Source organism: Flintibacter faecis (assembly GCF_014287875.1).
GTDB classification, from domain to species: domain Bacteria; phylum Bacillota; class Clostridia; order Oscillospirales; family Oscillospiraceae; genus Lawsonibacter; species Lawsonibacter faecis_A.
Genome location: NZ_JACOPN010000004.1, coordinates 1 through 57237 on the forward strand (window position 1 = coordinate 1; position 57237 = coordinate 57237).

Here is a 57237-nt window from a genome sequence, read left to right on the forward strand (position 1 = left end):
AAGACCCGGAGGACAAAAACCATCTGCTCATTGACGAGGAAACCGCCCCGATTGTGCGGCTGATTTTCGGATATGCCCTAAACGGTCATGGTCCGAACTATATCCGCAGACGGCTGGAGAAAGAAAAAATCCCCTGCCCCACATGGTGGAACCGGGAACGGGGGCTTCGCAATACCCGCACCAAATGGGAAAAGAAAGACCCGGAAAACGGACGGTATATGTGGGACTTCTCCGTTATCAAAGACCTCTTGATGAATCCCGTCTACACCGGGGCGATTGCTTCCCAGAAAAAAGACTACCGTTTCAAAATCGGCACGATTGGAGAAAAGAAGCCGGAGGATTGGATTGTGGTGGAGGGACAGCATGAACCGCTGATTGACCGCATGAGCTTTGACATTGTGCAGAACAAGCTGAAATCCCGCCAGCGTCCAGGGCAGACCAATGAAATCAGCCTGTTTGCCGGACTGATAAAATGCGGCGAGTGTGGTAAGTCACTGACGATACGCTACACAAACGCAAAACATCCCCAGCAGATTTACTCCTGCAAAACCTACAATGCCTTTGGAAAGAACCACTGCACCCAGCACCGGATTGATTATGACACCCTTTACAGCCATGTGCTGCGGAAAATCCGTGAATGTGCCAGAGCCGCCCTGATGGACGGGGAAGCGGTTGCCGACCGCCTGACCAATACCTGCGAAGCCGAGCAGAGGGAACAGCGGGAAGCAATGGAACGCTCCCTTACAAGGGATGAGGAACGGATTGAGGTTCTGGACAAAATGGTCATGCGGCTGTATGAGGATATGATTGCAGGGCGTATCAGTGAACAGAATTTCAACACCATGTTGGAAAAGACACAGACCGAGCAGACGGAGCTTAAAGCAAAAGTGTCCGAGGGCAGAAAGCGGCTGTCCGATGAAGTTCAGCTTGCCAATGACGCAAAACAATGGGTGGAAGCCATTCAGGAATATGCCAACATCACAGAGTTGGACGCAGCCACCCTCAACCGCTTAATCAAAGAAATCGTCGTGCATGAACGCATTGACGAAGATAAAACAAGACACATTTCTATCGAAATTCATTTTAATCTCAAACCCATCCCGGAGGTGGAACAGGTCACTGCCTGACCTGTCCCGCCGGGACGGTTCTCTTAAAAACACCATATAGATTTTTTGTACGCCGCCGCCCGCCATCGAGCAGAGTTTTACACCTAATTGGGGATAAAACAGCTCATGGCGGGCGGCGGCATCATCGTGCTGGGTACGACCCTGATCCCTCTGCTGTCCACCCTGTTTTAAGGGCGTAAGGCATGGGATTTCTCACCGACTGGCTGACAGACTGGCTAAAAGAGCTGCTGATTGAGGGGATCATGGGCAACCTCACAGGGCTTTTTGATACGGTCAATTCCCGTGTCGGAGAGATTGCGGTGCAAGTGGGAACCACCCCGGCGGCGTGGAACGCCGGGGTGTTCTCCCTGATCCGGCAGCTTTCTGAAACGGTGATACTGCCGATTGCCGGTCTGATCCTCACCTTTGTTGCCACCTATGAGCTGATCCAGCTCATTATCGAGAAGAACAACCTGCATGATCTGGACTACTGGATCTTCTTCAAGTGGATATTCAAAACGGCCTGCGCCATTTTGATTTTGTCCAACACTTTCAATATCGTCATGGCCGTGTTCGATGTGTCCCAAAGCGTCATCGCCCGGGCAGCCGGGATCGTGCAGGGATCAACGGACATTTCAGAGGCCATGCTTGCCGACTTGGAGGCCACGCTGGAAACGCTGGGGCTTGGCTCTCTGCTGGGGCTGTGGCTGCAATCCCTGCTCATTCATGTGACCATGTGGGCAATCAATATTGTGATCTTCGTGATCGTCTATGGCCGCATGATCGAAATATACCTGCTGACCAGCTTAGCCCCCATCCCCGTTGCCACGCTCTCCAACCGGGAGCTTGGCAATACCGGGCAGAACTATTTGAAGTCCCTGTTTGCCGTGGGCTTTCAAGGATTACTCATTCTCGTCTGCGTTGCCATCTATGCGGTGCTGATACAGGGCATTTCTACAAGCGGCGACCCCATCGGCGCGATATGGGGCTGCATGGGCTATTCCGTGCTGCTTTGCTTCTGCCTGTTCAAGACTGGCTCCATCGCCCGCAGCGTGTTCAGCGCACATTAAGGAGGGATGAATATGACCTTGGGACAAAATGTCCCAAAGCTGGATGCGCTGCACCTCATGGACGGGATCGAGGGCTTGCGCTCTTTGCCGAAGCATAGCGTGGATATGCTCTTGACCGATCCGCCCTACGGCACGACCCGGAACTTTTGGGATGTGCCGCTGCCGCTCCCGGAGCTGTGGGAGGCGGTGCGCTGGGCGGTGAAGCCCAACGGAGCCATCCTGTTTTTTGCTCAATGCCCCTTTGACAAGGTGCTGGGTGCGTCCAACCTCGCCATGCTCCGCTATGAGTGGGTATGGTACAAGTCCCGGGCAACAGGATTTCTCAATGCCAACCGTGCGCCGCTGAAAAAGTCCGAGAACGTTCTGGTGTTCTATCAGAAGTCCCCGGTGTACCATCCGCAATTCACCTATGGGGAGCCGTACCGCAAGACCAATCCCCGCAGCGGGTGCAGTACCAACTACGGCAAGTTTGAACGGACAGGCTCAGAGTCCAGCGATGGGCGGCGTTATCCGGGAAATGTGCTGTTCGTGCCGACGGTGATGGGCGGCATCCATCCCACGCAAAAGCCCGTGGAGCTGTGCGAGTATTTCATCAAGACCTACACCAACGAAGGAGCGGTGGTGGCGGACATCTGCGCGGGCAGCGGCACGACTGCCGTTGCCGCCATGAACACAGGCCGCCGCTTCATCTGCTTTGAAAATGCCCCCTCCATCTACACCATCGCCGCCCAGCGCATTGAGCAGGCGCGGCTGGTCGTGGCCGGGGGCAAGAAAGGAGAATAGCTATCGAAAAGTACCCTATCATTTACGCCGACCCGCCGTGGCGCTACTCGGCAAAGAAAGTGCAGGGCGCGGCGGAAAATCACTACCCCACCATGAGCATTGATGAATTGTGTGCGCTGCCTGTGGCCGAGCTTGCGGCCAAGGACAGCGCCCTTTTCATGTGGGCCCAGCTCCCGGAGGCTCTGCGGCTGATCCGTGCGTGGGGCTTCACCTATAAAAGTGTCGCTTTTGTCTGGCTCAAAAAGAACAAAAAGGCGGATAGCTGGTTTTATGGGCTGGGCTTCTGGACGAGGGCGAACGCCGAGATCTGCCTGCTGGCAACCAAGGGACACCCCAAGCGGCAGGCCGCCGACATTCACCAGTTTATCATTTCGCCCATCGAAGCCCACAGCAAAAAGCCGGACGAAACCCGTGACAAGATCGTTGCCCTCATGGGCAACCTGCCCCGTGTGGAGCTGTTCGCACGGCAGACCTCTCCCGGCTGGGATGTGTGGGGCAACGAGGTAGAGCCGACGATCCCGGACTTTGGGACAAGTTGTCCCAAACTGGAGGTGACAGACCGATGCCCTATGTGAATGTCCCGAACGACCTTTCCAAAATCAAGATAAAAATCGCGTTCAACCTCACCAAGCGGCAGCTCATTTGTTTTGGTATCGGGGCGGCGGTGGGAATTCCCACCTACCTTTTGACCCGGCAGGCCATCGGCAACACCGGGGCGCTGTTCGCTATGCTGGCGATCATGCTCCCGGCGTTCCTGCTGGCGATGTACGAAAAGGACGGTCTACCCTTTGAAAAGGTGATCCGCAACATCGTCCGGGTCAAGTTTACCCGCCCCGGCATCCGCCCGTACCGAACGGAAAATATCTACGCCCCATTTGTGCGAAAGGAGGAGCCTATTGAGCAAAGCAAAAAAGCAGAAAAACGAAAATAAGCACCGGGCGCTGTCCGCCCAGCAGACCATTCCCTATATCGCCATGCACCCGGACGGCATCTGCCAACTCCCCGGCGGGCTTTACACAAAGACGCTGGAATATGAGGACATCAATTATGCCGTGGCGTCCACGGAGGATCAGACTGCCATTATCAGCGGGTGGAGCGCGTGCCTGAATTATTTTGACAGCTCTCTGCCGTTCCAGCTTTCCTTTGTCAACCGCCGCAGCCGGAACGCCAACCGCTACAAGGTGAATATCCCGGCGCAGGAGGATGACTTCAACAGCATCCGGGGTGAGTATGTGGAAATGCTCAAAGGCCAGATTGCCAAGAGCAACAACGGCATTGAGCGGTACAAGTACATCACCTTTGGCCTGCCTGCCGAGGGTGCGACGGAGGCGCGTCCACGGCTGGGGCGCGTGGAGGCGGATGTCATGGGCAATCTGAAACGGCTGGGCGTCCAGTCCCGCCCGCTGGACGGCCGGGATCGGCTGGCGGTGCTGCATGGGCAGATGCACCCCGGCGGGCGTGAGCCGTTCCACTTTGCGTGGAAAGACATTCCCAAGACGGGCATGGGGACAAAGGACTACATCGCCCCGGACAGTTTCGACTTTCGGCAGAGCCGTACTTTCCGTGTCGGCCAGATGTGGGGCGCGGTGTCCTACTTGCAGATCATGGCGTCGGAGCTTTCGGATAAGCTGCTGGCGGAGATTTTGGAGCTGGACGCCGAGCTGACTGTCACCATGCACATTCAGACGGTGGATCAGGTCAAGGCCATTAAAACGGTCAAGGGTAAAATCTCCGACATTGACAAGATGAAAGTGGAGGAGCAGCGCAAGGCTACCCGCGCCGGATATGACCCTGACATTCTCCCGCCCGATCTCGTCACCTTTTCCAAGGACGCCGCCGAGCTGCTGGCCGACCTGCAAAGCCGCAACGAGCGAATGTTCCTGCTGACCTTTACGGTGGTAAACCTCGCTCCCACCCGGCAGCGGCTTGAAAACGATGTGTTCACGGTGAGCGGCATCGCACAGAAATACAACTGCGCTCTGCGCCGTCTGGACTGGCAGCAGGAGCAGGGCTTTGTGTCCTCGCTGGTGCTGGGGTACAACGGCATTGAGATCCAGCGCGGCATGACCACCAGCTCCACGGCCATTTTCATTCCCTTTATGACCCGGGAGCTTCGCATGGACGGGCAGGCGCTCTACTACGGCATGAACGCCCTTTCCAACAATGTCATTATGGCTGACCGCAAAAAGCTGAAATCCGCCAACGGGATGTACCTCGGCTCTACGGGCAGCGGCAAGAGCTTTGCCGCTAAGCGCGAACTGATCAATGTATTCCTCACCACCAAGGACAGGATCATCGTGGTTGACCCGATGGGCGAATACGCCCCGCTGGTGCGGCGGCTGGGCGGACAGGTCATTGAGATTGCCCCGGACAGCCCACATCACATTTCGCCTATGGACTTGCAAATGAATATCAACGACGAGGAGAGTCCGCTTTCCATGAAGGCGGATTTTCTGCTGTCCCTTTGTGAGTTGATCGTGGGCGGCAAGGAGGGCTTGCAGCCCATCGAGAAAACCGTCATTGACCGCTGTGTGCGGCTGGTCTACCGGGAAATGGCGCTGGGACTGGAACCAGCGAAAACGCCGCTGCTGCAAGATCTGTATGAGGAGCTGCTGCGCCAGCCCGAGCCGGAGGCGCGGCGGGTGGCGACGGCGCTTGAGCTTTACTGCACCGGCTCACTCAACCTGTTCAATCATCCCACCAATGTTGACCTCAATTCCCGTGTGGTCTGCATTGTCCTAAAGGGCTTGGGTGAAAACCTCCGCAAGATCGCCATGCACACCACCAACGAATTTGTCACGGCGGCGGTGAACGCCAACCATGCCGAGGGCGTGGCGACATGGTGCTACTTTGACGAGTTCCATATCCTGCTCCGTGATCCGCTGACGGCCAGTTACTTTGTGGCGGTCTGGAAAATGCTCCGCAAAAAGGGCTGCGTCCCCTCGGCTCTGACGCAGAATGTGAAAGACCTGCTGGCCAGCCGGGAGATCGAGAACATTCTGGACAACACCGATTTTATGGTGCTGCTGTCACAGGCGCAGAGCGACCGTGCGATCTTGGCAAAGCAGCTCGGCATTTCCGAGCATCAGCTTTCCTACATCACCCACTCCAATTCTGGCGAGGGCCTGCTGTTCTATGGCTCTGTGACCATCCCCTTTGTGGATCGTTTCCCCCGTGGAGAGATCTACGACCTGTTGACCACCCGCCCGGAGGATATGGCCCATGAGCGAACAGACAAGTAACCCCACTTCGGGACAAAGTGTCCCGAAGTCCCGGAAGTCCAAATTCCGGCAGAAAAGCCAACAGCAGAAAACGGCGGAGTCCAAGCTGCGGATGGAGCGCCGTGGTGAAAAGCTGGATGCCGCCCGGAAGAAACTGGCGAAGCAAAAACCGCTCAAGCCCAAAGGCCCAGTGCGCCGTGTAGCGGGTGTGGCCGGACGCGGCGTTCACGGCTTTGTCCATGGAAAAATCTACGAGGTCGAGCATGAGAATGTGGGCACCGAGGGAGCGCACCGCACGGAGCTGGCCGGTGAGACGGTACTGCGGCATGGCACGCGCTTTGTCAAAAAGCAGGTCCGAGAGCACCCGGCCAGGGCGGTCCGGCGGGCGGAAAGCAGGCATACCAAGGCCACGGCGGATTATTACTACCGCAAGACCGTGGAGGAACACCCGGAAATGCAGAAGGGCGGCGCTTTGTCCCGGTATCTGCAAAAGCAGAAGATCAAGCGCCAATACGCAAAACAGGTGCGGGAGGCGGCGAAGCAGGGCGGCAAGACAGCGGAAAAAGCCGTCAGCTCCGCCGGCAAGCTGACGGAGAAGGTGGTAGCGTATGCGAAAGAACATCCTGTGGGGCTGCTGGCCGCTGCCCTCTGCCTGATCCTGCTGCTGTCGCTCCAGTCCTGCCTTTCCTCTATGACCACCGTGGGCAACGGCCTTGTGGGTGCCGTCGCCGCCAGCACCTACCCCTCCGAGGATGCGGATATGCTGGGGGCCGAGGCCGCCTACTGCGCCATGGAGGACGAGCTGCAAGATTATCTGGACAGCTACCAGCGCACCCATGACTACGACGAGTACCACTTCGATCTGGATGACATCGAGCACGACCCCTATGTGCTGATCTCCATTCTCACGGCGCTCCGGGAGGGGGCATGGACGCTGGAGGAGGTACAGGGTACGCTGCAAATGCTCTTTGACCGCCAGTACATTCTGACCGAGGATGTGGTGGTGGAGCAGCGGTATTATCTGGAGACGGACACTTGGACAGACGAGGACGGCAACACCCACAGCGACACCTACCGGGTGTATTACGATTATTACATCTGCTATGTGACCCTCGAAAACTTCAATTTGTCCCATCTGCCCATCTACATCATGGGTGAGGATCAGCTATCCCGGTATGCCCTCTACATGGCGACGCTGGGCAACCGGCCCGACCTGTTCCCCTCGTCCCCCTATGTGGAGAAATACACGTCGCCGCCTGTGGAGCACGACATTCCCGAGGCGTACCTTGCCGATGAGACCTTTGCCGCCATTCTCAAGGAGGCTGAAAAATATATCGGCTTCCCCTATGTGTGGGGCGGCAGCAGCCCGTCCACATCCTTTGACTGTTCCGGCTTCGTCAGCTATGTCTACAATCAATGCGGCTGGAGCTTTGGGCGGCTGGGGGCGCAGGGGCTATACAACATCTCCACCCGGACGAGCAGCCCCAAACCCGGCGATCTGGTGTTCTTTACGGGAACATACGATACCCCCGGCATCTCCCATGTAGGCATTTATGTGGGCGACGGCTGGATGCTCCACTGTGGCGATCCCATCGGGTACGCCAATCTGAACAGCAGTTACTGGCAATCCCATTTCTACGCCTACGGAAAACTATTTTGACAGGAGGTTTTTATGGCCATCTCCAAAAGCGCGAAAATTCAGGCTGAGATTGAAAAGGTCACGGCCAAGATCAACGAGCAGCAGGCGCGGCTCAAGGAGCTGGAGCAGAAAAAGCTGGAGGCCGAGAACAGCGAGATCGTGGAGATCGTGCGCGGCATGAGCGTTTCGCTCACCGACCTGCCCGTGCTGCTTCAGACCATCAAGAACGGCGGTACTTTGGGACAGAATGTCCCGAAGTCCAATACGGATAAGGAGGACGGCGAATGAACAAGTGGATGAAGAAGCTGACGGCGGCGCTTTGCGCCGCTGTTTTGATGTGCGGCATGGCGGTCACGGCCTACGCCGGGGGCGGTGAGGAATGGAGTGGGCTTGACCCGGCAGAGCCGCTGCCCACGGAAACCGTTGACCCCGGCGAGGGCTTCACCGAGGACGGCAACCTTGTGACCCGTGATTTGCTCTACGATAAGGCCACCAACAAGCAGTTCATCACGGTGCAGACCAGCGGCGGCAGCACCTTTTACATCGTCATTGACTATGACAAGCCCACCGATGAGGACGGCGAACAGTATCAGACCTACTTTCTGAACATGGTGGACGAGGCCGACCTGCTGGCGGCGATGCAGGCGGCGGGCGACGAAGTGCCGGAGTGTTCCTGCACCGATAAATGCGCCGTGGGTGCCATCAACACGGATTGTACCGTCTGCGCCGTGAACATGGGTGAGTGTCAGGGCAAGGCTCCCGAACCTGTGCCTGTGGTAGAGCCGGAGCCTGACCCCGAGCCGGAGCAGCCAAAGAACAGCGGCGGAACGCTCCTGCTGGTGCTGGCCGTAGCAGTCATCGGCGGCGGGGCTGGCTGGTATTTCAAGATCTACCGTCCTAAAAAGCAGCAGGCCGCCGATGCTGCGGAGGACTACGGCGACGATTATGACGATACCCCGCCTTGGGAGGACGAGGACGAAACGGAAAGTGAGGATGAAGCATGAGATTTACCAACAGTCCTTATGAGGACTTTATGAAAGAAAAGAGCTACTTCAAGGGTGTTCCGCCCAGCCTGCCGCCCAAAGGCTCCCGCTGTGACGGCTGCTCCTACTGGCGCGGGATCGGCTGTATGTTCTGCTACCGGGAACAGCTCAAGTCCAAGACAGGGGGCAAAAATGAGCCGTGAGTTGACCCGGCAGGAAAAGGCAGCGATCCGTAAGCTGGTGACAAAATGGTGCGCCAACTACGATAAAGACTATGGCTGCCTGCCGCTGGACTGTCCCTGCTATATGCTGGGCAAGTGCTGGACGGGCGCTTATTGCCGCTATTTTCGTTCGGCGGTGCTGCCCCTTGATCCTGTGCTGGAAAGGTCGCTGACCGTGGAGCGTATCACAGAAACCCGGCCTTGCCCGGTATGCGGCAGGGCATTTCTCCCGGACGGGCGGCAGCGGTACTGCTCCCCGGCCTGTGCCGGGGCTGCCCTGCGGGAGCAGAAGCGGGCATATATGCGCCGCAAGCGGAGGTAGTGCGTGGAAAAACAGCCTCGGAAAATGCCTGTATTTACAAGGCTTTTCCGGGGCGCTTTTGGGGTGGTCGGTATGTTTTCCCGTCCGCTCCCGTTTTCACAAAAATGCTTTCCACATCCAAGCGCCGGGGCTTTGGGACATTTTGTCCCGAAGTCCCGGCTGAAAGGAGGAATTATGCCTAAATATTATGAGATCAGCGAGGCGGCGGCAAAGCGGGCAAAGGACATGAACAGCTATTCCGACTATGCTCCCGGCTCGGCCACGGCGGGCTACCGGACGATGGTGGATGAAGCCTATGCGCTGGCAGAGAAGCAGAAAGCGCAGGTCGATCCCATGTACCATGATAAGATCGACGCCCTTGTTGACCGCTACGCCCGCAGGCTGGCGGAAAACCTCAATGAGCGCAATGCCATTGACGCCCGTGTGCCGTCCATTCTGATCACCGGGGGCGGCAATTTCCCCGTGGCGAAAAAGGCCAAGCAGAACGCCGCCCGGGATCGCAACTACGGCGAGTACGCCGAAATTGAAAAGCTGCTGGACAAGATCCGTTCCACAGGCCGAGGCGGTATCAGCGCTGACGATGACCTCGCCGTGGAAAAGCTCACAAAAAAGCTGGAGGGAATGGAGTCTCAGCAGGCCATGATGAAGGCGGTCAATGCCTACTACCGCAAGCACAGGACGCTGGAGGGCTGCCCCGAGCTGACGGCGGAGCAGGTGGAAAAGGTCAAGGCGTCTATGTCCCAAGACTGGCGCAAAGACCCCGTTCCGTTTCCGTCCTATCTGCTCACCAACAATAACGCCAATATCCGCCGTGTGCGCCAGCGCATCGAGGAGCTGAGCCATAAGACGGAGTTTGTGGGCTGGACATTCCCCGGTGGGGAGGCCAAGGTCAATGAGGCGGAGAACCGCTTGCAGCTCATTTTTGCGGATAAGCCGGATGCCGACACCCGGCAGGCGCTTAAAAGTGAGGGCTTTAAGTGGGCGCCCAGCCAAGGGGCATGGCAGCGGCAGCTCAACCAGAACGCCATCCGTGCCGCCGCAAGGCTGGACTTCCTGCGCCCGGAGGAAGGCAAAAGCCCCTATCAGCTCCAGCCCTTTGCGAAACGGGCGGAGAAAGATGTATCACGGTGAGGAGGTTATATGGACAAAAACCAAGGCTATGAGATCATCAAGGCCGTCATGCTGGAAAACGGCAGGGGTTTTGCGCTTGGGCATAACCCCGCAGCGCCCTCGCCCTATGTCACATGGGCTTGCTATGATGACAAGGACGGCCAGCGGCAGTATGAATGGGGGCATTACGGCAGCGACCGTGCCGCTCTGGAGCAGGACTTTGCAGCGCGGGTGCAGGAGTACCAGCGCCTTTACAATGTCGGTGTCAAGCAGAGCGAGGCTCCCGGCCTTTACAAGTATTATTCCACCCAGCGTCCCGTGGACATTGGGACATTCCCCAAGCCGCCCCGCAACGCCCCGGATGAGATTGTCAACTACGATCAGCGCGTCCCGGTTGAAAATGGGTCGTTTCTGGCGTGGGGGCATTTGACCTACACACGGCCATTGACCAAGCGGCAGGCGTCTGACTATGAGCTGCGGCCTGCGCCCGACAATCCCGACAGACCCCGTTCGATCCGGGAGCAGATGAAAACCGCCATAAAACAGGCCGAGGCTGACCGTGGGCAATCTGCCCCAAAGAAAAATGCCCCTGACCGGGGCGACAGATAGGAGGATATTTATGGAGCAGGAACGCAATTCCAACAAGAACGCCGAGCTTTCTATGGAGCAGAACGGGAACATGATCGACGGCATCATCAACAATCTGCCTGTGCCGCTCCCGGAGGAGAAGCCGCTGGATAAGGTGCGGGAACACCCGCCCAAGCGCCGCAGCCGGGAGCGTGAGGAGCGTTGACAAAAAAGCGGCGGCGCTCTGTCCATCTTCATGTGATGGTGACGCCGGAGGAGCAGGCGCTGATCGCTGACCGCATGGCCGAGGCCGGGATCTCCAACATGGGAGCCTATATGCGGAAAATGGCGCTCAACGGCTATGTCCTCCATGTTGACCTCTCGGACATCCGGGAGCTGGTGGCCTTGCAGCGGCGGTGTGCCAACAATCTAAACCAAGTGGCGATCCACGCCAACACCTATGGTATCTATCCCTCGGAGATCGCGTCGCTCCAAAAGGACTATGCCGACCTTTGGGAGCCGCTGTCCGAGCTGCTGAAAAAGCTGTCGGCTGTGGTGAGCCTATGACCTGTCGGGGAGCGGCCTTGCGCCGTTCCCCGGCTTTCACGACTTCGGGACATTTTGTCCCAAAGCGGTGAAAGCTCGACATCCTTGTGTGCCTATTTCCCCAGCGGTATAATATGGGTAGAAGGACAAACCAACCCGATTTTTTAATGGAGGTAGCTGCTATGATCGTTCTCAAAATCCTTGCCGCCCCCGTGATGGTGGCGCTGTCCCTGCTGGCCGCTATGGTCACATTCCTGTTCTGCGTGGCATCCGCCGTATGTGAGCTGGGCTGCATCGTGCTGACGCTGCTCTCTCTGATCCTGTTTATCGGCGGGCAGACGGTGGGTGGGATTGTGTTCCTCGTCCTTGCGTTCCTCGTTTCTCCCTTTGGCGTTCCCGCCATCGCTGAGTGGCTGGTGGACAAGCTACACTCGGCCAGGTTTGCCCTGCGGGACTTCATCATCGGCTGATACTTTGGGACAAAATGTCCCAAAGCTGAAACGACGGCGGCTGACCACAGCCGCCGTTTGTCATATCGGAAGGAGGGCTGCCTATGGCCACGACCTACTACAAGAAGCACAAAATCAGCAAGGGCGAAACCATCACGCAGTCCTTGAAAGAGCGGTTTGACTATGGGCAAAACCCGGACAAGACCGAGGGCGGCGAATTGATCTCATCCTACGGCTGCGACCACATGACTGCCGATGCCGAGTTCCTTTTAAGCAAAGCAAAGTACAAAGCCGCCACAGGCCGGGAGCAGCGGCGGGATGCCGATGTGCTGTGCTATCAGATCCGCCAGTCATTCAAGCCCGGGGAGATCACGCCGGAGGAGGCCAACCGCATCGGCTATGAAACGGCGATGCGCTGGACAAAGGGGAAGTATGCCTTTTTTGTTGCCACCCACATAGACAAGGCACACATCCACAATCACATTTATTACAATTCGACCTCGCTGGACTGCACCCGGAAGTTCCGGGACTTTATCGGCTCTGGCCGTGCGGTGCGGCGGCTCTCTGACCGTATTTGCCTTGAAAATGATCTGTCCGTCATTACCAATCCCAAGCTGCACAGCAAGGGGCGCTTTCTCCATTACGGGGCATGGCTGGGAGCAGAACGGCAGCCCTCGTACAAGGAGCAGCTACGGCTTGCCATCAATGAAGCTCTTGCCAAACGCCCCGCCGACTTTGACGCTTTTCTCCGGCTCATGGAGGCGTCCGGCTTCATGGTCAAGCGTGGGCGCGGCGGTACGATCTCTTTTCTTGTTCCGGGGCAGGAGCGGGCTACCCGGTTGCGGGCATCCACCCTCGGGGACGGCTACGATCCCGAGGACATCAAGGCCGTCATCGCCGGGGAGCGCCCACTCCCGGAGCAGCCTGTTCCTGCGCCTGCCGCCCCTCGCCGTGTCAATCTGATCGTGGATATACAGGAGCACCTGCGCTCCGGCAAAGGTGCGGCCTATGCACGGTGGGCAAAGCTCTATAACCTAAAACAGATGGCAGCGGCACTTCAATTCATGCAGGAGCAGAACATCACCGAATATGACCAGCTCTCCGCAAAGGCCGAGGACGCCGTTTCCCGCTTTCACGCGCTGACCGAGCAACTCCGGCGGACGGAGGCTGACCTGTCCGTAACCTCCGAGCTGATGGGAGCCGTGGTGCGGTACGCCAAGACCCGCCCCGTCTTTGACGGGTACAAGGCTGCCAAGTACAGCCGGAAATACCTTGCCGAGCATGAAGCGGAGTTGGCGGACTACCGGGCAGCCAAGGCCACGATGGGAGAACTGCTGGGCGGTGAAAAGCTGACTAAGATGGCAGAGCTAAAAGAAAAACGCCGCCAACTGGCGGCGCGGAAAAAGGCGCTCTATACCGAGTACCGCTCGGCGCAGGAGGAAATGCGGCAGGCCGTGGCGGTCAAGGCAAACATCGACCATCTGCTTGGTGTCACGGACGGCCAGCGCAAAAAGGAACAGGAGCGATAGCGCACGGTGACGCAGACAAATTACTTTGGGACAAAATGTCCCAAAGCCGGGTTTGGGGAGGTTCCCCAACAAGCGTTTTTGCAGCCCGCCGGGATGCAAAAATAGCAAGTGTGGCTACACTTGCCCTGCTTGCCGTTAGTGCGTTCCCCGGAACCCCCACGAAAAACGGAGGCAGCGCCGTTTCTTACGCTCCCTCCGTTTCTCTGGCTTTTTGTATTCCCTCTGCGGTGGCTTCCATGATCGTCAATTCATTCTCGTCCATTGTGTTTAGCATCCTGTCAATGTGCTGGCGGCAATCACTTTCTTCGTTCTGCTTGTCAGGATAGAAGAATTGATCGACGGAAATATCCAGCAGAGTGACTATTTTATAAAAGGTATTCAAACTCGGATGCTGACCACGATTTTCAAAATACATAATGGAACGAGGTGTACGATCAACGAGCTGCGCGAGGTATTCCTGTGTCCAGCCTTTGGCTTCTCTTTTGCGCTTGATCTCCCGGCCTAATGCGTGGAAGTCGAGCCGTCTTTCATCTTGGTACATTCTCATATCACCCATATATTATTCTACATTTCGGGTTTGATTATGAGAACGAAACACAATTTTATGTTTTAGTAGTATTTTATTGTCCATTCACATACTTGCGGGGGTGCGAAGGAGAATATATAATTTTTCTTGGGGACTTCATATTGGCACAACATAGTGCTGGTATTCTATTCAAATATGGGAGGTGTTCTTAATGGCGAAAATTTTGATTGTTGAAGATAATCAAGGGACAAACAAGGCGATATGCGAATATATGAAAGAGGCAGGGCATACACTCTTTTCCGCTTTTACTGGTAGTGAGGCACTAAAAATATTCCGTGAAAAAGAACTGGATATAATTGTTCTGGATATTATGCTTCCCGAAATGTCGGGTATCGTTGTTCTGCATGAAATCAGGAAAATCAGCAATATTCCTGTAATAATGCTTACTGCACTTGACGATGAATATACACAATCCAACAGTTTTGATGAAATGGCAGACGATTATATAACAAAGCCCTTTTCTATGCTCATTTTAGGGAAACGGATTACTGCGTTACTTCGCAGAAGCCAGAACAAGCCTGCTGTTAATACGGTTAAACTTGGAGATATTACCGTTGATTTTTCTGGATATACAGCAAGTGATGAAAATGGCAAGATAGACATTACTCCAAAGGAGCTGGAAATCTTGAAAGTCTTAATCGACAATAAGGGGTTAGTTTTGTCTCGCAATCAAATCTTGGATGAGGTGTGGGGGTATGATTGTGATGTAATTGACCGTACAATAGATGCCTATATTCGCAATATCCGCAAAAAGCTCCGTTTGGATTGCATAACAACGGTTAAAGGAATAGGCTATAAGTTTGAGATGGGGCAAGCAATATGAAGAAGATAAAATTATTTCCAAAGATATTCTTATTTACATTTGCAATGATGCTTTTAATTTCCTTTATAGCGCACTTGTTGATTTTCCTAATTGCGCCTGCCCAAAATGTTCTTGTCACGAATATATTAGTGACAAATGCAGGGGCGAGCACTTTGTCAGAAGTAGATATGCCCCGGCTCATTACTCAAACCATGTTGAAAACATTTCCGATTTCTATACTTTGTTGCGCCACTATATCGGCATTGTTTTCATACTTTTTTTCAAGAGGCATAACCACTCCGATATTATCGCTCTCAAAATCCGCAAATCAAATGTCGAAATTGGAGCCAGACGCAAAAGCGGCTGTATTGTCAACGGATGAAATTGGCGCTTTAGCTACTGATATTAACAATTTATATCAATCCTTGCTTTTGACTATCCGTAATCTGGAGTTGGAAAAGGAAAAAGTTAGTCTTGCGGAAAAAGAGAAAATTGATTTTCTCCGAACAGCGTCCCATGAGTTAAAAACGCCTGTCACAGAGCTAAATGCGACATTGGAAAATATGATTTTAGGCATTGGGGAATACCGTGATTATGAAACCTATTTGCCAAAGTGCAAAGAAATTACTGAACAGCTTGGGGATATGATTAGAGATATACTTAATGCTTCACGCTTGCAAACACAAGGTAATAATGAGCCATGCAGCAACTTTTCATTGAGAACCCTCCTTACAGAGCTGTGTGAACCGTATCGCTTAATTGCAGAAGCCAAGGGAGTTAAGTTCAAAATAGAGCTTTCAAGTGACGCTTTTGTATATCTTCCAGAGGGCCAGTTGAAAAAAGCAATATCGAATATCCTTTCAAATGCGGTCAACTATACGGAGGCTGGACAATCAATATCAGTTGTATTTGATAAAAATAAGCTATCAGTTTCTAACGAATGTAGAGTATTACCACCCGAACAGCTACAACACATATTTGAGCCATTTTATCGTCCAGATTTAGCCCATAGCCAAGCAACCGGGGGAAATGGGCTCGGTCTATACATTGTCCAGACGATCTTGGATAAATTGCGCTTGAAATATCAGTTTGTTCCCATGCCAAACGATAGAGGCATGAGTTTTACAATACAGTTTTGAAAGAAGTCTCTGCTTTCCGATTTCCACAGGAAAAGCAGAGACTTCTTTCGTTCAACATTGGCACAACATTGATTTTATAATCATCCAACATAGAAGATGTACTATGTCTGCGAAAGGAGGTAAAACGCCAACTACTAAAATGAAGGAGGTAAAATCTATGGCGAAAAAAATTGGAATTATTGTTCTGCTATGCTTTTCTTTATGCGTCGGTGGTGTCTCTGCTTTCGCTAATGAAGGCTATGACGAAACAGATACCCAAACACTTATCGAAACGCAGCCCCCGGTATCCTCCGTCCTTTTCAGGCAAGACGGAGCAGATATTCAGCAGAGTACAGACGAGGGCAAAACATGGCAAAGCTATTCTCCCATCGAGGAAACAGACTACTTCACTTATGATGAATTTTCCGCATGGATTGAAAATGAAACGGAAAATATTCAAAAGTTGGTCGATGCTGGAGAATGGACAGAAGCAGAAGCGACAGAAGCACTTGAGTATTACGATGAAATCCTTAAATCTATTTTAGAGGGCAAAATGGTAGGAAAAAGAGCTTCTTCAAGTGACGATCAGTTGTTCTTTTCTATGCCCGATAACGCACAGCCTGAGCAGTATCAAACATTCGTCTTTGATGGGAATACCTACAAGAGTATAGGCCCATTTGATACGGAGGAAGAACTGTTCAATGCCCTTAAAGAATATACCGATACAGAAGTTGAAGCAGGAACAATGTCACAAGCAGAAGCAACGGCACTTTTAGAAAAGTATCAATAGAAATCTGCCGCACGACGGCAAAAGAAAAAAAGCCGTCGTACAGCAGATACATTTTCATGCGCCCAAGAAGCGGCGGCTCATTTTTCAGAGCCGCCGCTTCTCTTTGGATAAACGATAGAGGACACGGCGGCCCATAGGAGGGTGCCACCGTGTCCATCTTACTTTCTCACAATTCCCATGACCTTCACCAGCTAAAAAAAGCGTAGCTCCCCCTCCGGGACAGTCTGGCTATGAAGGTACAATATATCAGTACAATTATGATAATGTAATTTCATGCGTCCGCATAGCGTCATGCTGTGCGGGCGTTTTTATATGCCCGCACCTTGGGACAATTTGTCCCAAAGCAGCCAGCCCCGGCTGTCGATCCCCGCCGTTCCTCCGTTCTGTTCACCCACTCACACATGAACCGAATGGAGGAAATACAAATGACGACCATCAATCTGAAGGACTTTTACGCTTGGTACACCCATGATGAATACATCGAAGTTTCCGACGAAGTGGCCGCCGAGCTGAAGGCGGACAAGCTGTATGGGGCAGCCTATCAGCGGCGCACGACCCGCAATAAGGCGCAGTATTCCCTCGACTGTGACGATGGGATCGAATACTCGGCCTGCCTGCATGAGCCGACCCCGCAGGAGCTTCTGGATCGTATGGAGCTGTTCGTCCACCTGTGGAACGCCCTCAATTCTCTGCCGGAGGTGCAGGGCATCCGGGTAGAGGCGCATCTGATCCTCGGCAAGAGCTACCGACAGATTGCCCGGGAGCAGGGCGTTGACAAGAGTGCCGTCCGCCATTCCGTCAAAAGCGGAAAGGCAACCATGAGAAAATATTTGAAAAAATTTCTGTAAAGGTATCTCCATTTGCGCGATTTTTGTCCTTGGTATATGAGAGGTAGTTTTCACCTCTCCGCAGCAAAGTAGTTGATGCTCCGTCACGGATCGTCGCTGTCCGCTGTGAGGGAGCGCCGCATTGAATTATGAGCTGTCTTATGACAGGCCAACAAGAGCGGGTGCGGCGCTCCCACCTTTCAAAAACACCTTGGGACATTTCGTCCCAAGGTCATAAGCCGCAGGCCAGCACCCGGCAAGAGTGCTGGCCTGTTTGCTTTCCCAATGGACAACAGGGAGAACTATAATTTTGTTTTGCATCTGTGAAAGGAGGACGCCATGACTGAAAAGCCCGCTGCGGAAGAATATGTGTACCATATCGGAAAAATCCGCTTCATCGTCACGCCTGTTTACAAGGAAACGGGAGAGCTGATGCGTGACATCCTTTTGAAGCTGATGCTGGCTGACTTGGAGCCGGTATAGCCCCATCGACATCCTTAACATGGGCGGTCAGGCGAGGTATAATATAGTCAGGATGAATGACCTCTTGCTTGACTGCCAGAGAGGAGGTTATATGAAACAGTCAAGTAAGAAACACGAACTCGGCACAGCCGCTCTTTACTGCCGACTGAGCCGTGACGATAATATGGACAGCGAGTCCAACAGCATCCAAAATCAGAGGAAGATACTCCAAAAGGCCGCCAAGGACAAGGGCTATACCGACACAATCTTTTTCGTGGATGACGGTATCACGGGTACGACGATGAAGCGTCCCGGCTTTCAGAAAATGTTGACCGCTATCGAGGCCGGGTATATCTCGGCGGTGTTCGTCAAAGACCTTTCCCGGCTGGGGCGCAACTACATTGAGGTCGGTAAGCTGACCGAAGAATTTTTCCCGCTCCACGATATACGGCTGGTGGCCGTTTCCGACGGCGTGGACAGTGACGAGGGTGAGGACGATTTTACTCCGTTCAAAAACATTATGAACGAGTATTACGCCAAGGACATTTCCAAAAAGCGCCGGATCGTGAACAAGATGAAAGGAAATGCGGGTGTTCCGCTTTCTCCGCCGCCTTACGGTTATATCAAAAACCCAGACGATCCCCGCTTTTGGGTAGTAGAGCCGGAGGCCGCCGAGGTGGTGCGCCGGATCTACTGCATGGCGCTGGAGGGGTACGGGCTGGCGGAAATTGCCGCCCGCCTTGCCGCCGATGGCGTGGTCAATCCCACCTACTACTGGCGCAGCCGTGGGACGAGCCGGGGCGGGTCGAAAAGCACCGTGGAGCCTACCAAGTGGGGGCATACCACTGTCAAGAAGATCCTCACCTTGCAGGAATATTGCGGCGATGTCATTAACTTCAAAAGCTACTCCAAGTCCTACAAGATGAAAAAGCGGATCGAAAACCCGGAGGAAAACCGGGCGATCTTCCTTAATGTCCATGAGGCTATCATTGACCGCCAGACTTGGGAAAAGGTGCAGGCGCTTCAAAAAGGGACGCGCCGCAAAAAGCCTACAGTCACACAGGAGCCCAGCGTATTCTCCGGCCTGCTGAAATGCCCGGAGTGCGGCGGCAATCTCAATTTCCACTTCAACCAGAACAACCACGATATCAAGTTTTTCAGTTGTCAAAATCATAACTCCGGCTACCGCAAGTGCAGCAAGACGCACTATATCCGGCTGGACTTCTTAGAGCAAGTCGTTTTATATGAGGTCAAGCGGCTGGCCTGCTTCGCCAGCGAATACGAAAATGACTTTATCAAGGCCATGATCGGACGCTCGGCAAAGGTGGCGGAAAATACCGCGCTCCGCAAGCAGCGTGAGCTGGACACTCTGACCGCCCGTGACCGGGAACTGGATATGCTCTTTGAACGGCTCTATGAGGGCAATGTGGCGGGCAAAATCGACGATGCCCGGTTTGCCAAAATGTCCAAACGCTATGAACAGGAGCAGGGCGAGAACGCCAAGAAGATCAAGGCGCTGCGGCTGGAGCTGAAAAAGGACGAGAGCAAGCGCATGGATATTGACGATTTTCTTGAAACGGTACGGCGGTACACGGACGCGACCACCATTACAAAGCGTATGGTCGCGGAGCTGATCGACCATATTGAGGTGTACCACGCTGAAAAGCAGGACGGCGTTACCAACCAGCGCGTCGTTATTCACTATAACTGCATCGGTGCCTTTGATGTGCCGGATCGCCGGAAGATCCCGGAGGCCGACATTATCATGGAAACAAGAAAAGGCGTAGCACTCAGCTACGCCCCGGAACAGGTTGCAGTATAAGGAGGTACGACACGATGAAAGCCTATTTTTATTGCCGGGTCGCTCACGACGATAGCTTTTCCTTGGAACGGCAGGCCGAGGAGCTTCGCCGCTATGCGGAACAAGCCGGGTACACCATCGTTGGTGCTGCCGCCGAGCATGGCTCTGGAATGACCCTTGACCGTCTGGCTCTGCAAGAGGTGATGGAGGCCGTTCTTGCCGGAAAGGTGGATGTGGTGCTGATAAGCAGCCTTGACCGTATAGGGCGGGATTGGGGCATGACAAAGCAGTACATCGACCTGCTGACCGAGCATAAGGTCAAGCTGCTGTGCCTGCGGGAACGGGTGAGCAGCGACATCTCCGGCGTTTCACCATTCTCTACATAAAAAAGCAGAGTGTCCATTACAGGATACTCAGATCCTATAAGGACACTCTGCATGGTCCGAGTGGCGGGATTTGAACCCACGGCCTCTTGGACCCGAACCAAGCGCGCTACCAACTGCGCTACACCCGGATTCGGACCGATGGAGGGTGGCGAAACAGAGCCGCCCAACTCATCTGTTCCATTATATTTTTTCCCGGGCGTTCTGTCAAGTGGAATATTGAAATTTATTCTGGAATACACTGCCCTATCAAGAATTTAGAAAGGGGAGGGGCAGAGATGTACGACGGGACGAGGGGAAACGGCCGGCGGGGACAGGCTCACCGAGGCGGAAAACGGGCGGATGGAAGGGAGCGGGTGCGGCTGGGCCAGCTGCTGGTGTGTCTGGCGCTGTTTCTCGCGGTGTTTTTGGGCCGGGGTATTTTCCCGGACCGGCTGGCGGAGCTGGGCGGGCGGGTGCGCCGGGCCATTTCGGCGGATACGGATTTTGCCGCCGTGTTCTCCCAACTGGGGGAGACCCTGGCAGACCACGACTCGGTCGTGGGAGAGCTGGGGGACTTTTGCGTCCAGGTCTTTGGCCCCCAGGACAACAAGGCCCAGCAGACCGGAACGGGAGATTGCCCACCGATAGCCGATCTGCTGGACCGGGAGAGCCGTTTTCTCACCCAGCGGCCAGACGGGCAGAAGCTGGCCCGGCACTATCTTTCGGCAGAGAACGGCCAGATGGTGGTGACGCTGGGTACCCGGCAGGTCGAGCGGGCTCAGCCGGCTGAGGCACCGGAGCCGGAACATCAGGCGATCCCGGCGGCGGGGACGGTGGTGCTGAAATCGGACTACAGCGGCCGGGCCCTGCCCCAGGGCTATACCATGGACCGGCTGTCCTTGGGAGAGCTGGACACGGTGACACCGGTGCTGGGCCGGATCAATTCCGCCTATGGCTATCGGGACCACCCCATAAACGGCGTGTATCAATTTCACGGAGGGGTGGACATCGGCGGGCAGATGGGTGACCCTATCGCCGCCTTTGCCGCCGGGACGGTGGAGTATGTGGGCCAGGACGACTCCTACGGCCTGTATCTCCAGCTGGACCACGGCAACGGAGTGAAGTCCTTCTACGCCCACTGCAGCAGCCTGTGTGTAAAGAAGGGCCAAACCGTGGCCAAGGGGGAGAAGATCGGCCAGGTGGGCTCCTCCGGGGCGGCCACCGGCCCCCATCTCCACTTAGAACTGAAATATGGAAAAACCCATGTTGACCCCATTTACTACATCCAATATCGGAGCGCCGCGTGAGACTGGGCCGGGTGGAGGTGTCTGCCGGGTGTCTGCTGCTGCTGGCCTGGCTGAACTATTGGGACACCCAGGGGGTGGTGCCGCTGGCCCTTGCGGCCTGCCTGCTCCATGAGCTGGCCCATTACGGGGCGCTGCGCCTGGCCGGGGCGGGGGTGCGCCGGGTACGGCTGACGGCGGTGGGTGCGGAGATGGAGGTGGAGGGGACGCTGGGCTACGGCGGGGACTGTCTGGCTGCCTTGGCGGGGCCGGGGTGCAATCTGCTGCTGGCCCTGGGGTTCTGCCGGTGGGAGCGGGGACGGCTGTTCGCCGGGCTGAACCTGGCCCTGGGCTGCTTCAACCTGCTGCCTGTGGGCCGGCTGGACGGAGGACGGGCCCTGTACGCCGGGCTGGCCGCTGCCGTTGGCCCCGGGGCGGCGGGGGCGGTCTGCCGCTGGATAGAGAGCATCGCCGGGGCGGCGCTGCTGGCCGCCGGTGTCTGCTTTTTCTGCCTGGGTGGGAACGTGACCCTGCTTCTGGTGGCGCTGTGGATCGGGGCCGGGACAATTCCACTGAAAAAGAGTGGAAATAGGGCTTGTCATATGGGCTGGAAACGAGTACAATAATCTGTATGCGCCAGAGAGAGAAGACCGGAGGAAGAACATGAATCGTACCTTGGAACATATCCTGCCCAACGTACAAAAGCCCGCCCGCTACACAGGCGGGGAGTACAATGCGGTGGTCAAAGATAAAAAGCAGATCAAGACCCGTTTTGCCCTGTGCTTTCCCGACACCTATGAGATCGGCATGTCCAATTTGGGCTGCCGCATTCTGTATGGGGTGATGAACCAGCGCAGCGACGTGTGGTGCGAGCGCTGCTATGCCCCCTGGGGGGACATGGAGGAGGAGATGCGCCGGGAGGGCCTTTTGCTCTATGGCCTGGAGAGCGGCGACGCCATCGCGGACTTTGACATCATCGGCTTTTCCCTGGGCTATGAGATGGCATACACCAATGTGCTGAACATGCTGGACCTGGCCGGGGTGCCCCTGCGCGCAGCGGACCGGCCCGATCTGGCCCCCATGATCGTGGCGGGGGGGACCTGCTGCTATAACCCGGAGCCCCTGGCCCCTTTTATCGACCTGTTTATCCTGGGCGAGGGGGAGGAGGTCACCCTGGAATATATCGACCTATACCAGCAGGCCAATGAGGACGGCTGGTCCAAGGAGGAGTTCCTTCAGGAGGCCGCTAAAATTCCAGGCATCTACGTCCCCTCCCTGTATGAGGTGACCTATCGCCCCGACGGCGTGGTGGAGGCAGTGACCCCCAAGGGGGAGACCCCCGCCACCGTGACCAAGCGCATCGTTCAGGACATGAACAAGGCCTATTTCCCCGTGAAGACCATCATCCCCTCCACTGAGATCGTCCACGACCGGGTGATGCTGGAGCTGTTCCGGGGCTGTATCCGGGGCTGCCGCTTCTGCCAGGCGGGCTATGCCTATCGCCCGGTGCGCAACCGGGACCCCAAGCTGCTGGCGGAGTATGGCAAGGCGGCCTGCGAGGACTCGGGCTATCAGGAGATGACCCTGTCCAGTCTGTCCTCCACCGACTACCCCTGCCTGATGGAACTGTGCGACGACCTGCTGGACTATTGCAGTCCCCGGGACATCGGCCTGTCCCTGCCCTCTCTGCGGGCAGACACCTTCTCCATGAGCCTGATGGAGCGCCTGCAGCGGGTGCGCAAGGGCGGCCTGACCTTCGCCCCCGAGGCGGGCACCCAGCGTCTGCGGGACGCCATCAACAAGAACCTGCGGGAGGAGGACCTGCTCCAGTCCTGCCGCACCTGCTTCTCCGGCGGCTGGAACGGCGTGAAGCTCTATTTTATGCTGGGCCTGCCCACCGAGACGGACGAGGACGTGCTGGGCATCGCCGACCTGGCCCGGAAGGTCTATCAGACCTGGCGGGAGTACACCCCCAACCGGGCCCGGGGCGTGCGCATCACGGTGTCCACCTCCTGGTTCGTACCCAAGCCCCACACGGCGTTCCAGTGGGATGCCCAGATCCCGGTGGAGGAGTATCAGCGCCGGGTGGACCTGCTGCGGGAGGCCCTGCGCCGGGACAAGTCCATCACCTATAACTGGCACGACCCGGAGACCAGCTATCTGGAGGCCATCTTCTCCCGGGGGGACCGCCGTCTGGCCGATGTGCTGGAGTACGCCTGGAACCACGGGGCCAAGCTGGACTCCTGGAGCGAATATTTCGATTTTCAGCGCTGGATGGACGCCCTGTCCGCCTGCGGCCTGGATGGGGACTTCTATGCCCACCGGGTGCGGGAGAAGGACGAGGTGTTCCCCTGGGCCGTCCCCTCGGTAGGGGTGAGCCGGGCGTTTTTGTGGCATGAGCGGGAACTGTGCTATCAGTCCGTCACCACGCCGGACTGCCGTACCCGGTGCTCGGGCTGCGGCGCCAATCATCTGCTGACGGGAGGTGGCCGCTGTGGCTGATCGACTGCTGTTTTCCAAGACGGGCCGGGCCAAGTATATCTCTCACCTGGACCTGATGCGCACCTTCCAGCGGGCCTTTGCCCGGGCCCAGATCCGAATCAAGCACACCGAGGGCTTCAATCCCCACCCCTTTGTGTCCATCGCCCTGCCCCTGTCCGTGGGCTATTCCAGCCAGTGCGAGATATTGGAGTTCGGTCTGATGGGGGACACGCCCTATGACCAGGTGCCCCAGCGGCTGACCGCCGCCATGCCCGAGGGCATCGTCATCCACCAGTGCTATCCGGCCCAGCGCAAGCTGAAAGAGCTGACCTCCATCAATTATATCATGAACTTTGAATACTCCGAGGGCCGCCCCCAGGAGGCGGAGCCCGCCATGCAGGCGCTGCTGAATCAGGAGAGCCTGGTGGTGCAGAAAAAGTCCAACAAGTCCAAGAAGGGCTACACCGAGGTGGACCTCATCCCCCTCATCCGGGGCTGGAATCTGGAGTGTCAAAGCGACACCATGACCCTGGACGCGGTGCTGTCCGCCCAGAACCCCGGCCTGAACCCGGAGCTGCTCCGGGCCGCCTTCTGCCGGGCCTACCCCGAATATGCCCCCGACTTCGTCACCTTCCACAGAAGAGAAGTGCTGGACGAAGAGGGAAAAGTATTTCGATAACACGATCAAGCGCCCTGTCCTTCTGCCTGTGCGGGAGGACAGGGCGCTTTTTCATAGCCGGGCCAAAAAGAGCCGTCCGGCTCCCCAACCCAGCAGGGCGCAGCAGGGGAAGGTGAGCAGCCAGGCCAGGGCCACCTGACCGGCCACAGACCAGTCTGTCTGTCCGCCCCCGGCGCTGCCTGCCCCCAGCAGAGCGGCGGTGCGGGTGTGGGTGGTGGAGACGGGCAGACCCAGCAGGGTGGCCGCCCACAGGCTCAGCGCCCCGGCCAGATCGGTGGCCAGGGCCCGGCAGGGGTCCAGAGCCACCATGTCCCGGCCCATGCGGTGGATGATCCGCCGCCCGCCCAGAGCGGTGCCCCCGGACATGGCGGCGGCGCACAGAAGGGACAGCCACAGGGGGACCGGTCCCGGCGGCGCATCCCCCTGTCCCCGGGCCAGGGCCAGCCCCAGGAGAAAGACCCCAAGCAGCTTCTGCCCGTCCTGAGCCCCGTGGAGAAAGGCGGCGGCCGCCGCCCCGGGAAGCTGGGCCAGTCGGAGGGCGTGCGGATCGGCGTTCAGCCGGGACAGCCGCCGCTGTACCGCCCGTCCAGCCCAAAAGGCCAGAAAAATGGACAAGATCAGTCCGCCCAGCACCCGTCCCCAGGCCCACCAGCGGATGCAGGACAGATCACCCGCCTGGGCCACGGCGGCCCCGGAGAGACCGGCGGCCAGGGCGTGGCTCTCGCTGGTGGGGATGCCCAGCGCCCAGGCGGCCACCGCCCACAGGACAACGGCGGTCATGGCGGCGCACAGGGCGCACAGGGCCTGGCGGGACGTTCCGCCGAAGCGGGCCATGGAGTAGACGGTCCGGGCCACCGGAGCCGCCGCCGTGACGGACAGCACCCCGGCGCAGTTGCACAGAGCGGCCAGCGCCGCAGCGGCCGGGAAGGGGAGCGCCCCGGAGACCACCACCCCGGCGATGGCGTTGGGGGCATCCGTCCAGCCGTTCACCACCAGCACCGCCAGGGTGAGGAGCACGGTGAAGGCCAGGGCGGGGCTGCGGGCCATGTGGCAGAGCAGGTCGGAAAAAGCCATGGGCGAGGGATCACCTCCATGGCAAAGGCTATGCGGAGGCGGCGTGGACTATGTCCCCTCCCGGTCCGGGAAGGGGTCGTGGCCGGTGGAGGCCGTGTTCCGGGGGGCGGAGGCTGGCTGGATGGCCCTCCCGCCGTATTTGGCCCGGATGGCGTCCATGGCCTGCTCCAGCCGCTCCCGGCGCTCCCGCTGGTGCTGCCGGGGGGCATCCCAAAGCTCCAGCTGGGCGGCGGCCTCCTCCGCCGGGATGAGATAGATGGCCGTGACGGTGAGGGCCCGCACCGGGCGGTCCATGGACCAGCACTGGTCGGCCAGGGCCATGGCAGACCGGGCCAGCTCCCGGCCCAGATAGGTGGGGGTATCCAGGCGGGTCTGGCGGCTGATGTCGTGAAAATCCGGGTCCCGGATGGCAAGGGAGACCCCTTGACACTTCATGCCGCACAGCCTGAGCCGGGCGGCCACATGGTCAGACAGCTGGGTGATGCCGCCCCGGATCTCCTCCCGCCCCTGCAGATTCCGGGGAAAGGTGAAGCCGTTGCCCACCGACTTGGGCGGAGTGTACTGTCCGGCAGGAGCGACGGGGGAGCGGTCCAGACCGCAGGCGTAATCGTGGAGCTGAACGCCGTGCTTGCCCAGCAGGGTAAACAGGGCCTGGCGGTCAAAGGCGGCCAGGTCCCCGATGGTCTTCACGCCGAAGCGCTGAAAGGTCTGCCCGGCGGCCCGGCCCACATACAGCAGGTCGGACACGGGCAGGGGCCAGACGATGCGCCGGAAATTCTCCCGGGTGATGACGGTGGTGGCATCCGGCTTTTTATAGTCGCTGCCCAGCTTGGCAAAGACCTTGTTGAAGGAAACGCCCACGGAGATGGTCAGCCCCAGCTCCCGGCGCAGCCGGTCCCGCAGCCGGTCGGCCAGGGACGCGGCATCCCCGCCGAAGAGGTGGAGGGAGCCGGTGAGGTCCAGCCAGCTCTCGTCGATGCCGAAGGGCTCCACCAGGTCGGTGTACTCCCGGTAGATCTCTCCCACCTGGCGGGACAGGCGGCGGTATTTGTCGTGGTGGGCGGGGAGGAGGACCAGCTCCGGGCACTTTTTTCGGGCCTGCCAGATGGTCTCCGCCGTCTTGACCCCAAAGCCCTTGGCGGGCTCGTTTTTGGCCAGGATGATGCCGTGGCGGCTCTCCGGGTCGCCGCACACCGCCACAGGCAGGTGGCGCAGCTCCGGGTGGTCCAGCAGCTCGGCGGAGGCGTAAAAACAGTTCAGATCGCAGTGAAAAATGATCCGGTCCACAGTCCAGCGCCCCTTTCCCATCGGTTTGGTAAGGCCATTATACCGGTTCCTGCACAAGAAGTCAAACGGATGTTCTAAATCAACAAAAGAAACAAAAATGACCGGGAAACTATTTCAAAATTTCAACGGATATGCTATACTGGGCGAAGAAAGGAAGTGCATTGTCCCATGATCACGGAGAGAGATTTTTGGAACCACCGCTCCCATAACTATGACGAGCAGATCGGCCCCCTGTACGAGCGGGCCTATCAGCTGACGGCGGAGCGGACGCTGGCCTATTTAAAGCCGGAGGACCGGGTGCTGGACTTTGCCTGCGGCACGGGCATCGTCACCCTGGAGGAGGCCCCCCATGTGAAGTACGTCCGGGCCATCGATATTTCGGATGAGATGGTGGTCAAGGCCAAACAGAAGATGGCCGATCATGGCGTGACCAATGTAGAGGTGACCCAGACCGACCTGTTTGACCCCTGTCTGGAGCCGGCCAGCTTCGATGTGGTCACTGCGTTCAACGTGCTGTGCTATGTGGAGGACAGCGCCGCCGTGCTGGCCCGGATCAGAAGCCTGTTAAAGCCCGGCGGACGGTTTCTCTCTGCCACCGACTGCCTGGGGGAGAAGCTGACCAAGGTGGGCGTGAAGAAGTGGTTTAAAAGCCGCACCGGTTCCATGCCCTATGTGGCCTTCTATAAGATGAAGGGGCTGGAACGGCGCATTGCCGACGCGGGCTTTACCGTGGTAGAGAGCAAGAACCTGTTCCCCGCACCGCCCAACCTGTTTGTGGCGGCAAAAAAAGTGTGACAATGACTGGGGTATTATGAAAAACAAGGACAAAAGTCCTGAATCACTGTGAAAAACCGCCGCAGGAAGCCCTGCGGCGGTTTTGCAGCGTGTCGATAAACCCGTTTCTGTCATTCCGAGGAGCGAAGCACCCGCAAGGGGTACGCCGCATCCGTAAGGCAGCAGAGCTGCCAACGGCTGCGCAGCGACGTGGGAATCCGTAACTCAAAAACCAGAAATGTGCTGATAATCATGGGTTTTGGGAACGGATTGCCACGTCGGCCCGTTGGGCCTCCTCGCAATGACAGGCTTTTGTGACTGGTTGCAGATCAGACCTTCTGTGCGGCGGGCTTCTGCCAGCCCTCGCCGTGGACGATGTAGCGGGACACGGTCTTGTAAAGCAGGAAGGTGACCCCGGAGTTCAGTCCGGCCTTGATGAGGTTGAAGGGGAGAATACCGGGCAGCAGCAGGGCGTCCACCGCCTCCACGGGCCAGCCGGTGAAGTAGGGGGTGATGATGTGGTTGGCGGGCATCATGATAAGACCCATGGCCAGGGTGCCCAGCAGCAGGCCCAGGACCCCGCCGGAGCGGGTGCGGCGGAAACGGTAGATGGAACCGGCCACCAGTACCAGGGTGGAGGTGGCGATGATGTGCATCACAATGCCATAGAGGCCGCTGCCCGCGCTGACAGTGACCCCCTGGATCAGGCTGGCCACCACGGTGAGGGCCACGCCGGCCAGAGGGCCATAGGCCAGAGCGCCGATGAGAATGGGGATGTCCGCCGGGTCATACTCCAAGAAGGCGGCGGCGGGGATCAGGGGGAAGTGGACCGCATAGATCAAAACTACAGATACGGCCACCAGAAGGGCCATTACGGCCAGCTTGCGGATATTCGTGGTGCGGGACATAAAAAAACAACTCCTTCGATTTGTCTTGAAACACCTGAAAAGCCATGCCTTCCAGGTGTCAAAACGATCAAAGGAGGAGGGGGATCGGCCGCAAAGCGGCATGGATCGTTTCCACACATCTTCTTCCATCCGGACTATACCGTTGGTCCCGGAGTTTCACCGGGTCAGCGGACCTGCGAACAGATCCGGTCGCGGACTATACCGCCAGTGGGGAATCACACCCCGCCCTGAAGACATTGAATTCAGTTGTTCGTTGTTTTTATTATAAGCGATGACGGGAGGAAATGCAAGCGTTTCTTTCCTGCAGGCGACTGTGGAGAAATGGGGAAAAAGTATTGACAGAGGCGGTATTTGGGTGCTATGATACACAGGTATCTGACAGAAAAGAGGAGGCTGACCCATATGGAGAGCGTCCACCGCACCCGCTGCATGGTGATGGAGGGGATGCGCATGGTTTCCATGCGTATGATGCGCTGCGCTCAAAACATGGGCTCGTTCGGTCTCCGCTTCGTCTGCTGATAGGCAATGAGCGCAACCAAGACCTGAGAAACGGGCGTGTTTCTCAGGTCTTTTTTCACGGGATCGGACCTGAGCGTCTGGACCCTGCTGATCAGTGTGTATATGTGTATAAAGGAAAGGGGCGTCCCCATGATCGAATTAAAGCATTTGGGCAAGACCTATGAGACCTCCTCCGGCAGCGTCACCGCCCTGCGGGATATCGACCTGACCATTCAGGACGGGGAGATCTTCGGCGTGATCGGTCTGTCCGGCGCGGGTAAGAGCACGTTGGTGCGGTGCATCAATCTGCTGGAGCGGCCCACCCAGGGCGAGGTGTGGATCGACGGCCAGGAGCTGACCCGGCTGCCCCAGAAGCAGCTGCTGGCCATGCGGCGGAACATCGGCATGATCTTTCAGGGCTTTAACCTGCTGGAGCAGCGCACGGTGCTCAGCAACGTGGCCTTCCCCCTGATGCTGGCGGGGGAGAAGAAGGACAAGGCCCAGGCCCGGGCGGCGGAGCTGCTGGGGCTGGTGGGCCTGTCTGACAAGGCCAGGTCCTATCCCAGCCAGCTCTCCGGCGGCCAGAAGCAGCGGGTGGCCATTGCCCGGGCCCTGTCCACCAGCCCCAAGTATCTGCTGTGCGACGAGGCCACCAGCGCCCTGGACCCCAACACCACCCGTGCCATTCTGGAGCTGCTGCGGCAGATCAACCGGGACCTGGGCGTGACGATTATCATCATCACCCACGAGATGAAGGTCATCGACCAGATCTGCGACCGGGTGGCGGTGATCGACCACAGCTCCATCGCTGAGGAGGGCAAGGTGAGCGACGTGTTCACCAACCCCCAGTCCCAGATCGCCCGGGAGCTCATCCTGCCCCAGGATATCAGTGCCGCCCAGACCAGCGGCGGAGCCCAGCTGCGCATCATCTTCAGCGGCGAGAGCGCCAAGCAGCCCGTGCTGTCTCAGCTGACCCTGGAGTGCCAGGTGCCGGTGAATATTCTGTTTGCCGACACCAAAGAGGTGGAGGGCAAGGCCTATGGCCAGATGCTGCTGGAGCTGCCCTGTGACGAGAACCAGGCGGAGAAGGTCCGCACCTGGCTGCGCAGCAGCGGCATCCAGTGGAAGGAGGAGAGCAAGTGATGTCTGAAATGCTTGTAAAACTGTGGGACAACGGCCTGCTCCAGCTGGGCGTGTGGGAGACCATCTACATGACCCTGCTGTCCACCGGCTTTGCCTATCTCTTCGGTCTGCCCATGGGCGTGATCCTGTGGGTAACGGATAAAAACGGTCTGCCCCAGGTGGGGAAGGGGAAGCAGATGGCCTGCCGCATCATCAACTGCGTACTGGGCTTTGTGGTCAACTTCTTCCGCAGCATCCCCTGCATTATCCTGATGGTGGCTATGATGCCGGTGGCCCGGCTGATCCTGGGCAAGAGCTTGGGCAACGGCTCGGTGATCGTCACCTTAATTATTGCCGCCGCCCCCTACATCGCCCGGATGGTGGAGTCCTCGGTGAAGGAGGTCCCCAGCGGGGTCATCGAGGCCGCCCAATCCATGGGCTGCACCAACTGGCAGATCGTGTGGCATGTGCTGCTGCCCGAGGCCAAGCCCTCTCTGATCCACGGCTCGGTCATCGCCACCGTCACCGTTCTGGGCTACACCGCCATGGCCGCCACCCTGGGCGGCACCGGCCTGGGCCAGGTGGCCATCATCTATGGACACCAGCGCAGCAACGCCGACGTGATCTGGGTGTGCGTGGTGCTTATCTGGATCGTAGTCCAGGTCATCCAGTTCATTGGCGAACTGGTGGCCCGGAAAACGGACAAGCGCATCCGATAACGGGAGGACCGGCGCGGCTTTTTCCGCACCGTTCACCATATTTTATTTGAAGCAAATTCAAGCAAAAAGGAGATCATTTTAAATGAAGAAGAAATTTGCTCTTGCCCTGGCCCTCGTGCTGGCCCTGGGCGCGTTCACTGGCTGCTCCAGCAAGGGCGGCAGCTCCGCCTCCGTGTCCGGCTCCGGCTCTGATGCCGCCAGCAGCTCCTCCGCCCAGACCGGCGACCTGGAGACCATCACCGTGGGTGCCAGCTCCACCCCTCACGCCGAGATCCTGGAGCAGGTGAAGGACAGCCTGGCCCAGGAGGGCTACGACCTGAAGATCGTGGTCTATGACGACTATGTGCTGCCCAACCGCGCCCTGGCCGACGGCTCTCTGGATGCCAACTACTTCCAGCACACCCCCTATCTGAACAGCTACAACGCCTCTAACGGTACCGACCTGGTCTCCGCCGCCAAGATCCACTACGAGCCCTTCGGCCTGTATGGCAACGGCGTGGCCAGCGTGGCCGACATCCAGTCCGGTGCCACCATTCTGATCCCCGCCGACGACAGCAACGAGACCCGCGCCCTGTTCCTGCTGGCCCAGGAGGGCCTCATCGACCTGCCCGAGGAGGCCAGCGCCGAGACCGGCGTGACCACCCTGGACATCAAGGATGACCACGGTTTTGATATCCAGGCTGTCCAGGCCGACACCGTGCCCACCCAGCTGGCCAACAGCGCCCAGGGCACCGTGGCCGTCATCAACGGCAACTATGCCCTCCAGGCCGGTCTGCACACCGAGGATGCCCTGGCTGTGGAGGATGCCTCCGGCGATGCCGCTCAGACCTATGCCAACGTGATCGCTGTGCGCAACGGCGACGAGAACACCCCCAAGATCAAGGCTCTGATCTCCGCGCTGGAGACCGACTCTGTGAAGCAGTACATCGCCGACAAGTATCACGGCGCTGTGGTCGCCATGTTCTGATCGCCTTTCCAACGGAAAAGCAGCCAAAAGAGGGACGCGAGCTCGCGTCCCTCTTTTCTTTTAAGAAAACAGCCCGCGGAGAGAGCGCCCGGTGAAATGACGGAAAAGTATAGAAGTGAAAAATATTTTTGTTACATTAGTCAATTTTCGTTGAGAGGGGGTTGAAACGATTGAAATTTTGAGAATTTGGTATTAAAATCTATTTGTTAGTCGTTAAAACGCCAAAATGTAAAAATATGTAACGTTTTAAGGCGAATCCGCTTCTGAAAAGAAGCTTGACGTTCGGGTTACGCACAGCGAGGTGAGCGGAGTGAAGGAGAAGCGGCGCAGCCGGGGTTTTACCCTGACGGAGATGCTGGTGAGTATCGCCATGCTGGCCATCCTGGCGGGGCTGCTCATCCCCGTCAGCGCCTCGATGTACCGCCGGTTCCGGCTGACGGAGATGGACGACTTTGCCCGGCAGATCTGTGTGGCGGCCCAGAACGAGCTGACCGCCATGAAGGCCACCGGGCGGTTAGAGGCCTTTGCCAAGCAGACGGACCAGCGTCTGACCCAGCAGCCCCAGGACTACCCTAAGACGGACAACGACGGCTGGAAGGATCTGTACACGGTATACAGCGCCGATCAGGCGGCGGAGGATTTCCTCCTGCGCGCTGGCGACTCCCTCAGCCAGGCCACCGAACACGGGGGCTATTTCCTCCTGGAGCTCAACCCCCTCACCGGGGACGTGTACAGCGCCTTTTATTCCGAGCAGCCCTTCACCTATGAGCAGATCAGCGCCTGGGCGGACCGGAGCCGGGAGACCCGGCTGGGGGAGAAGGACCTCATCGGCTATTACAGCGCCGCCTCGGCAGACTATGGCGCCGTTGGCGTGCCGGAGAAGTTCTGCCCCACCATCGAGCTGATCGACGGGGAAGAGCTGTATGTGAAGATCGACTGCGGCGGTTTGATGGCCCTGCGCCGCACCCAGCGGAACCTGACCGTGACCCTGACTGTGAAGGGCGCAAGCGGGGGCGAGGTGCCGTTCACCTATCGGGGCGGGACGGACTTCTTTGTGGAGCGCGACAGCATCACGCTCTATAAGGTGCTGGACAGCCTGGACGAGGATAACGCCTTTGCAGCGGTGTTCAAAAACAGCGGGATCAAGGCCGGGGACGACATCACCGTCCAGGCCGCGATCACCTATGATGACCCCAACCAGGGCCTGAATATCACCGGAGAGACCGGCCTGGCGCAGGGCAACAGCCTGTTCGGCGCAGTGGTCACCGGTGATGACGGCAGCGGACAGATCCAGGTCTCCCGGGTGCGCCACCTGAACAACCTGCAGGACAGCATTCTGACCGGCGATGCCGCCGACGCGGCAAAAGCCTGCCGCAAGGTGGTCCAGACCGCGCCCATCTCCTTTCTGTTCCAGGACTGGAAGGACGGCGACTGGTGTCCCGCGTCCAAGTGGACGGGGAACCCCATGGGCGAATTCCGGCCCATTCAGAACCAGGCGCTGTTCGGAGCGGAGGAGAGCGAGGCCCCGGCAGTGCGGGCCTGCTATGACGGACAGAACAATGTGCTGAAGGGCTTTGTATTCGGCGTGAACGACCATGGAAGATCCGCCCTGTTTGGCACTGCCAGCCATACGGACTTTCAAAATATCCGCCTGGCGGACTGTCAGGCAAACGGAATGTATGCCGCCATGCTGGGGGGATATCTGTCCCAGTGCAGCATAGAAAACTGCGGCGCATATCTGACGACTCAGGACGAGAACGGCTCCTATTATAATGACATGGATGACCGGCGGGCCAGATATATGGTGCAGAGCAACGATCTGATCGGGCAGGCGGGCGGCCTGGCCGCTTATGCAGACCGCACGACGATCACGGCCTCCTTTGGCGCGGTTGATGTGACATGCAGCAGCAAAAACGGCTATGCCGGGGGCCTGGCCGGCTATCTGAATAATTGCCACTTAGAGGCGTGCTATGCGTCCGGGAACATCAGCGCTCCGAACCGATCAAACGGGGCGGGCGGCCTGGTCGGTACGATCTCCAACGATTATCAGGATGCCATGAAAAGCAGCGTGAAGAGCTGCTATGCCACAGGCCATGTGACGGCCGACCAGAATGCCGGCGGTCTGCTGGGCAGAGCGGCGGGAACGGTGAGCGACTGTGTGTCCTACGGCAAGGTGACGACCGGTGCAGAGACGGAAGATACCAGCACCAGCGGAGGCTTTATCGGAAACAGCAATGGTGCCCTGCGGATCTCAGACTGCTGCTATCTCAGCCAGGCAAAATACAACGCGACCTATCATGCCCCCAACGGGGTGACGGCCTCGGGGTACAGCGCCCTGAAGGAGACGGCCCATGTGGGGGAGAGCCACCCCTATTCCGTGGGGCTGCGGGGTCTGGGCATCCCCTTCCCCCTGTGTCAGTATCAGGGCAATCGCATCGATCATTACGGCGACTGGCCGGAGGCCTATCAGCTGCAGACCTCTCTGGTCTACTATGAGAAGTACGCCGACGGCAGCTATGGCTATTATGCCCGCACCAGCCTGACCAGCGGCGGCCAGAGCGCGGGAAGCAACTGGATCGCGGACACCCTGAAAGACCGGCCATGTGTGGAGGACGGCTATGCCCTGATGACCGTGTACGAGCTCAGCCGCTTTTCCTACACCCTGGACGTGGGCGACCGGAGCGAGGCCCTGAAGAAGGGGGATATTGCCATCACCACCGACCCGGCTGCCTGTACCCAGAAACAGGCCGCCCTGCTGCGTCAGGGCGAGGCGGTGGACTTTGTGTCCGACGGCCAGACGGTGGAGATCCAGAACGCCAAGCTGTATCGCCTGCCCTTCGATCTGCAGATCAACAAGCGGGAGGCGGCCTATACCTTCTGGGAGACCCTGACCGTCACCGGCTACGGCCCGGACAGCAGCGATCCCGTGGTGAAGAACGAGACCTTCTATTACTGCCCGGACTTTGCCCGGAACGCGGTGAACCCGGAGCCGGGCGTGAAGAGCAATCTGCCCCAGGAGCCGGGCGGCCCGGAGCGGCCCGTCTATGTCCGCTCCGCCCGCCAGCTCAACGGCATGTCCCGTTCCACCTACTACTGGAACCTGCGGGGCGGCGGCACGCAGATCCAGTTCGTGCAGGAGACGGACCTGGACTATCAGCTGTACACCAAGCGCTACTGCGGCGTGACCTATGACCTGATGGATACCAGCGAGGGCAACCCCTATAAGAACCAGCCCATCGGAACGCCCAATGTAAGAACGGCTGGAGGAGATATGGAGGCCCATAACTTCCGCAACTCCTATGACGGCCGGGGCCACAAGATCATCGACTACTGCTGTGAGACCTATAACAAAGCGGGAAGCGCCGTCTACCGCTTTACCGGGCTGTTCGGCGAGGCGGAGCAGTGTACCCTGAAAAACATCGTCATGGTGGCCTCTGACCCGGCCAACCGCTCCGGCTATGTGAGAGCGACCAACTATTACGGAAATTATAACGAGGAGCCCGCAGTGGGCGCGCTGATCGGATTGGCCTATAAGGACAGGGATGCGCCCGCGAGCCAAAAGACGACGGAGATCATCAACTGCACTGTCTCCGGCTATGAGGTCAGCTTCCAGATGGGCGGCAGCAGCAAAGACCCGGCTGTGGGAGGCCTGGTGGGCATCAACTTCGGCTCCATCGTCAATTCCTCCGCCACCTGCAGCGTCTCTATCAACAGCAGCAACGGCCATCTGGGCGGCCTGGCGGGCAGCCTGAACGGCACCGGCTCCATTGACCGCTGCTACGCCGGTGGAACGCTGCGCTATCAGAAATCTGGCCAGACCGGCGGCCTGGTGGGCGGATTCGTCAACGTATATGGCTATGGACAGATAAATGTCAGCCAGCGGGATATGCGAGTGTCAAACAGCTATGCCGCCAACGCCCGCCTGAGGAGCAATATGCCGGCTACGGGCACCCGGAACTATTCCGTAGTAGCGCCCAGCGAAGACGGAGATGTTGGGAACAGTAGGTTCAAGGTCAGCAACTGCTATTATCTGAGCGATCCCGGCACGGTGGATATCGACCTGATGGATGACGGTACCAGCTGGGGGCTCACCGACCGGGAGCTGGGTTATCTGACGATGGACGGCTTCACCTGGGCCGACGCGGGCCACACCTTCTCCTGGAGCGCCAGCCTGAGCGGGAAGGCGTACCCCTATCCCACGGCGACCACCGGGGCGGACGGCCAGCCCGTCCACTACGGCGACTGGTACGGCTCCGGCACCGCAGCCGAGGAGGAACAGGAGGCCGACCGGCCTCAGCCCGCGGAGAAGACAGCATAAACACAAAGCAGAGAGGGGAGACGCGCCATGAGACAAAAGCTGAGCAGCCGGCGGGGCGCGTCTCTGCTCATCGCCCTGCTGTATTTTCTGGTGTGCGGCTTGGTCGCGGCGGTGATCATCGGCGCGGCCATGACCAACGTGCAGAAGCTGAAGGGGGCCCGCCAGCGGCAGCAGGCCTATGACTCCGTCAGCTCCGCCGCCCAGCTCATCCGGGACGAGATGACCCGGGTGGAGTATCAGGGCATAGAGCGCTGGGACGAGTATGAGTGCAACCGCTCTGCTGCCGATATTCAGGGCGACCGCCATGGGGATACCTACAGCTGGGAGGGCTTTTCCGCCAGCAAAGAGGCGGGCAAGTCTTTGACCGCCTTGCTCCAGCCCGGTGTGGAGAAAGCCTATCACAGCCACGCCAAATTTTCACTGAACCAGCAGAATTTTACCGGCTGGGAGGATAGCTTCACTGTGGACGACGGGGTGTGTCCCGTGGCGGTGAACGTGAAGATCGACCGGGACTATACCCTGACCTTCACTCTGGCTCCCCAGCAGGCCGACCTGACGGAGGACTATCGCATGACCTTGGTCAGCAAAGGCCAGGCCGGCGAGCCGGTGGAGAGCCAGACGGAGAGCAGCTGCTCTCACAGGGTAACGTATCGGGACGAGACAGATGGACTGTTCCATGTGGTGGACACCGATTTTAAAATCACCGAGCACCACTATGCCACTGCCATCCGGTGGACCCGGGGGACCATTTCCAAGGGGGTGAGCCGCAGTGAATAGCCTGCATCATACCCGCGCCCGCCGGGGGGAGACCCTGGTGGAGACCCTGGCCGCCATTCTGGTGGTGTCCCTCACCAGCGTGTTCCTGCTCACCTCCGTCATGGCCGCCCAGCGGGTGAACCGTCAGGCGGGGGAGGGGGACGAGCAGCTCCGCCTGGAGCAGGACGTGGTGGAGCGCCGGTCAGACGGCAAACAGAGCACCGTTCAGATCGGCGGCGGCTCCTATCCCGTGATCCGCTACGGCGAGGGGAAGGCCCTCCAGGGCTATGTCCTCCAGAGCGAGGAGGGAGCCGGATGAAGCGCCAACGAAACAGACGGGGCTTTACCCTGGCGGAGACGCTGGCGGCGCTGGTGGTGGTGGTCCTGCTGGCTATGTCGGTGCAGATCGGGACCATGACCGCCCTGCGCGCCAGAACGGTCTCCCGCTTTCAGTCGGAGAGCGAGATCCTGGCCGCCACTCTGAACAGCGCCCTGGGGGACATGCTCCACTATGCCACCTGCGCCCGATACGATGGTGCCGGGGGGACGGTCTATCTCAACAACCCGGGCTATGGCATCGTCAATGGGCAGATCCTGGACAGGGGCGGACGGCTGTATGTCAATGCTGCCGCCAATATTTCCGCCGACAGCGAGGATGCCGCCCTGCTGACCCTGACGGGGGCGGGGGCATACACCGATCTGACGGTGAGTGGCTTTCAGATGCTTTACGACAAAGATAACTGCCTGTTCTACGGAAGCTATGAGATCAATGGACCGGAGCAGGCGAAAAAAACCATTGATTTTGCCTTTCGTTCCCTGAACGAGGAACCGAGAGAATAATAGGAGCTGATTCATCATGGCACATCCACAGCTGGGCGACCTGCTGGTCTCCTCCGGGGTCATTTCTCAGGAACAGCTGGGCCAGGCCCTGGCCCGGCAGAAGGAGACAAAAAAGCGGCTGGGCGAGGAGCTCATCGACGACGGGATCATCACCGAGCAGCAGCTCATCGACACCCTGCGCCTGCAGCTGGGCATTGAATTTGTAGACCTGTCCGCGGTGGAGCCAGACCCCCAGCTGGTGGACGTGCTGCCCCGGAACATCGCCAAGAAATACGGTGTGACCCCGGTGCGGCTCCATGGCAACACCCTGTATCTGGCCATGAGCGACCCCCTGAACTTTATGGCCCAGGAGGAGGTGCGGGCGGCCACCCACCGGCGGGTGGTGCCCATGATCACCACCGCCGACGGCATCGAGCGGGCCAACGCCAGCCTGTATGGCGGCGAGGGTGCCCAGCGGGCCATCCGGGACATGCGCCGGGAGGCCCCCGTCACCCAGCAGGGGAGCACCGCAGACGCGGTGGTGGAGCTGAACGAGACGGCGGCCCCCACCGTCCGTTTGGTAAACTCCATCATCGAGCGGGCGGCGGCGGAGAACGCCAGCGACATTCATCTGGACCCCTGCGCCGACTGCATCCGGGTTCGGATGCGCGTGGACGGCGTGATGTGCCCGGTGATGACGGTGCCCAGCGACCTGTATGCCTCGGTGCTGGCCCGCCTGAAGATCATGGGCGGCATGGACGTGACCGAGCGCCGGGTGCCCCAGGATGGCCGCGCCGGGGTGCGGCTGCGCAATCGCAGCTTCGATCTGCGTATGTCCACCCTGCCCACCATCTACGGCGAGAAGTGCGTCATCCGCGTGCTGGACAAAAACTCCGACTTTTTGAGCCGGGACGGCATCGGGGTGGAGGGCAGGCAGCTGGAGCAGTATGAGTATCTTATGGGCCGCCCCAGCGGGACCGTCCTCATCGTGGGCCCCACAGGCAGCGGCAAGACCTCTACCATGTACACCATGATCCACCAGCTCAACAGCGAGCAGGTGAACCTGCTGACCCTGGAGGACCCGGTGGAGTATAACATTGACGGCATCAACCAGGTGCAGATCAACGAGAAGACGGGCATGACCTTTGCCGGCGGCCTGCGGTCTATCCTGCGCCAGGACCCGGACATCATCGCCGTGGGCGAGATCCGGGACGGGGAGACGGCGGAGATCGCCATGCGCGCGGCCATCACCGGCCATCTGGTCCTGTCCACCGTCCACACCAATGATGCCCTGTCCACGGTGGAGCGGCTGAAGGACATCGGCGTGCCCAACTATCTCATCGCCGGGGCCCTGAACGGGATCATCTCCCAGCGCCTGGTGCGGGTGATCTGCCCCGACTGCAAGCAGAGCTATGACCCAACGGCGCAGGAGCTGGCCGAGCTGGGCCTGAGTGCCGACAGCAAACAGAAGCTGTTCCGGGGCAGGGGCTGCCCCACCTGCTTTGGCCGGGGCTATCGGGGCCGCACCGCCGTGTTCGAGATGCTGGTGCTCAGCCGCCGCCTGCGTTCGGCCATTGCCAAGGGCAAAGACCGGGAGGAGCTGCGGTCTATCTTACGCCAGGAGGGGAACTATACCACCCTGCAGGAGAACTGCCGCCGCCTGGTCCAGGAGGGCGTGACTACCATAGAGGAGGCGCGGAGACTGGGCAGCTCCGTGGAATATGATGAGTGATATTCAGATGAATGTGGAGGAGATCGTCCGCCAGGCCCACCAGCTGGGGGCCTCGGACGTACATCTTATCAAGGGCCTGCCCCCTTATTTCCGGGTGGTGGGCCGGCTGGTCCCCCAGCGGGAGAGCCGGCCCCTGACCAAGGACGACTGTGATCAGGCCGCCGCCCAGCTGGCGGGCTGTCAGCTGGAGCAGCTGAAAGCGGTGGGGGAGGTGGACCTGGCCCGGACCATGGTGGGCCGCCGGGTCCGGGTGAACCTGTTCCGTCAGCAGGGCAGCTTTTCCGCCGCCATCCGTCTGTTGGCCGACGAAATTCCGGCTTTGGAAAAGCTGGACCTGCCCCCCAAAGTGCTGGAGCTCACCGACCTGCACCAGGGCCTGGTCCTGGTCACCGGTGAGACGGGCAGCGGCAAGTCCACGACGCTGGCTGCTATGATCGACAAGATCAACCACACCCGGGCCGCCCATGTGCTGACATTGGAGGACCCGGTGGAATATCAATACGCCCCGGACCGGTGTATCTTCAATCAGCGGGAGATCGGGCGGGACACCGCCAGCTTTGCCAGCGCCCTGCGCGCGGCCCTGCGGGAGGACCCGGACATCATTCTGGTGGGGGAGATGCGGGACCGGGAGACCATCGAGACCGCCATGACGGCGGCGGAGACGGGCCATCTGGTCCTGGGCACTCTGCACACCAACTCCGCCGTGGACACCATCGACCGCATTGTGGATGCCTTCCCGGCGGACCGGCAGCAGCAGATCCGGGTGCAGCTGTCCATGACCCTGCAGGCGGTGCTCAGCCAGCAGCTGCTGCCCACCACCCTGGGCACCGGCCGCACGGCGGCCTGCGAGCTGCTGGTGGTCACCGCCGCGGTGCGCAACCAGATCCGGGAGGGCAAGACCCCCCAGATCGCCGGGACCATGGCCGTGTCTGCGCAGGAGGGCAGCGTGACTATGGATGCCAGCGTCCTGCGCCTTTATCAGCGGGGCCGCATCAGCGCCCAGGTCGCCGCTCAGGCCGCCCGGGACAAAGATTTTGTGAAAAAGCATCTGCCCCAGAGCATGGGGCTTTAAGGGGGTGTTCCCTTGCAGACCTATCAATACAGCGCCATATCCAAGGACGGGGCCAAGGTCAGCGGCGTGATCGAGGCCTTCGACGAGTTTGCCGCCGTGGCCTCCATCAAAGAGACCTGCTCCGTGGTCACAAAAATTCAGGCGGTGGAGCAGAAGGGCCTGCTGACCCGGGACGTGTTCACGCCGAAAATAAAAGAGCGGGACCTGGCTGTGATGTGTTCTCAGTTCGCCATTATTCTGGGGGCGGGCCTGCCCATGGTGCGGGCGGTGGAGCTCATTGCCAGCCAGACGGAGGACCGCCGCCTGAAAGAACTTTTGGATCAGGTGGCCGGAGATGTGGCCGGAGGCGTGAGCCTGGCCCACAGCTTTGAGACCCGCAGCAGCGTTCTTCCCGTCACCTTTGTGGAGACGGTGCGGGCGGGGGAGGTCTCCGGCACGCTGGACAGCTCCTTCCGGCGGCTCCACGCCTATTATGACCGGGCTTCTAAATTAAAGGGCAAGGTCCAGGCCGCCATGGCCTACCCCATCTTCACCATGATCGTGGCCGTCATCGTGGTGGCCATCATTATGGTCAAGGCCGTCCCTACGTTCGTCACCAGCTTCTCTGAGATGGGTACGGCTCTGCCCTGGCCCACCCGGATCTTGATCGCCGCCAGCAGCTTCTGTTCCGCCTGGTGGCCGGTGATGGCCGCCGTGCTCATCGGGGCGATCCTGGCCTGGAGGCTGTGGGGACACTCCGCGGACGGGTGCATCAAGCAGCACCGCTGGCTGCTGCGGGTACCCGTGATGGGCAGGCTGAGTCTGATGCGCACCGCATCTCAGTTTGCCGGGACCACAGCGGCCCTGCTGGCTGCAGGACTGCCCGTGCTGAACGCCATGGACATCGTCTCTCGGGTGCTGGACAACCGGGCCATGGGCCACGACCTGAGCCTGCAGCTGCCCCGCCTGGAGGAGGGCAAGCCCCTGGCCGCCTGCCTGCGGGACTGCCCGGATTTCCCCGACCTGCTGGTGGAGATGACCGGCGTGGGGGAGGAGACCGGCACCTTAGAGCACACCCTGGACGTGGTCAGCGACTACTACGACAACGAGACTCAGCTCAAGGCCCAAAAGGCCGTCAGTCTGCTGGAGCCCGCCATCATCTGCGTCCTGGCCGTCATCGTGGTCATCATCCTGCTGGCCGTGTATCTGCCCATGTTCTCTATGTATGGTTCGATCATGTGACGGCCCTCTCAGTCACGGCTTCGCCGTGCCAGCTCCCCCACAGGGGGAGCCAAGGACGCTTTTTCGGAAGCGGTCCTAACTTGCCTCCCCCTGTGGGGGAGGTGCCCAGTGCGCACACTGGGCGGAGAGGGTCTACCTATTTTGGTCGTCCGCCGGGTTTGACCCGCCCGGTTTGATGATAGATACGCTCCCAAGGGAGCAAAGCGAAAACAAGACATAAGGAGAGTGAACATCGTGTTCAAAAAGCTTTCTAAGAAAAAGGGCTTTACCCTGATGGAAATGATGATCGTGGTGGCCATCATCGCCATTATGATCGCCATTATTATTCCTACTTTTAAGGGTGCTCTGGACAGCGCCTATGCTGCTGCTGATGAGGCCAATCTGCGCGCTTACTACTCTGAAGCCATGGCTAATTCTGTTTTGAATGGCGGTGATCCTGAAAAGCCTGACGATGGCAGCAAGATCACTGTTAATGGTGTGGAGTACACCCTGCATGGCAGCGCTGCGTATAAGGTCGAGAAGGGCCAGCTGATTATCACTTATACCCCGAATGGCGGCGGTTCTGCTGTTACCATTCCTGGCGGCGACAATAGTGGTAAGTAACGGTACTGGTGCTCAGAGCTAATTACAAGATATTGCTCCCCACCGTTGGGTCACGGTGAGGAGCTACCCCGGCAATGGACCCCTGCGCCGTGTCCCGGGCTGTTTTTGCGGCCCGGGACCCGGAGAGGTAAAATTTGAGGGATTCCACACGACACCGAAAGGGGAGCGAGACAACATGAACGACCTGTTTTCCGTGGCCCCTTTGGTGGTGGTCGAGTGTCTGGCCCTGGCCGCCCTGTTGGGGGCGGTGCTGGCCAGCTTTGTGGGCTGCGCCGTGGCGAGAAGCCTGGCGGGGCAGTCCTTTCTCACGGGCCGCAGCCGCTGCGATTCCTGCGGCCATGTCCTGGGACCCTTCGAGCTGGTCCCCGTCTTCTCCTGGCTGCGGCAGAAGGGCCGCTGCCGCTGGTGCGGGGCGAACATCCCCGCCCGCTGCCCCGTCACCGAGGGGCTCACCGCCGCCGCCTTTGGGGCCTTTGTGTGGCGGTACGGCGTTTCGCTGCAGACGATGGAATACCTGATCTTCACGCTGATCTTACTGGCCGTGGCCTTAGTTGACTGGGACACAGGCTTCATCTCCGACGGGCTACTGCTGGCGGGGATACTGGATTTTGTGCTGCTGACCCTGCTGCGCGGGGAGGGAGCAGCCGCCCTGGGCCGGGGACTGTTGGCCGGGGCCGCTCTGGCGGTCCCTCTGCTGCTGATCGTGCTTGTGATGGACCGTGTGCTGGGCCGGGAGAGCATGGGCGGCGGCGACATTAAGCTGTTTTTTACGGTGGGACTGTTCGGTTCGCTGCGGACGGACCTTTTGGTGCTGCTGCTGGCCTGCCTGATCGGCATCGGCCTGGCTTTTGTGCCCCAAAAGACCGCCCACGAGGGGGAACCCTCCGGCGCGATCCCCTTCGGCCCCGCCATCTCCGCCGCGGCGGTGCTGTCCCTGCTGTGGGGAGAGCCCTTCGTGGCGGCATATTTGAACCTGTTTGTTTAAATTTGTTTTCGTCTGTCCCGCCCCGCCGGGGGCAGGGGACGAGAGAAAATTGGAGAAAGTCTGACATAGGGGAAGGGAAGCTATGAGTACATTATTGGGACTGGACCTGGGCGCCAGCGCCATGAAGCTGGCCGTGGGCGACCGGAGCGGCGTGAGCCAGATCGCCTCTGTCCTGCTGCCCAGCGACCTTGTCCGGGACCATAAGATGGTCTCGGAGGAGGCGGTGGCCCAGGAGGTCAAACACGCGCTGCGGGAGCAGCACATGAAAAAACGCCCCTGCGCCGTGGTCATCCCGGCGGAGAGCGCCATCGTCCGGCGGCTGACCGTGCCCTATATGAGCCCGGAGCAGCTGCGGGTGAATCTGCCCTATGAGTTCCACGACTTTGTCCAGGGGGACAAAGACCAGTATTTCTATGACTATGCGGTAGTGGCCGTGGGGGAGGGACGCAAGGGCGAGGACGGGAAAGAGGAGCCGCCCACCCTGGACCTGCTGGCGGCAGCTACCCGGAAGGAGACCATCGCCGCCTATCGCCGGATGCTGCGCCTGGCGGGGATGAAGCTGGTGCGGGCGGTGCCCGAGTGCCTGGCCTATGGTAACCTGCTGCGCGCCAAGCTGGAGCAGCACCCGGAGGAGTACCGCGGGGAGTGCGCCGTGGCGGATCTGGGTCATCAGTCCGTCCGTCTGCACATCTATCAAAACGGCGTGTATAACACCACCCGGACCATCGAGCTGGGCGGCCGCTCCCTGGATGCCATCATCGCCGACACCGCCGGGGTGGACCCCCATCTGGCCACGGGCTATAAGATGTCCAACTATCAGGGGGCCCAGGAAATTTCCGCCTGCCGGGAGCTGTATTCCCGGGTGGCGGTGGAGATCATGCGGGCGGTGAATTTCTATGGCTTCAATACACCGGATGCCGATTTGAGAGACCTGTATTTAAGCGGCGGCCTGGCCAACGTCACCGCCCTGAGGGAGGAGCTGGAGCGGACCCTGCAGCTGACGCTCCACCCCATCGACGAGCTGTGCCCCGGCGGCCTGTCCGGCCCGGAGACCAGCTATTGCGCGGCAGCCATGGGCGTGCTGCTGCAAGGGAACGGGAGGTGACGGAAGGTGAGCGCCAAGAAGAAACAGACGGCGGTCCTGAAGCGGGACATCAACCTGGCCCAGACGGACCGGAAGGGGACACCGCCTAAGACCGCCGCCGCCGTGGCCGTGTGTCTGGCTCTGTTTGTGGGCCTGTTCTGCAAATTCGCTGTCATCGAACAGCTGGACCGGGTGTGGTCCAGCCAGCGGGCCGCCGACCAGGCCGCCCAGCAGCTGGCCCAGCTGCGCCAGGCCAATGAGAACTATGACCAGGTGCTGGAGGAGTATCAGAGCTATACCATCGCCCGGGACGCTCTGTCCAGCGATGCCGACCCCATGGCCTGCCTGGACCTGGTGGAGCGCTATCTCATCCGGCAGTCCACCGTCAAGTCCTTTACAGTAGCCGACGGGCTGATCTCCGCCCAGATATCCGGCGTGACCCTGCACCAGGTGTCTGATATCTATCAGGACCTGAAAAGCGACGATCTGGTCAAGTCCGTCCAGGTGTACACCGCCGAGACGGAGGAGGACAGGACCGACGGCCGGGTGAACGCCGCCCTGACCATCGACCTCACCGGAGAGAAAGTCAGCGATGCCAGCGAGGAGGTGACTGTGCCGTGATGGATCGGGAATTTACCCCCCGGGAAAAGGGAATGCTGCTGGTGCTGGCGGTGCTGCTGCTGACCCTGGGCTATATGAAGCTGTTCTACGCCCCGGTGCAGCAGGCGGTGACGGAAAACCAGCAGCGCCAGACGGAGCTGCAGGACCAGGCCCTGATCGAGCAGGACCGGGCCCTGAAAATGCAGACCATGGAGAAGGAGCTGGAGGAGCTGAAAACCGGCGGTGCCGTGCCCGATGCCCAGGTCCCGGACTATAACAACGCCAAGCGGGTGATGGTGGAGCTCAACGCCATCCTGGCCCGGGCCCGGGAATACAGTCTGTCCTTTGACGATGTGTCGCTGGACGAGGACAGCGGTCTGGTCCGCCGCCCGGTGGAACTGACCTTTCAGACGGCGGACTACGCCGCCGCCCGGGAGATCATCAACGACCTGTACCACTGCCGCTACCGCTGCTCCATCCAGGATGTGACCATCTCCGCCGACGAGGACGGTACCGACATCACAGCCGCCCCCGGGGCCGTGACCCAGCTCACCGCCGTCTTTCTGGAGCGCAACGACGGCACCGTGACGGCCAACCAGACGGACGGGAATTCGTAAACAGGATCAAGAGTATGAACATGGCCCGCCGGAGGTTTGATGAGAACCTTCGGCGGGCCGTTTTGCGCCGTTGTATCAGGACGACCCGTTCCGGCATAGAGTACATCAGCCGGAGACGGCGGAACTTTTGGGAAGGGAGGGGTAGCATGGGCATCGTGGTGGTGCGCTCGCCCAAGTGTCTGCGGGGGCTGCTGCGCAGGCTGTTTGGGGTGAAGTGACATAGCGGGCGCGGCCCGGGCATATAGTGTCCCAAAGACCGGGCCGCGCTTCCAGCCGGGCCGGAACACCGGGATAAGGAGTGGACAACGACCATGGAACTGGAATTTGAACGGGACACCTTGCAGGGCTACGACACGGTGGCGGAGCTGACCCTGTGCCAGGAGGAGACGCTGGAGAGCATCGTACCAGATGCCTGCCCGGACATTTTGCGCATCGTGGACGTGTGCGGTCAGGCCATGCTCCACAGCAAGCAGGTGAAAAACGGGGCGGCGGAGCTGGGGGGCCTGGTCCGGGCGGTCATTTTGTACGAGCCGGACGGGGGCGCGGGGCTGCGGCGGATGGAGGTGGGCCTGCCCTTCCGCTGCCAGGCGGAGGCCCCCGGACTCACCGAGCAGGGCCGGGTGCTGGCCCGTCCCCGGCTGCGCTGCGCCGAGGCCCGGGCGCTGAACTCCAGAAAGGTATTGCTGCGGGTGGACCTGGCCGTGGACGTGACGGCCTGTCAGCCTGTGGAGCAGCCCCTGTGCCGCGGGGTGCTGGACCCGGAGCGGGGCTGCGTCTGCCAGCGGTGCCGGGAGCAGGTGTGCGGCCTGCTGTCGGCGGTGGAGGAGAAGCCCTTCACCTTCTCCCAGCGGGTGCGTCTGCCCGCCGGACAGGGGGAGCCGCCCCAGGTCATGGCCCTGTGGGCCGAGGCGGAGTGCGCCGAATGCAAGCGGGTGGGGGCAAAGCTCATCTTCAAGGGGGAGGCGGAGCTGCACCTGCTTCTCCAGGAACCGGGGGGCGGCCTCACCGCCGACGTGGAGCGGCTCCCCTTCTCCCAGGTACTGGAGGTCCCAGAGGGGGATGAGACGGGGGACAGCCGGGTGTGGGTGGAGGTCACCGACGTGAGCCATCAGGCCGACCCCGCCGACCCCCGGGAACTGCAGGTGGAGCTGGAGCTGCTGGCCCAGGCCCAGCTGCGGTGCCGCCGGACGGTGACGCTGCTCCAGGACCTGTACAGCACCGCCTGGCAGACCCAGCTGGACCACCGGCCTCTGGTCCTCCAGCGCTTTGGCCCAGGCTCTATCCGCCCCCAGGCGGTGCGGGAGCTGCTGGAGACGGGGGAGAGCGTGCGCAGTGTGGCGGACAGCCGCCTGGCCATCGGCCAGGTGAGCCAGAGCCGGGAGGGGGATCAGCTGGTGCTCACGGCGGAGGCGTGGCTCACTGTGCTCTATCAGGACGGGGAGGACCGTCTCCAGTGTATCCACCGCACCGTGCCCGTCTCCTGCCGCCTGGACTGCCCGGAGGACTGCCGCTGTCTGTGTACCGTCCGCCGCCAGGGGGAGGTATACGCCGCCCCCGCCGCCGGAGGGGTGGAGGTCCGGTTCACTCTGGAGTTTGACTGTTTGCCGGCACAGACCCTGTCCGTCCCCGCCGTGTGCGGCGGCTCCCTGGGGGAGGCCCGGGATGCGGATGGGGAGAAGCGGCCCTCGGTGGTGCTGCGCTTTGCCGTCCGGGGGGAGGAGATATGGGACATCGCCAAGGCCTATGGCGCGACCACGGCCCAGATCCTCCAGGCCAACGAGCTGGAGGAGGAGACCCTGCCCGCCGGGCGGATGCTGCTCATCCCCAACGCCCGGTGAAGCACATATTTCAGGGCTTATCCTCATAGAGTAAAAGTAAATACCGGCTTGACCCGAAAAGGCCGAAGGAGGAATCGCAGTGCAAGAGGGAAAAATCTATGAGGATATCGCCCTGCGGACGGAGGGCGACATCTACATCGGCGTTGTGGGGCCGGTCCGAACGGGAAAATCCACCTTCATCAAGCGCTTTATGGAGACGCTGGTCATCCCCAACATCGAAAACGTCTACCGCCGGGAGCGGGCCCGGGATGAGCTGCCCCAGAGCGGCTCCGGCCGGACCATTATGACGGCGGAGCCCAAGTTCGTCCCCGAGGAGGCCGCCAGCGTGACGGTGGAGGGGGGCGTGTCCTTCCGGGTGCGGCTGATCGACTGCGTGGGCTATATGGTCACCGGGGCGGTGGGGCAGATGGAGGGGGAGCTGGAGCGGATGGTGACCACCCCCTGGTTCGACCACGAGATCCCCATGGCCGAGGCGGCGGAGGTGGGGACCCGGAAGGTCATCTCCGAGCACTCCACCATCGGCGTGGTGGTGACCACCGACGGCACCGTCACCGACATCCCCCGGGAGGACTATCAGCAGGCGGAGGAGCGGGCCATTCAGGAGTTGAAGGAGCTGGGCAAGCCCTTTGTGGTGGTGCTCAACTCCGCCCAGCCCGCCTCTGACCGGGCCCAGGCCATCCGGGCGGACATCGCCCAGCGGTATGACGTGACTTGCATCGCCGTGAATTGCCTGGAGCTGGGCGGGGAGGAAATCTGCCAGCTGCTGAAAAGCGTGCTGTATGAGTTCCCGCTGAAGGAGCTGGACCTGTTCCTGCCCCCCTGGGTGGATGCTCTGCCCCAGGAACACCCCATCAAGGCGGCGGTGTTCGCCGCCATCCGGGAGGGGGCGGAGCAGCTGCGGCGCATCCGGGACGCGGAGCGGGCGGTGGCCGGGTTCGAGCGCTGCGAGGCAGTGAGCCGGGCCAGTCTCACCGGGGTGGACCTGGGCTCTGGCGTGGCCCAGGGGGAGCTGGAGCTGCCCCGGACCCTGTTTTACGACACCCTGTCTCAGCAGTCCGGCTTCCCCGTGGGGGACGACGGGGACCTGATGGCCCTGCTCACCCGGCTGGCTGGGGTGCAGGCGGCCTATGACAAGGTGGCCGAAGCCCTGCGGGAGGTGGAGGAGACGGGCTATGGCATCGTGGTACCCACCATCGACTCCCTCACCCTGGAGGAGCCGGAGATCGTCCGCCAGGGGGGACGCTATGGGGTGCGTCTGCGGGCCAGCGGCAGCTCCATCCATATGATCCGGGCGGACATCCAGACGGAGGTGTCCCCCATCGTGGGCGGGGAGAAGCAGAGCGAGGACATGATCCGCTATCTGCTTCAGGAGTATGAGGGGGACTCCAGCAAAATTTGGGAGGCCAATATCTTCGGCAAGTCCCTCCACGAGCTGGTGAACGAGGATCTGAACGCCAAGCTCAAGCGGATGCCCCAGGATGCCAGGGAGAAGCTGCGGGAGACCCTCCAGCGCATCATCAACGAGGGCTCCGGCGGGCTCATCTGCATTATTCTGTAAAAACAGGGGCAAAACAGGGGGCCAAAGGGGGCGTTTTTCCCAAAAGCGAAGTTTTTGGAATTTTCCATTGAAAAATACCGGAGGATAGGATATACTAAAGCTAACCATTATGAATGGAGGAATCCCCACATGACCATTACCAAAGACACCATCATCGGTGATATCCTGACCATCGCCCCCCAGACTGCCCCCCTGTTCATGAACATCGGGATGCACTGCCTGGGCTGCCCCGCCTCCCGGGGCGAGACGGTGGAGCAGGCCTGCATGGTCCACGGCGTGGACCCCGACGACCTGCTGGCGAAGGTCAACGAGATGATCGCCGCCGCAGAAGGCTAAAAAAGGCTGCACGAAAAGACGGGGGCGGACGTTCCGCCCCTGTTTTTTTCTGCCCCGGTTGCGATGATCCGGGGAGGCCGAGCTTATGACAGGGAGGAGCCCATGAACAAAAAAATCGAACTGTCCCCCCGGCTGCGCATGGTGGCCGGACTGGTGCCCCCTGGCAGCCGCCTGGCCGATATCGGCACCGACCACGCCTATCTCCCCGCCGCCCTCATTCAGGAGGGGACCATCCCCGCCGCCATCGCCGCCGACCTGCGCCAGGGGCCGCTGAACCGGGCCAAGGCCACCGCGCGGGAGTGCGGGCTTACCGGCCGGGTGACCTTTCGCCTGTGCAGCGGGCTGGAGGGGGTCCGCCCCGACGAGGTGGATGCCGTGGCCATTGCGGGTATGGGCGGGGAGACCATCGCCGACATCCTCGCCGCCGCCCCCTGGACCCGTGAGCGGGACGTGCCCCTGGTGCTCCAGCCCATGTCCTCTATGGACGATCTGCGCCTGTGGATGGAGCGGCACGGCTATACCATCGTGAAAGAGGAACTGGCCCGGGAGGGGGAGACTCTCTACACCGCCCTGCTGGTGCGCTCCGGGGCCATGGTTCCCCTGACGGCGGCAGAGCGGCTGGCGGGAAAGAATACCAATCACCCCCTGCGGGGCGCCTGGCTGGACCGGTGGCTGGACAAGACAGACCGGGCTTTGACCGGTCTGGCCCGGGCCCAGAAGCCGGCGGTAGCGGCGCGTCTGGAAGAGCTGAAACAGATGCAGACCGAGCTTAGTGAGATGAAAAAGGAGTGGGAAGCATGGCAACGGTAAACGAGGTCTATGGCTTTTTGGACAAGCTGGCCCCCTTTGACCTTCAGATGGATTTTGACAACGCCGGTTTTCTGGTGGGCCGGGGGGAGACCCAGGTCAAGCGCCTGCTGGTGGCCCTGGATATCACCCTGCCCGTGGTTCAGGAGGCGGCGGAGAAAGGCTGCCAGCTTGTCGTGTCCCACCACCCGGTGATCTTCCACCCGGTGAAGGCCCTCACCGATCAGAGCGCCACGGGCCGGGTGCTGCTGGCTCTGGCGGAGGGGCACATGGCCGCCATTTGCGCCCACACCAATCTGGACGCAGTGATGGAGGGGGTCAACTGCTGCCTGGCCCGGACGCTGGAGCTGAAAGATCTGGAGCAGCTCCACCAGGACGGCCTGGACCATGAGGGCCGCCCCTATGGCATCGGCCGGGTGGGCACGGCGCACCGGCCCGGCATGACGGCGGGGGAGTACGCCGCCTTTGTGAAGGAGAAGCTGGGGGCGGCCTCGGTGCGCTATGCCGACGGGGGAAGACCCGTCCGCCATGTGGCGGTGGGGGGCGGCTCCTGCGGCTCTATGCTCTGTGATGCGGCGGCCAGGGGCTGCGACACCTTCGTCACTGCCGACGTGAAGCACGACCAGTACATCCAGGCCCGGGCCATGGGCATCACCCTGATGGATGCGGGACATTTTGCCACCGAGAACGTGGTGTGCGCCCCCCTGGCCGAAAAACTGGCCCGGGCATTCCCCGACATCCGGGTGGAATTGGCGCAGCAGAACCGGGAGCCCTATGGGGCGGTGTGACCCCGAAAAAGTTTTGCGGAGAAAAAGGGAAAAATCGCTTGCAGAGGAGAAAATTCTGTGGTATAATGCCAAAGTCTGAAAACGGGCGGTCCTCTGCTGGGGACCTGGGGAGGGCCCCGGGTCCATATCCCGCACGAACGCCTATATAACAGGAGGAAAAAATTATGGATCTGATGCAGGCTTTTACCGAGAAGTACAAGAAGGCTGAGCCCCCCGTTGTCGCCGTGGGCGACACCGTCCGCGTTCACCTGAAGGTCAAGGAAGGCAACCGTGAGCGTATCCAGGTGTTCGAGGGCACCGTGATCGCCAAGAAGCACGGCGGCATTGAGGAGACCTTCACCGTGCGCCGCGTCTCCTACGGCGTCGGCGTGGAGAAGGTGTTCCCCGTTCACGCTCCTTCCATCGAGAAGATCGAGCTGGTGCGCCACGGTAAGGTGCGCCGCGCCAAGCTGTACTACCTGCGCAACCGCGTGGGCAAGGCGGCCAAGGTGAAAGAGGCCCTGTAATCCACCAGAAGGGAGCGGTGTTCAGCCGCTCCCTTCTTCTATATTTGATCAGCCCCCACATCGGGGCAGCAGAGAGGAGGAGGACCCTTGAACATTCAATGGTACCCCGGACACATGACCAAGACCCGCCGGCAGATCGAGGCGGACCTGAAAAACGTGGATATCGTGGTGGAGATCATCGATGCCCGCATCCCCGTATCCAGCCGGAACCCGGACATCGACAGCATCTGCGCCGGCAAGCCCCGGCTCATCGTCCTCAACCGGGCCGACCAGGCCGACCCCGCCCGGAACAAACAGTGGGCCGCCCTTTTCCGCAGTCAGGGCCACGCCGTGCTGGAGACGGACGCCAAAACGGGCAGCGGCGTGAACCAGTTCTCCGCCATCATTCAGAACGTGCTGAAGGATCAAATCGCCAAATGGCGGGAGAAGGGCCAGGTGGGCCGTCCGGTACGGGCCATGGTGGTGGGGGTGCCCAACGTGGGCAAGTCCACCTTCATCAACAAGGTAGCCCGGAAGAAATCCGCCAAGGCGGGGGACCGGCCCGGTGTCACCCGGGGCAAGCAGTGGGTAAATGTGGACCAATCCCTGGACCTGCTGGACACCCCTGGCATCCTGTGGCCCAAGTTTGATGACCAGACCATCGGCATGAACCTGGCCTTTACCGGGGCGGTGAAGGACGACATCATGGACGTGGAGACCCTGGGCTGCCACATGATGGCCCTGCTGGCCGAGCGCTACCCCAAGGTGCTGACGGATAGCTATAAGCTCCCCGAAGTCCCCGCCCGAGAGGGGGAGGAGAACGACATCGCCTATGGCTATCGGCTCCTTCAGGCCTGCGCCCAGAAGCGGGGCATGCGCATCTCCGGCGGAGAATTCGACACCGAGCGTATGTCCCGGGTGCTGCTGGACGAGTATCGCGCTGGCAAGTTGGGACGCTTTACACTTGAGATACCCCAGGCCTAAGGAGGGAGACACCGTGGAAGAGATCGACCTTTGGCAGTATGAGCGCCAGGCCCTGGGGGAGGGGCACGTCCACATCTGCGGCTGCGACGAGGCGGGGGCAGGGCCCCTGGCCGGTCCGGTGTACGCCGCGGCGGTGATCCTGCCCATGGGCGCGGATATCCCCGGACTGAACGACTCTAAAAAGCTGACGGAGAAGCGGCGGGAGGCCCTGTTCCCCGTCATTCAGACCACGGCCCTGGCCTGGTCGGTGGCCAGCATCTCCCCTCAAGAGATCGACGAGACCGACATCCTCACCGCCCGGATGCGGTGTATGCAGCTGGCCATCGACGGCCTGTCCCTTCCGGCGGATTTCGCCCTGGTGGACGGAAACCGGGACCACGGCAGGGGAGGGGGCGTGACTACGCCCCACCGCTGCATTGTAAAGGGAGACAGCCTGTCGGCTTCTGTCGCGGCGGCATCCATTTTGGCCAAGGTGAGCCGGGACCACTTCATGCTGGAAATGGCGAAAGAATACCCCCAATACGCCTTTGAGCGCCACAAGGGCTATGGTACCAAGCTGCACTATGAGCGTCTGCGGGAATATGGGCCCAGCCCCATCCACCGCAGGAGCTTTTTGAAAAATCTATGAGCGGACAGGCAAGCCGCCTGCTGGGGCGATGGGGGGAGGCCCTGGCGGCGGACCACCTGCGCCGGGCGGGCTATCAGCTCCTGGCGGCCAACTGGCGCAGCCGCTTTGGGGAGATCGACCTCATCGCCGCCGACCGGGAATACCTCTGCTTTGTGGAGGTGAAGCTGCGCAAAAGTGCGGCCTTCGGCGGGGCGGGGGAGTTTGTGGACCGGCGCAAGCAGGATAAGCTGCGCCTGACGGCGGAGCTCTATCTCAGTCAACACCCCACCCGGCTCCAGCCCCGGTTCGACGTGATCGAAATATACGCTCCCCAGGGGACGGACACAAAAGCGCCCCGTGTCCGCCACATAGAAAACGCCTTTTTCTGACGGAGGGTTTTGGGGGCTTTTTCCCGCCAATCTCTTGACCTTCCGCCGGGAAGCTGTCATAATGGAGTATCGCCATTGCGATTCGTTTCTTGGCACAAGTTTCAAAATAGATGGGAATGATCGAGATGCAATATACCAGTACCAGAGATTCGTCTGTCCGCTTCACCGCCTCCCAGGCCATCACCCAGGGCCTGTCCGCTGACGGCGGTCTGCTGACCCCCTATTATATCCCCAAGCTGCCGGGCAACGCCCTGGACGAGCTGAAGGACATGCCTTATCAGGCCCGGGCCGTCTATGTGATGAAGCAGTTTTTGGAGGAGTTCACCGTGAAAGAACTCACCGACTTTGCTGCCGCCGCCTATGGCCCGGAGAAGTTTGATACTCCCGCCGTGGCCCCCGTCCACACCCTGAATGAGAGCACCCACTGCCTGGAGCTGTGGCACGGCCCCACCTGCGCCTTCAAAGATATGGCTCTGCAGATGCTGCCCCACCTGCTCACCGCCTCCCTGACCAAGACGGAGGAGTTCCGCACCGTGTGCATCCTGGTGGCCACCTCCGGCGACACCGGCAAGGGCGCCTTGGAGGGCTTTAAGGATGTGAAGGGCACCCGTATTCTGGTGTTCTATCCCAAGGACGGCGTGTCCGCCGTGCAGGAGCTGCAGATGGTCACCCAGGAGGGCGATAATGTGGGCGTGGCCTCCGTCATCGGCAACTTTGACGATGCCCAGACCGGCGTGAAGCGCCTGTTCTCCGACGAGGCCCTGCGGGAGGAGCTGGACAAGCGGGGATTCTTCTTCTCCTCCGCCAACTCCATCAACTGGGGCCGGGTGCTGCCCCAGATCGTCTACTATGTCTCCGCCTACTGCGACCTGCTGCGGGACGAGAAGATCCAGCCCGGCCAGGCCATCAACGTGTGTGTGCCCACGGGCAACTTCGGCAACATCCTGGCCGCCTACTATGCCCGGGAGATGGGGGTGCCCATTGACAAGCTCATCTGCGCCTCCAACAGCAATAACGTCCTCACCGACTTTATCCGCACCGGCGTGTATGACCGCAACCGCCAGTTCTATAACACCGAGTCCCCCTCCATGGACATCCTGATCTCCTCCAACCTGGAGCGGCTGCTGCTGACGCTGACCCAGGACGTGGACGAGGTGAAGGGCTATATGCAGCAGCTGAACGCCACCGGCCGCTATCAGGTCAGCGACAAGGTGAAGGAGAAGCTGCAGCAGCGCTTCTTCGGCTATTGCTGTGACGACGGCGAGACCGAGAAGGTCATCGGCCGCATCTATGCCAAGGACCGCTATCTGGTGGACCCCCACACCGCCGTGGCTTTCTCCGCCCTGGAGCAGTACCGCGCCGAGACGGGGGACGAGACCCCCTGTGTGGTGGTCTCCACCGCCAGCCCCTTCAAGTTCTGCGGCAGCGTCCTGTCCGCCCTGGGGGAGAAAAACATCGCCTCCGGCCTGGACGTGCTGGACCAGCTCTCCGAGAAGACCGGCCTGCCCGCTCCCGCCCCTCTGGCTGGGCTGCGTGGCAAGGAGATCCGCTTTACGACCACCGTGGAGAAGGCGCACATGGTGGATGCGGTGCTGTCCATGTTGGAGTGATCCATGGCCCTCTATGCGATTGGAGACACCCATCTGTCCCTGACCAGCAACAAGCCAATGGACGTGTTCGGCGGCGGCTGGGCCGGGTATGTAGACAAGCTGCGCCAGGGTTTTGCCTGCGTCCGGCCGGAGGATACCGTGGTTTTGTGCGGCGACCTGTCCTGGGGCATGAGCCTGCAGGAGGCGAGGGAGGACTTTGCCTTTCTGGATGCCCTGCCCGGAAAAAAGCTGCTGATGAAGGGAAACCACGACTACTGGTGGACCACAGCGTCCAAGATGAACCAGTTTTTTCAGGAGAACCACTTTACCACCTTTGAGATCCTGCACAACAACTGCTGCCTCTATGGGGACGTGGCCCTGTGCGGCACCCGGGGGTGGTTCTATGAGGAGGACCGGGGGGAGCACAGCGCCAAGATCTTCAACCGGGAGCTGATCCGCCTGGAGACCTCTCTGAAGGCGGGGGGAGCGCGGGAGAAATTCTGTTTTCTCCACTATCCGCCCCTGTATCAGGGCTATCGCTGTCAGGAGATCATCGACCTGATGAAGCAGTATGGCGTGAAGCGCTGCTACTATGGCCATCTTCACGGCGGAAGCCACCGTCTGGCAGTGTCCGGGGACCGGGACGGGGTGGAATACCACCTGGTCGCCGCCGATTACCTGGGCTTCAAACCGGAATTGATCCTGCCCTGATGAAAAAATTATAGAAATTTCTAAAAAATAGTCTGGTCAAACCACAGGATATCTGATAGAATATCGTGGCGAAAGTAAAAAGGCGATGTCGTTCCGCTGTTGGAGCGTATGACACGCCGACAGGAGGAATTTGACAAAATGAAGGTCACCAGTGTTGAGAAGAAAGAGAAGAGCACGGTCGAGCTGACCATCCAGGTCGAGGCCGACGCGTTTGAGGCCGCTGTTCAGAAGGCCTATGAGAAGGAGCGCAAGAATATCGGTGTCCCCGGCTTCCGCAAGGGCAAGGCCCCCCGGAAGATCATCGAGGGCATGTACGGCACCGGCGTGTTCTATGAAGAGGCCATCAACCAGGTCTATCCCGGCGCTTATGCCCAGGCTGTGGAGGAGCAGAAGCTGGATGACGTGGGTTATCCCAAAATCGAGATCGTGGAGGTGGGCAAGGACGGCCTGACCTTCAAGGCACTGGTTTCTGTCCGCCCCGAGGTGAAGCTGGGTACCTATAAGGGCCTGACCGCCTCCAAGGACGTGGCCAAGGTCACCGACAAGGACGTGGACGAGGAGCTCAAGCCCTACATCGACCGGGCCACCCGCCTGGTCAGCGTGGACCGCGCCGCCCAGAACGGCGACACCGTGGTCATCGACTTCGAGGGTTTTGACAACGGCGAGGCCTTTGATGGCGGCAAGGGCGAGAACTATGACCTGAAGCTGGGTGCCGGTATGTTTGTTCCCGGCTTTGAGGAGCAGCTGGTGGGTGCCAAGGCCGGCGAGGAGAAGGACCTGGACATCACCTTCCCCGAGGACTATCACCCCGGTCTGGCCGGCAAGGCCGTTGTGTTCCACGTGAAGGTCAAGGAGGTCAAGGAGCCCCAGGCCCCCGTGGTGGACGACGAGTTTGCCAAGGACGTGTCCGAGTTCGAGACCATGGATGCCTTCCGCAAGAGCCTGGCCGAGAAGATCGCCGACCGCCGCAGCAAGCAGGCCGACGCCGACTTTGAGAACCAGGTGCTGGAGCAGCTGATCGAGAACATGGAGTGCGAGATCCCCGACGGCATGGTGGACGTGCAGCTGGACCGCCTGATGGAGGACTATGCCATGCGTCTGCAGAGCCAGGGCATCTCCATGGAGGACTATCAGAAGATGATGGGTGTCAACGGCGACATCGTCCGGGAGTCCGCCCGTCCCTCCGCGCTGCGCCAGGTCCAGATGCAGCTGGCCCTGACCGCCGTGGCCGATGCTGAGAACATCGAGG

61 protein-coding genes, 1 tRNA gene and 1 riboswitch (1 of these 63 only partly in view) are annotated in these 57237 nt (G+C 60.0%); of the genes, 57 read left to right on the plus strand and 5 right to left on the minus strand.

From position 1 onward, the window contains the following. From H8S55_RS06630 to H8S55_RS06715, 18 genes are all read left to right on the plus strand, one after another. The coding region (locus H8S55_RS06630) for a recombinase family protein (RefSeq protein ID WP_186878321.1) at positions 1–1127 on the plus strand (1127 nt) is incomplete at its 5' end. Between the two features lie 105 nt (positions 1128–1232). Further along, positions 1233–1298, plus strand: coding sequence for a Maff2 family mobile element protein (locus tag H8S55_RS06635; RefSeq protein ID WP_426771892.1), 66 nt, complete (start codon positions 1233–1235; stop codon positions 1296–1298). A gap of 11 nt (positions 1299–1309) precedes the next feature. Then, positions 1310–2176 (plus strand): VirB6/TrbL-like conjugal transfer protein, CD1112 family, encoded by an 867-nt coding sequence (locus H8S55_RS06640; RefSeq protein WP_186878322.1) that lies wholly within the window; start codon positions 1310–1312, stop codon positions 2174–2176. A 12-nt stretch (positions 2177–2188) separates the two neighbouring features. Continuing rightward, the gene (locus H8S55_RS06645; RefSeq protein WP_186878323.1) at positions 2189–2959 is read left to right on the plus strand and encodes a DNA-methyltransferase; all 771 of its coding nucleotides are present in this window, start codon (positions 2189–2191) and stop codon (positions 2957–2959) included. Further along, entirely contained in the window at positions 2956–3534 is a 579-nt protein-coding gene (locus H8S55_RS06650; RefSeq protein WP_436233152.1) for an MT-A70 family methyltransferase, read from the plus strand. The genes H8S55_RS06645 and H8S55_RS06650 overlap by 4 nt, the downstream gene beginning before the upstream one ends. Then, positions 3522–3890, plus strand: a complete 369-nt coding sequence (locus H8S55_RS06655) for a PrgI family protein (RefSeq protein ID WP_186878324.1) — start codon at positions 3522–3524, stop codon at positions 3888–3890. Before H8S55_RS06650 ends, H8S55_RS06655 begins: the two co-directional genes overlap by 13 nt. Then, entirely contained in the window at positions 3856–6201 is a 2346-nt protein-coding gene (locus H8S55_RS06660) for a VirB4-like conjugal transfer ATPase, CD1110 family (protein ID WP_366467516.1), read from the plus strand. The genes H8S55_RS06655 and H8S55_RS06660 overlap by 35 nt, the downstream gene beginning before the upstream one ends. Then, positions 6182–7840, plus strand: a complete 1659-nt coding sequence (locus H8S55_RS06665) for a C40 family peptidase (RefSeq protein WP_186878325.1) — start codon at positions 6182–6184, stop codon at positions 7838–7840. Before H8S55_RS06660 ends, H8S55_RS06665 begins: the two co-directional genes overlap by 20 nt. 12 nt (positions 7841–7852) lie before the next feature. Beyond that, positions 7853–8107, plus strand: coding sequence for a DUF4315 family protein (locus H8S55_RS06670; protein ID WP_186878326.1), 255 nt, complete (start codon positions 7853–7855; stop codon positions 8105–8107). Further along, positions 8104–8823, plus strand: a complete 720-nt coding sequence (locus tag H8S55_RS06675) for a DUF4366 domain-containing protein (protein WP_186878327.1) — start codon at positions 8104–8106, stop codon at positions 8821–8823. Before H8S55_RS06670 ends, H8S55_RS06675 begins: the two co-directional genes overlap by 4 nt. Beyond that, positions 8820–9005, plus strand: a complete 186-nt coding sequence (locus H8S55_RS06680; protein WP_186878328.1) for a hypothetical protein — start codon at positions 8820–8822, stop codon at positions 9003–9005. Before H8S55_RS06675 ends, H8S55_RS06680 begins: the two co-directional genes overlap by 4 nt. After that, the gene (locus H8S55_RS06685) at positions 8995–9345 is read left to right on the plus strand and encodes a cysteine-rich VLP domain-containing protein (protein WP_186878329.1); all 351 of its coding nucleotides are present in this window, start codon (positions 8995–8997) and stop codon (positions 9343–9345) included. The genes H8S55_RS06680 and H8S55_RS06685 overlap by 11 nt, the downstream gene beginning before the upstream one ends. 174 nt (positions 9346–9519) lie before the next feature. Then, positions 9520–10476 (plus strand): DUF8626 domain-containing protein, encoded by a 957-nt coding sequence (locus tag H8S55_RS06690; protein ID WP_186878330.1) that lies wholly within the window; start codon positions 9520–9522, stop codon positions 10474–10476. Between the two features lie 9 nt (positions 10477–10485). Continuing rightward, entirely contained in the window at positions 10486–11064 is a 579-nt protein-coding gene (locus H8S55_RS06695; protein ID WP_186878331.1) for a defense against restriction DarA-related protein, read from the plus strand. A gap of 10 nt (positions 11065–11074) precedes the next feature. Then, a complete protein-coding gene (locus H8S55_RS06700) occupies positions 11075–11248 on the plus strand; it encodes a DUF4316 domain-containing protein (RefSeq protein ID WP_186878332.1) in 174 nt (57 codons plus the stop codon). Continuing rightward, entirely contained in the window at positions 11245–11589 is a 345-nt protein-coding gene (locus tag H8S55_RS06705; RefSeq protein ID WP_186878333.1) for a plasmid mobilization protein, read from the plus strand. Before H8S55_RS06700 ends, H8S55_RS06705 begins: the two co-directional genes overlap by 4 nt. 161 nt (positions 11590–11750) lie before the next feature. After that, a complete protein-coding gene (locus H8S55_RS06710) occupies positions 11751–12038 on the plus strand; it encodes a CD1845 family protein (protein ID WP_186878334.1) in 288 nt (95 codons plus the stop codon). 143 nt (positions 12039–12181) lie between these two features. Next, positions 12182–13546: a relaxase/mobilization nuclease domain-containing protein gene (locus tag H8S55_RS06715; protein ID WP_436233153.1), complete on the plus strand. Its 1365-nt coding sequence runs from the start codon at positions 12182–12184 to the stop codon at positions 13544–13546. 184 nt (positions 13547–13730) lie between these two features. Here the strand turns inward: H8S55_RS06715 and H8S55_RS06720 are convergent, their stop codons facing one another. Beyond that, positions 13731–14093, minus strand: coding sequence for a helix-turn-helix domain-containing protein (locus H8S55_RS06720; protein ID WP_343285070.1), 363 nt, complete (start codon positions 14091–14093; stop codon positions 13731–13733). Between the two features lie 190 nt (positions 14094–14283). Between H8S55_RS06720 and H8S55_RS06725 the strand changes: the two genes are divergently transcribed. The 7 genes from H8S55_RS06725 (at position 14284) to H8S55_RS06755 (ending at position 20318) form a co-directional block, all read left to right on the plus strand. Then, positions 14284–14955 (plus strand): response regulator transcription factor, encoded by a 672-nt coding sequence (locus tag H8S55_RS06725; protein ID WP_117473813.1) that lies wholly within the window; start codon positions 14284–14286, stop codon positions 14953–14955. After that, positions 14952–16073 carry a sensor histidine kinase gene (locus H8S55_RS06730; RefSeq protein ID WP_186878336.1) on the plus strand — a complete coding sequence of 374 codons (1122 nt, stop codon included), beginning with the start codon at positions 14952–14954 and terminating at the stop codon, positions 16071–16073. The genes H8S55_RS06725 and H8S55_RS06730 overlap by 4 nt, the downstream gene beginning before the upstream one ends. A 157-nt stretch (positions 16074–16230) precedes the next feature. Then, positions 16231–16842 (plus strand): hypothetical protein, encoded by a 612-nt coding sequence (locus H8S55_RS06735; protein WP_186878337.1) that lies wholly within the window; start codon positions 16231–16233, stop codon positions 16840–16842. A gap of 425 nt (positions 16843–17267) precedes the next feature. Continuing rightward, the gene (locus H8S55_RS06740) at positions 17268–17690 is read left to right on the plus strand and encodes an RNA polymerase sigma factor (protein ID WP_186878338.1); all 423 of its coding nucleotides are present in this window, start codon (positions 17268–17270) and stop codon (positions 17688–17690) included. A gap of 318 nt (positions 17691–18008) precedes the next feature. Further along, a complete protein-coding gene (locus H8S55_RS06745) occupies positions 18009–18152 on the plus strand; it encodes a hypothetical protein (protein ID WP_165860255.1) in 144 nt (47 codons plus the stop codon). A gap of 91 nt (positions 18153–18243) precedes the next feature. Next, positions 18244–19953, plus strand: coding sequence for a recombinase family protein (locus H8S55_RS06750; RefSeq protein ID WP_186878339.1), 1710 nt, complete (start codon positions 18244–18246; stop codon positions 19951–19953). Between the two features lie 14 nt (positions 19954–19967). Continuing rightward, positions 19968–20318, plus strand: a complete 351-nt coding sequence (locus H8S55_RS06755) for a recombinase family protein (protein ID WP_186878340.1) — start codon at positions 19968–19970, stop codon at positions 20316–20318. A 52-nt stretch (positions 20319–20370) separates the two neighbouring features. On the opposite strand, the gene H8S55_RS06760 is transcribed toward H8S55_RS06755, so the two are convergent. Further along, positions 20371–20446 (minus strand) — tRNA-Pro (locus tag H8S55_RS06760). Positions 20447–20593: 147 nt separating this feature from the next. Between H8S55_RS06760 and H8S55_RS06765 the strand changes: the two genes are divergently transcribed. The 4 genes from H8S55_RS06765 to H8S55_RS06780 are packed head-to-tail and all read left to right on the plus strand — an operon-like array spanning position 20594 to position 24740. Further along, a complete protein-coding gene (locus tag H8S55_RS06765; RefSeq protein WP_186878341.1) occupies positions 20594–21604 on the plus strand; it encodes a peptidoglycan DD-metalloendopeptidase family protein in 1011 nt (336 codons plus the stop codon). Continuing rightward, the gene (locus H8S55_RS06770; protein ID WP_186878342.1) at positions 21601–22206 is read left to right on the plus strand and encodes a zinc metalloprotease; all 606 of its coding nucleotides are present in this window, start codon (positions 21601–21603) and stop codon (positions 22204–22206) included. The genes H8S55_RS06765 and H8S55_RS06770 overlap by 4 nt, the downstream gene beginning before the upstream one ends. A 37-nt stretch (positions 22207–22243) precedes the next feature. After that, entirely contained in the window at positions 22244–24082 is a 1839-nt protein-coding gene (locus tag H8S55_RS06775; RefSeq protein WP_186878343.1) for a TIGR03960 family B12-binding radical SAM protein, read from the plus strand. Beyond that, positions 24075–24740: a TIGR03936 family radical SAM-associated protein gene (locus H8S55_RS06780; protein WP_186878344.1), complete on the plus strand. Its 666-nt coding sequence runs from the start codon at positions 24075–24077 to the stop codon at positions 24738–24740. The genes H8S55_RS06775 and H8S55_RS06780 overlap by 8 nt, the downstream gene beginning before the upstream one ends. 51 nt (positions 24741–24791) lie before the next feature. Here the strand turns inward: H8S55_RS06780 and H8S55_RS06785 are convergent, their stop codons facing one another. Both H8S55_RS06785 and dinB read right to left on the minus strand, forming a co-directional pair. Then, positions 24792–25814 carry an inorganic phosphate transporter gene (locus H8S55_RS06785; protein ID WP_186878345.1) on the minus strand — a complete coding sequence of 341 codons (1023 nt, stop codon included), beginning with the start codon at positions 25812–25814 and terminating at the stop codon, positions 24792–24794. A 48-nt stretch (positions 25815–25862) separates the two neighbouring features. Further along, entirely contained in the window at positions 25863–27101 is a 1239-nt protein-coding gene (dinB, locus tag H8S55_RS06790; protein ID WP_186878346.1) for a DNA polymerase IV, read from the minus strand. Positions 27102–27269: 168 nt separating this feature from the next. On the opposite strand from dinB, the gene H8S55_RS06795 reads away from it, so the two are divergent. Then, complete coding sequence (locus H8S55_RS06795; protein ID WP_186878347.1) at positions 27270–27896, plus strand: class I SAM-dependent methyltransferase; 627 nt, start codon at positions 27270–27272, stop codon at positions 27894–27896. 308 nt (positions 27897–28204) lie between these two features. Here the strand turns inward: H8S55_RS06795 and H8S55_RS06800 are convergent, their stop codons facing one another. Continuing rightward, positions 28205–28783, minus strand: coding sequence for an ECF transporter S component (locus tag H8S55_RS06800; RefSeq protein WP_186878348.1), 579 nt, complete (start codon positions 28781–28783; stop codon positions 28205–28207). 113 nt (positions 28784–28896) lie between these two features. Beyond that, a riboswitch (FMN riboswitch) is annotated at positions 28897–29022 on the minus strand. Positions 29023–29431: 409 nt separating this feature from the next. On the opposite strand from H8S55_RS06800, the gene H8S55_RS06805 reads away from it, so the two are divergent. From H8S55_RS06805 to tig, 27 genes are all read left to right on the plus strand, one after another. Further along, positions 29432–30424: a methionine ABC transporter ATP-binding protein gene (locus H8S55_RS06805; protein WP_186878349.1), complete on the plus strand. Its 993-nt coding sequence runs from the start codon at positions 29432–29434 to the stop codon at positions 30422–30424. Continuing rightward, positions 30424–31122, plus strand: a complete 699-nt coding sequence (locus H8S55_RS06810; protein ID WP_147563280.1) for a methionine ABC transporter permease — start codon at positions 30424–30426, stop codon at positions 31120–31122. The genes H8S55_RS06805 and H8S55_RS06810 overlap by 1 nt, the downstream gene beginning before the upstream one ends. 82 nt (positions 31123–31204) lie before the next feature. Then, positions 31205–32089, plus strand: coding sequence for a MetQ/NlpA family ABC transporter substrate-binding protein (locus H8S55_RS06815; RefSeq protein WP_186878350.1), 885 nt, complete (start codon positions 31205–31207; stop codon positions 32087–32089). A gap of 310 nt (positions 32090–32399) precedes the next feature. After that, positions 32400–36407, plus strand: coding sequence for a pilus assembly FimT family protein (locus H8S55_RS06820; protein ID WP_207721794.1), 4008 nt, complete (start codon positions 32400–32402; stop codon positions 36405–36407). A gap of 27 nt (positions 36408–36434) precedes the next feature. Next, positions 36435–37184: a hypothetical protein gene (locus H8S55_RS06825; RefSeq protein ID WP_186878352.1), complete on the plus strand. Its 750-nt coding sequence runs from the start codon at positions 36435–36437 to the stop codon at positions 37182–37184. Next, positions 37177–37482, plus strand: coding sequence for a type II secretion system protein (locus H8S55_RS06830; protein ID WP_186878353.1), 306 nt, complete (start codon positions 37177–37179; stop codon positions 37480–37482). The genes H8S55_RS06825 and H8S55_RS06830 overlap by 8 nt, the downstream gene beginning before the upstream one ends. Next, complete coding sequence (locus H8S55_RS06835; protein WP_147563285.1) at positions 37479–38003, plus strand: prepilin-type N-terminal cleavage/methylation domain-containing protein; 525 nt, start codon at positions 37479–37481, stop codon at positions 38001–38003. Before H8S55_RS06830 ends, H8S55_RS06835 begins: the two co-directional genes overlap by 4 nt. 16 nt (positions 38004–38019) lie before the next feature. Further along, on the plus strand, positions 38020–39714 hold the full coding sequence (locus H8S55_RS06840) for a GspE/PulE family protein (RefSeq protein WP_186878354.1): 1695 nt from the start codon (positions 38020–38022) through the stop codon (positions 39712–39714). Further along, positions 39704–40786 (plus strand): type IV pilus twitching motility protein PilT, encoded by a 1083-nt coding sequence (locus H8S55_RS06845; protein WP_243200508.1) that lies wholly within the window; start codon positions 39704–39706, stop codon positions 40784–40786. The genes H8S55_RS06840 and H8S55_RS06845 overlap by 11 nt, the downstream gene beginning before the upstream one ends. Before the next feature lie 12 nt (positions 40787–40798). Further along, positions 40799–42007: a type II secretion system F family protein gene (locus H8S55_RS06850; RefSeq protein ID WP_186878355.1), complete on the plus strand. Its 1209-nt coding sequence runs from the start codon at positions 40799–40801 to the stop codon at positions 42005–42007. Between the two features lie 234 nt (positions 42008–42241). Continuing rightward, entirely contained in the window at positions 42242–42610 is a 369-nt protein-coding gene (locus H8S55_RS06855) for a prepilin-type N-terminal cleavage/methylation domain-containing protein (protein WP_366467531.1), read from the plus strand. 175 nt (positions 42611–42785) lie between these two features. Next, positions 42786–43595, plus strand: coding sequence for a prepilin peptidase (locus H8S55_RS06860; protein ID WP_186878357.1), 810 nt, complete (start codon positions 42786–42788; stop codon positions 43593–43595). 82 nt (positions 43596–43677) lie between these two features. Continuing rightward, on the plus strand, positions 43678–44700 hold the full coding sequence (gene pilM / locus H8S55_RS06865; protein ID WP_186878358.1) for a pilus assembly protein PilM: 1023 nt from the start codon (positions 43678–43680) through the stop codon (positions 44698–44700). A gap of 6 nt (positions 44701–44706) precedes the next feature. Then, positions 44707–45300: a hypothetical protein gene (locus H8S55_RS06870; RefSeq protein ID WP_186878359.1), complete on the plus strand. Its 594-nt coding sequence runs from the start codon at positions 44707–44709 to the stop codon at positions 45298–45300. Next, complete coding sequence (locus H8S55_RS06875) at positions 45300–45896, plus strand: type II secretion system protein GspM (protein WP_186878360.1); 597 nt, start codon at positions 45300–45302, stop codon at positions 45894–45896. The genes H8S55_RS06870 and H8S55_RS06875 overlap by 1 nt, the downstream gene beginning before the upstream one ends. A 311-nt stretch (positions 45897–46207) precedes the next feature. After that, positions 46208–47734, plus strand: coding sequence for a DUF3794 and LysM peptidoglycan-binding domain-containing protein (locus tag H8S55_RS06880; protein WP_186878361.1), 1527 nt, complete (start codon positions 46208–46210; stop codon positions 47732–47734). Between the two features lie 79 nt (positions 47735–47813). Next, positions 47814–49292 (plus strand): stage IV sporulation protein A, encoded by a 1479-nt coding sequence (gene spoIVA / locus H8S55_RS06885; protein WP_186878362.1) that lies wholly within the window; start codon positions 47814–47816, stop codon positions 49290–49292. Between the two features lie 129 nt (positions 49293–49421). Beyond that, a complete protein-coding gene (locus H8S55_RS06890; RefSeq protein WP_147562397.1) occupies positions 49422–49628 on the plus strand; it encodes a DUF1858 domain-containing protein in 207 nt (68 codons plus the stop codon). A gap of 102 nt (positions 49629–49730) precedes the next feature. After that, complete coding sequence (locus H8S55_RS06895; protein ID WP_186878363.1) at positions 49731–50438, plus strand: tRNA (adenine(22)-N(1))-methyltransferase; 708 nt, start codon at positions 49731–49733, stop codon at positions 50436–50438. After that, positions 50426–51223, plus strand: a complete 798-nt coding sequence (locus tag H8S55_RS06900) for a Nif3-like dinuclear metal center hexameric protein (protein WP_186878364.1) — start codon at positions 50426–50428, stop codon at positions 51221–51223. Before H8S55_RS06895 ends, H8S55_RS06900 begins: the two co-directional genes overlap by 13 nt. A gap of 164 nt (positions 51224–51387) precedes the next feature. Then, entirely contained in the window at positions 51388–51729 is a 342-nt protein-coding gene (gene rplS, locus H8S55_RS06905) for a 50S ribosomal protein L19 (RefSeq protein WP_147562394.1), read from the plus strand. Positions 51730–51816: 87 nt separating this feature from the next. Beyond that, positions 51817–52692, plus strand: coding sequence for a ribosome biogenesis GTPase YlqF (ylqF, locus tag H8S55_RS06910; RefSeq protein WP_186878365.1), 876 nt, complete (start codon positions 51817–51819; stop codon positions 52690–52692). A gap of 13 nt (positions 52693–52705) precedes the next feature. Continuing rightward, positions 52706–53320, plus strand: a complete 615-nt coding sequence (gene rnhB, locus H8S55_RS06915) for a ribonuclease HII (RefSeq protein ID WP_436233150.1) — start codon at positions 52706–52708, stop codon at positions 53318–53320. Further along, complete coding sequence (locus H8S55_RS06920; RefSeq protein ID WP_186878366.1) at positions 53317–53688, plus strand: YraN family protein; 372 nt, start codon at positions 53317–53319, stop codon at positions 53686–53688. Before rnhB ends, H8S55_RS06920 begins: the two co-directional genes overlap by 4 nt. 125 nt (positions 53689–53813) lie before the next feature. Then, positions 53814–55298, plus strand: a complete 1485-nt coding sequence (gene thrC / locus H8S55_RS06925; RefSeq protein ID WP_186878526.1) for a threonine synthase — start codon at positions 53814–53816, stop codon at positions 55296–55298. Between the two features lie 3 nt (positions 55299–55301). After that, positions 55302–55988 carry a metallophosphoesterase gene (locus tag H8S55_RS06930; RefSeq protein ID WP_147562389.1) on the plus strand — a complete coding sequence of 229 codons (687 nt, stop codon included), beginning with the start codon at positions 55302–55304 and terminating at the stop codon, positions 55986–55988. A gap of 138 nt (positions 55989–56126) precedes the next feature. After that, positions 56127–57237: the 5' portion of a trigger factor gene (gene tig / locus H8S55_RS06935; protein ID WP_186878367.1), read on the plus strand. The gene runs 281 nt beyond the window's last position; 1111 of the gene's 1392 nt are visible here — the first part of the coding sequence; its start codon is at positions 56127–56129; its stop codon lies beyond the right edge, outside the window.

Excerpts from the sequence above, each read along its gene's own strand:
- H8S55_RS06640 (WP_186878322.1), top strand. The coding sequence starts at position 1,310 with ATGGGATTTCTCACCGACTGGCTGACAGACTGGCTAAAAGAGCTGCTG.
- H8S55_RS06645 (WP_186878323.1), top strand. The coding sequence starts at position 2,189 with ATGACCTTGGGACAAAATGTCCCAAAGCTGGATGCGCTGCACCTCATG.
- H8S55_RS06655 (WP_186878324.1), top strand. The coding sequence starts at position 3,522 with ATGCCCTATGTGAATGTCCCGAACGACCTTTCCAAAATCAAGATAAAA.
- H8S55_RS06665 (WP_186878325.1), top strand. The coding sequence starts at position 6,182 with ATGAGCGAACAGACAAGTAACCCCACTTCGGGACAAAGTGTCCCGAAG.
- H8S55_RS06670 (WP_186878326.1), top strand. The coding sequence starts at position 7,853 with ATGGCCATCTCCAAAAGCGCGAAAATTCAGGCTGAGATTGAAAAGGTC.
- H8S55_RS06675 (WP_186878327.1), top strand. The coding sequence starts at position 8,104 with ATGAACAAGTGGATGAAGAAGCTGACGGCGGCGCTTTGCGCCGCTGTT.
- H8S55_RS06680 (WP_186878328.1), top strand. The coding sequence starts at position 8,820 with ATGAGATTTACCAACAGTCCTTATGAGGACTTTATGAAAGAAAAGAGC.
- H8S55_RS06685 (WP_186878329.1), top strand. The coding sequence starts at position 8,995 with ATGAGCCGTGAGTTGACCCGGCAGGAAAAGGCAGCGATCCGTAAGCTG.
- H8S55_RS06690 (WP_186878330.1), top strand. The coding sequence starts at position 9,520 with ATGCCTAAATATTATGAGATCAGCGAGGCGGCGGCAAAGCGGGCAAAG.
- H8S55_RS06695 (WP_186878331.1), top strand. The coding sequence starts at position 10,486 with ATGGACAAAAACCAAGGCTATGAGATCATCAAGGCCGTCATGCTGGAA.
- H8S55_RS06700 (WP_186878332.1), top strand. The coding sequence starts at position 11,075 with ATGGAGCAGGAACGCAATTCCAACAAGAACGCCGAGCTTTCTATGGAG.
- H8S55_RS06710 (WP_186878334.1), top strand. The coding sequence starts at position 11,751 with ATGATCGTTCTCAAAATCCTTGCCGCCCCCGTGATGGTGGCGCTGTCC.
- H8S55_RS06720 (WP_343285070.1), bottom strand. The coding sequence starts at position 14,093 with ATGAGAATGTACCAAGATGAAAGACGGCTCGACTTCCACGCATTAGGC.
- H8S55_RS06725 (WP_117473813.1), top strand. The coding sequence starts at position 14,284 with ATGGCGAAAATTTTGATTGTTGAAGATAATCAAGGGACAAACAAGGCG.
- H8S55_RS06730 (WP_186878336.1), top strand. The coding sequence starts at position 14,952 with ATGAAGAAGATAAAATTATTTCCAAAGATATTCTTATTTACATTTGCA.
- H8S55_RS06735 (WP_186878337.1), top strand. The coding sequence starts at position 16,231 with ATGGCGAAAAAAATTGGAATTATTGTTCTGCTATGCTTTTCTTTATGC.
- H8S55_RS06740 (WP_186878338.1), top strand. The coding sequence starts at position 17,268 with ATGACGACCATCAATCTGAAGGACTTTTACGCTTGGTACACCCATGAT.
- H8S55_RS06745 (WP_165860255.1), top strand. The coding sequence starts at position 18,009 with ATGACTGAAAAGCCCGCTGCGGAAGAATATGTGTACCATATCGGAAAA.
- H8S55_RS06750 (WP_186878339.1), top strand. The coding sequence starts at position 18,244 with ATGAAACAGTCAAGTAAGAAACACGAACTCGGCACAGCCGCTCTTTAC.
- H8S55_RS06755 (WP_186878340.1), top strand. The coding sequence starts at position 19,968 with ATGAAAGCCTATTTTTATTGCCGGGTCGCTCACGACGATAGCTTTTCC.
- H8S55_RS06765 (WP_186878341.1), top strand. The coding sequence starts at position 20,594 with ATGTACGACGGGACGAGGGGAAACGGCCGGCGGGGACAGGCTCACCGA.
- H8S55_RS06775 (WP_186878343.1), top strand. The coding sequence starts at position 22,244 with ATGAATCGTACCTTGGAACATATCCTGCCCAACGTACAAAAGCCCGCC.
- H8S55_RS06785 (WP_186878345.1), bottom strand. The coding sequence starts at position 25,814 with ATGGCTTTTTCCGACCTGCTCTGCCACATGGCCCGCAGCCCCGCCCTG.
- H8S55_RS06795 (WP_186878347.1), top strand. The coding sequence starts at position 27,270 with ATGATCACGGAGAGAGATTTTTGGAACCACCGCTCCCATAACTATGAC.
- H8S55_RS06800 (WP_186878348.1), bottom strand. The coding sequence starts at position 28,783 with ATGTCCCGCACCACGAATATCCGCAAGCTGGCCGTAATGGCCCTTCTG.
- H8S55_RS06805 (WP_186878349.1), top strand. The coding sequence starts at position 29,432 with ATGATCGAATTAAAGCATTTGGGCAAGACCTATGAGACCTCCTCCGGC.
- H8S55_RS06810 (WP_147563280.1), top strand. The coding sequence starts at position 30,424 with ATGTCTGAAATGCTTGTAAAACTGTGGGACAACGGCCTGCTCCAGCTG.
- H8S55_RS06815 (WP_186878350.1), top strand. The coding sequence starts at position 31,205 with ATGAAGAAGAAATTTGCTCTTGCCCTGGCCCTCGTGCTGGCCCTGGGC.
- H8S55_RS06825 (WP_186878352.1), top strand. The coding sequence starts at position 36,435 with ATGAGACAAAAGCTGAGCAGCCGGCGGGGCGCGTCTCTGCTCATCGCC.
- H8S55_RS06835 (WP_147563285.1), top strand. The coding sequence starts at position 37,479 with ATGAAGCGCCAACGAAACAGACGGGGCTTTACCCTGGCGGAGACGCTG.
- H8S55_RS06840 (WP_186878354.1), top strand. The coding sequence starts at position 38,020 with ATGGCACATCCACAGCTGGGCGACCTGCTGGTCTCCTCCGGGGTCATT.
- H8S55_RS06845 (WP_243200508.1), top strand. The coding sequence starts at position 39,704 with ATGATGAGTGATATTCAGATGAATGTGGAGGAGATCGTCCGCCAGGCC.
- H8S55_RS06860 (WP_186878357.1), top strand. The coding sequence starts at position 42,786 with ATGAACGACCTGTTTTCCGTGGCCCCTTTGGTGGTGGTCGAGTGTCTG.
- pilM (WP_186878358.1), top strand. The coding sequence starts at position 43,678 with ATGAGTACATTATTGGGACTGGACCTGGGCGCCAGCGCCATGAAGCTG.
- H8S55_RS06875 (WP_186878360.1), top strand. The coding sequence starts at position 45,300 with ATGGATCGGGAATTTACCCCCCGGGAAAAGGGAATGCTGCTGGTGCTG.
- H8S55_RS06880 (WP_186878361.1), top strand. The coding sequence starts at position 46,208 with ATGGAACTGGAATTTGAACGGGACACCTTGCAGGGCTACGACACGGTG.
- H8S55_RS06890 (WP_147562397.1), top strand. The coding sequence starts at position 49,422 with ATGACCATTACCAAAGACACCATCATCGGTGATATCCTGACCATCGCC.
- H8S55_RS06895 (WP_186878363.1), top strand. The coding sequence starts at position 49,731 with ATGAACAAAAAAATCGAACTGTCCCCCCGGCTGCGCATGGTGGCCGGA.
- H8S55_RS06900 (WP_186878364.1), top strand. The coding sequence starts at position 50,426 with ATGGCAACGGTAAACGAGGTCTATGGCTTTTTGGACAAGCTGGCCCCC.
- rplS (WP_147562394.1), top strand. The coding sequence starts at position 51,388 with ATGGATCTGATGCAGGCTTTTACCGAGAAGTACAAGAAGGCTGAGCCC.
- H8S55_RS06920 (WP_186878366.1), top strand. The coding sequence starts at position 53,317 with ATGAGCGGACAGGCAAGCCGCCTGCTGGGGCGATGGGGGGAGGCCCTG.
- thrC (WP_186878526.1), top strand. The coding sequence starts at position 53,814 with ATGCAATATACCAGTACCAGAGATTCGTCTGTCCGCTTCACCGCCTCC.
- H8S55_RS06930 (WP_147562389.1), top strand. The coding sequence starts at position 55,302 with ATGGCCCTCTATGCGATTGGAGACACCCATCTGTCCCTGACCAGCAAC.